This is a genomic window from Pseudarthrobacter sp. L1SW, assembly GCF_020809045.1.
GTDB lineage: Bacteria > Actinomycetota > Actinomycetes > Actinomycetales > Micrococcaceae > Arthrobacter.
Map to the genome: position 1 here is coordinate 1,824,262 of NZ_CP078079.1, position 56,496 is coordinate 1,880,757.

Sequence of the window (56,496 nt, forward strand, 5' to 3'; positions counted from 1 at the left end):
TCGTGTCTATGGCCTCTACATGGTGGAGGAAACCGCTGATTCGGTCTATCTGCGGGCCTGGAACGACGACGTGCTGACGTCGTTGAAGGTGACGGCCGCGGCCCAGCCCGGCCCCGGCCACGTCGCGTGGCGCTGCACCAGTCCGCAGGCTCTGGGCCGCAGGGTCGCCGCGCTGGAGGCCAAAGGAATCCAGGGACAGTGGGTAGACGGGGACGTCGGGCACGGCCGCGCCTACCAGTACCGCGGCCCCGGCGGGCACCTGCAGGAGATCTACTTCGAGACCGAAAAGTTCGTCGCCCCGGATGGGCAGAGGCCCTACCTGCCGAACCAGCCGCAAAAGTATGATCCGCACGGCGTCGCGGCAGCGCACCTGGATCACATCAACCTCCTGGTGCCCGACGTCGCCCTGGCCAGCACATTCGCCCAGGAATCCCTCGGTTTCAAGTTGCGGGAACGGCTGGTCCCCGCCGGTGGTGACCAGGAGGTCGGGGCGTGGCTTTCGGTCATGACGAAGGCCCACGACCTTGCCTTGACCCAGGAGCCGTACCCCACCGAAGGCCGGCTGCACCACTTGGCGTATGCCGTGGGAAGCCGCGAGGACGTGCTCCGCGCCGCTGACATCTTTATGGAAAACGGTGTGCCGATCGATTTCGGCCCGGCCAAGCACTCCCGCACCCAGGGGTTTTTCCTTTACGTCATCGAACCCGGTGGAAACCGGATCGAGGTGTTCTCCGGCGGGATCCACATCTTCTCCCCGGACTGGGAACCGGTCACTTGGGACACGGAGACTGGCGGGCGCAGCACGGCCTGGGGCCTTGCCACTCCGCCGAGCTTTAAGGAATATGCCACCCCGCATTATGTTCCCGCCGCAGCGCCGGTGGGCTGAGGCGTGGAGAATTTGCTGGAGGAAAGCGACGGCGACGCCGGCTCCTATGTGGCAAGCTTCTTCACCCTGTCCGGCAGTGGCTTCGGACAACCGCCAAGGCACCCGTTCTCCGACCGGGTCAGCGCCGCTAAAAAAGCTGGCTATGACGGCATCGGCCTGCACCTGAACGAGCTCACCGACCCTGCGTGGAACGAGCTGAACACCGCCGACCCGTCGAGGGTGCTGGACCACATGGCCCGCATTCTGGACGGGACCGGGCTGGACGTCGTCGAAATCGAATTCGTGGGCGGCTGGTGTGACGGGCCCGGCAACCCCGCTGTGGCCAAGGCCGCTGAACTCGTTGGCGAGGTCGCCGGGCACCTGGCCACCGACACTGTTGGGGGGCATCACGTAAGCGTGGGGGAGTTCATGGCCGGACCCGCCGCCGACCCGCAGCTCGCGGGCCGGGGACTGGCAGAATTCGCCGAGGCCCTGTCCGGCACCGGTTACGTCCCCGCGATTGAGGCCTTCGCCTGGTCGAAGATTCCGGACTACGTTCTGGTCCGGGACATTCAGGCGGTCACAGGCGTCGGCGGCGCCCTGGCAGATACGTGGCACGCCTTCAACACCGGAAGCACTACCGACGGGATCACCGGGGGAGAGATGGGCCTGATCGCAGCCGTGCAGCTCAACGGTGGCTACCGCGTCCACGACGATTTTCTGGCCAACGCTCGCTCAACCCGACGGCTGCCCGGGGACGGCGACCTCGACGGTGAAGGCTTCATCCGCGCGGTCCGCGCCGCCGGCTTCACCGGGCCATGGTGCGTCGAAGTCAATTATCCCGAATTCCGCGAGCTCGACGCCGCTGCAGCCGCCGGCAGGAGCATATCCGCCGCCCGCACCCTCGTGTCCGTGGCTCTGTCGGCCTCCCGGAAGCATCAAACGCTTTAGCGCCCAGCCCCGCCCGCCCACACCATCAGAAAGCAGCCCATGTCAAACCGTGTCCTGGTCCTGAACGGACCCAACCTCAACATGCTCGGAACCCGCGAACCTGAAATCTACGGGAGCGACTCCATTGCCGACGTCGAACGCTTGGTCCGGGACCGGGCAGCCAAGCACGGACTGGAAGTGGACTTCCTGCAAAGCAACCACGAAGGCGACCTCATCGACGCCCTGCACCGGGGACGCAGCGAAAACATCGGCTGCGTGGTCAACCCCGCCGGGCTGACCCACACCTCCGTGGCGCTGCATGACGCCATCAAGGCCTCCGAACTGGACGTCGTAGAAGTCCACATCAGCAACCCCCACACGCGCGAAGCTTTCCGCCACCACTCCTTTGTCTCGCCCGTGGCCAAGGCAGTGATAGCCGGTGCCGGGGTCAGCGGGTACGCCTTCGGCCTGGATATCATCGCCGCCCGACACGCCGCACGATGCGCTTCAGAAAGCACGACCGCACAGGAAGGCTGACATGTCACAGTGAAAACTCCGTGCCGGCATCATCGATCCTGGGGGCCTTTGGTGGAAGAAGTGGGGACGCGGACAGCGTCCACACTTCGGGTTCCGGACTCGGTCATACCGTTGCCGGACTGGGTTCGGATTCCGTACCTTTGCGCGCGAGGCTAGTGTCTGCAAGCGCTGGAATGTAGTTCGAGTCCCACCTCGGGCACGACGTTTTCCCTCGTCAGAGGCGATTTTGCTTTGACGTGTGTACAAAGCTTGATTCTCGTCGCTCTGCGGGTTGGTTCGCGGGCTTTGGCCTGGCTGCCGTGAAGCCTATTCAGGTGTGGGGTGGCGGGTTCAAGTCCCTGGCTGGTGGGCCTTCCGCCTGCTGTTGCCTGGTTACGGTTCCTCGTTCCGGTTCTATCGGGTATGTCGTAGGTTGCCTACACCTACTCATGCCGCGGGGGAGCGGGGACAACATGACTTGTCCACACCTGCTCTCCTGCGCTGCCGCAGGCCGGTCTGGAGGATCGGTGGAAAGGATGCCTGCATGCCTTTGTCCTGTCGAGCGGAGTGCGTACAGTGTCCACACTTATTTCCGGGACCAAGTTATTGAGCTTGTGCCCTCCCTGACAGTTCTGATCACTGCACAAGCCGTCCACCTTATAAACAGCAATGACCCTCAGTTCCCAGATCCTTCGATCATTTGCGAACCCAGCCAGAGGACCTGCGGGAACTCAGGGTGGTCCTTCTCGGCGACCTATTGGGTATGTCGATTTCAGAAGCTGACTGCACAACTCCGGCTGAATTCCGCGGTTTGTGCAGACGGGTTGTGATCGGTTGTTGATCGCTACTCCCGTGCACAAGTGCGCGTGTGCCCTACACTCGTGTTCACAATTCGCGACATCGATCAGCTCGTACTTAGGCCCAGCACGACGGATGGTCTGCCACTGTGCTCCGGCTTGGTGAAGGGTCCCCCTTGGATGCGGGGAAGGGCATCTGTCGCAGGTAGGCTTCGGGGAGCCAAAGCGGACCATGAAATGGGGGAAATTAATGGATGACCAGCGCGTGAACGGATGGCAGTGCGGGTCCTGCGGACAGCAACACCAAGGACTCGCTACGGTTTTCGGAGCCCAAGCTCCGGATGTGTGGATGCATGCCACCCTAGCCGAACGGGAAGCAGGCGAACTGACCGGCGACATGTGCGTACTTGAAGTCGGAGGAGAACGGCATTACTTCCTTAGAGGACATATTGATATCCCTCTGCTTGATTCCCCCGGCGAGGTCTTTAGCTGGTCTGTCTGGGTCTCACTCAGCCAAGAGAGTGCCCAAAAGATCGCGGACCACTGGGATGACCCGGCACGAGCCTCTATGCCCCCCGTGTTCGGTTGGTTATGCAACGAGCTTCCCTACGACCTGCCCACGACCTCAATTGCGACGCACGTGCATAACAGGGAGCCAGGAGCGGTTCCCTACATCGAGCTCGACCCGTCCGTTGACCATCCCTTGGTGAGAGAACAAGCGACGGGAATCCCGCTTCACCGGCTGGCCGAAATCAACAAAGCGGTAATGGGCTAAGTTCAACAACGGTACATTATCAGTCCTGACTTCCAAGGAGTTCGCACGGGGGCGTTCCGCAAGGCCGACCGCCACCTCAAGGTTCAGATAGCGGTACCGAATGACCCTCCGGCTGATCCGTATGCGTACGAGGTTCACGCCATGCGGGATGCCGTGGACGCAGCCGAAGCCTGGTCCGTGCGTCGGCGCGTCGACTTCGACGCCAAGCCATTCCGGTTCCTGCTCGCCCTACTGAACGAGGATCTGTGAAGGACTTGAAAATCGGTGGCCATTGATCTGGGCATACGGACTAGCCGAGTGGAGAGCTGACGAGCGAACCAAAGGGCAAGTCCTCCGAGACGCCCTTAAGTACCTTCAAGTAGTCGAATACGAAGACCGGGACGCCGAGGAGGCCTGGCCCCTTTGGGTATCTGTGGGACGAGCTCGGCAGCACCTACGACCCGCCTAGGACCGATGCTGAGACTTGGGCCGATGTAGACAGCTACCTCAAGAGCTTCGATTGACCTATTGCTCAACCGCGGTGTCTCCAAACGCTAGGAATTTGAGCCGCGAGGTTTCGAGACACGAGCTGGAAGATTCCAGGCGACGTCCTCGTCTCCGAGAAGGCTGATAAGTCGGGCGCCGTCTTAGTTCGTGAGACCGTCTGTATATGACAGCACCAATATTCATATCCTGCCTCGGTAGCTGTTGACGTGGGAATGAGAAGCCTCAAGGCACGAAGGATGCCATATGAAGGCCGGGTCCTGTGGCGGGACGGCCAGACTGAGCGTGCTAGGAGAGTCGCGCTTTGTGCACTGGATCCGCTGCCCCGAGCTGCGAGCGAGCGCCTCGCAGGTCTGCGTGACGATCCCGCCTCAAATCTTCGTCTGTCTTCTTCTTGGGGTTTTGCTTGGAGGCCGTCAAGGGTTGTGCGGTGCTTTCCCGCGCCGGGGAGGAGGGGAGGGGCTTACGGTTCGTTTTGGCGTGGCTCCTGTATTTTCCGGCTTTGTGCGTGTTGGTGTGTGCGCATTTGGAGCAGTGCGGCGTCGAGCAGGGGGGTTGGGACGTGGAGGGTCTTGGCGCGGGCGGCCAGGGCTCCGAGGATGTGTTCGGATTCGACTGGGTCACCGTGTTGGAGGTCGCGGTATAGCGAGGATGTGAACGATGAGTCCGGTTCGGTGAGCATCTTGATGCTTTGGGCGTGGCTGCTTGCCGTGACGGGGTGACCTGAAGCGCGTGCAACATCTTCGGCCTCTGCTATGGCTTGCAGGATGTGGTGTTCCCCACCGGCGGCGAGGATATCCCCGATAGCGCCGCGGAAGAGGCAGGTGATCACTCCTGCAGCGGCGATGAAGGCCCACTTTTCCCACAGGCGCGTCAGCATATCTCCGTCGACGGTGAGTGCGATGCCTGGAACGCTGAGTGTTTCCCTGAGGTCGGCGTTCAGGGGTGTCCCGTCGAGGGTGCCCACAGTCATGGTGCTCAAAGAGGTCTTCTGGAGCACCGCTCCTGACTCGTCAAGGGTGGCAACGATTTTCACGAGGCCGCCGAGAACGTGGCCAGGGTATGCCGCCTGCAGTGTGTCCAGGTGGTCCATGCCGTTGAGTATGGGCAGAATCATTGTTTCTGGCCCGATGGCAGGTGCTGCTGTTTTGAGCACCTGTTCCAGGGCTGGTGCTTTCACGGCAGCGATCACCAGGTCGTAGTGGTCATCGGGCTGAATTGAGGTGACTGCCCGCACCTTCAGTGTACGGCGGCCGTCCGGAGCGTCCAAGGTCAGCCCTGCGCGTTGCAGGGCGTCGGCTCTCTTCGGACGGACAAGGAAAGTCACGTCTCGTCCCGCCTCGATAAGGCGGCAACCGTACGCGCCTCCGGTGGCTCCGGCTCCGGTGATCAGGATTCTCATTGTGGCTCCTCAAGTGTTTGAACCATGACGGCGGGTCATTAGGACCATTGTTTCGCGAGGGCCTGCCGGCTGTGGAGGCGGCTGGGCTACTGGGGTAGGTCGCGCAGTGCGGAGGACTCGCACAAGATCGGCGGCTTTGTCTCTGCCGCGTCCGGCTTCAGGTCGGCGGGGTCGGCATTAAACTGCCTCCGCCCTTCTTAGACCCACCAGAACAGCAGGGCCCACCAGACGGTATTGCTCCAGGAGTCCTTGGTGCCGGGCTTGGTGCGGTTTTCTGTGCCGTCACCGGCGGTTTTTGCCGTCTTCGCACCCGGCGCCGGCTTAGTGAACACGTTTTTGGTAGCGAGGTAGAGTCCGGTCGCCATGGTGGCGAAACCCAGGAGACCGATGATGAGGTTGGTTGCGGGGTCCGGCAGTGCCAGCCCGGCGAGGAGGACCGCGATGCCGGCAACTGTCAGTAGAACGCCGCCTATGACGAGTCGGCTGTTTGAAGGCCGGTCCGGTTGGGACTCCATGGCCTGGGCAAACTGGGGATCGTCGGCTTTGAATTGCTTCTCCAGTTCCTCCAGCTGTTGCTGTTCGCGCTCGGTGAGGGCCATCAGGGCGTCCTGCCCGTGTGTTGTGCATGGATAAGAGGTGGGTGTGCACGTGCGCTGCGCAGGGCGGGGGACGGCGCGCTTGTGCTGTGTCTGCTGGGTTGGCGGGTAGCCATGGGTTTTCTCTCTTGCTTGTTCGTTGGTGCGGGCAATTGGTGGGGGAGCGTGATGGCCAGCCGAGGCGCAGGAGCGGTGCTCGCGGTTACCGCGAGTACCGCTCCTGGCCCCGGCCGGTGAAGAGCGCCCGGAGGGCTTACTGCTGCTGTGGTAGCTGTTCTTGCGGTGGGCGGCCGTAAGTCTCGAGGAGGCGGAGCCATATCTCGCTGACGGTTGGGTAAGCAGGGACTGCGTGCCAGAGCCGGTCAAGGGGGACTTCGGAGACGACGGCGATGGTGGCTGCCTGCAGCAGGTCGCTGACGTCCGGTCCGGCGAAGGTCACGCCGAGGATGACTTTGCGTGCCTCGTCGACGACCATCCGCGCCGTGCCCTTGTAGCCTTCGGCGTGCAGGCCGGCCCCGGCAACGTGTCCGATTTCGTAGTCCACTACCCGGGTGTTGTACCCGGCGGTGGCGGCGGCTTCGGCGGTCAGACCGACGGAAGCGATCTCAGGGTCGGTGAACGTGACCTGGGGGACCGCGGTGTGGTCTGCCGTTGCCACGTGCCGCCCCCATGGGGCGTCGAAAACCGCTGCGCCGGTAGCCCGCGCCGCGATCACGTCTCCGGCCGCGCGTGCCTGGTACTTTCCTTGGTGGGTCAGCAGAGCACGGTTGGTCACGTCTCCGGCGGCGTAGAGCCAGTCAAAGCCCGGGACGCGCATGGTGTCGTCGGTTTCTATCCAGTCCCCGGGGGTGAGTCCTACTGTGTCCAGGCCTGCATCCCGGGTGTGAGGTGTGCGGCCGGTGGCGATAAGGACTTCCTGGGCGGTGATGGTGGTGCCGTCGCCGGTTTCGATGGTCACGAGGCCGTCGGCGCGGTGGACGCTGGTGGTTTTGGTGTCCGGGAGCAGGGTGACGCCCTGCTCCCGCAGGGACTCGGCGACCAACTCCCCGGCGAAGGGCTCCATCGTGCTGAGCAGGCCGCTGCGGGAGATGAGGGTCACGGTGGTGCCGAACCCGGCAAACGCTGTTGCGATTTCGGTGGCGACGACACCGCCGCCGATGATGGCCAGGCTTTCCGGGACTGTCTTGATGCTGGTGGCTTCCCGGCTGGTCCAGGGACGGGCGTCCGCCAGTCCTTCGATATCGGGTATGAGCGCTCCGGAGCCTGTGGCCACGGCGACGGCGTGCCTGGCGGTGAGTTTGGTCGTCGAGCCGTCCGCCGCGGTGACGGTGACGCGCTTTGTCCCGCTGATTCGCCCGTGACCCCGGATCAGGTCGATGCCGGCGCTATTGAGCCATTGGACCTGCCCGGCGTCGGACCAGTTGCTGGTGTAGTAGTCCCGGCGTGCCAGGACAGCTTGGACGTCAAGGTCCCCGGTGACGGCCTCGGCGGCGCCGGGCAGTTGTCGGGCTGCCCGAAGTGCCTGGGCGGAACGGAGCAGGACCTTGGAGGGCATGCAGGCCCAGTAGGAGCACTCTCCGCCGACGAGTTCGTTTTCGACGATGACGGTGGTGAGGCCGCCCTGGACGGCGCGGTCTGCGATGTTCTCACCGACGGCACCACCGCCCAGGATGATCAGGTCATATTCCGTCGTACTGGACCCGCTCATCGTCCGGGCGCCCGGGTGAGGACTTCCTGCAGGAACCAGCCGTTGCCGTCCGGGTCACTGAAGGAGGCAAAGGAGCCGTAGTCTGCCCTGTCGGGGGAGGGTCCGCTGACCCGGTTCCGCCCGCCCGGGCGGTGGAAGAGCCCGTCGACGTCGTGCCAAACTTCGCTGATGTCGATCCCGCGGTTGTGCAGGTCCGCCTGCGCTTCGATGATGTCCTTGACGATCAGGTGCAGGTTCTGGACCGACCCTGGCTCGGACTCCGTGACGCCGGTGCCGAAGATGATCGACATTTCCGAGCCCGGAGGGGTGAGCTGGATGATGCGCAGTTCTTCGCTGATGTTGAAGTCGGCGTCGAGGCGGAAGCCGGCCTTCTGGTAGAAGTCTTTTGCTCGGTCGACATCCGAGACGGGCAGGACAAGGACTTCCAGCTTCAACTCAACAACCGGCTGTTTCTCGGCCGCTTTCTGACTTGTGTTAAGGGTGTAGCCGGCGTCGGAGAGGGTCTTGGCCATGTGGTCCGCGTACCAGGCTGGCCATTCGGCGTCGTGGACGCCTCCCAGGGTGTCGGCTTCGTAGACTCCGTGGTCGGTGGCGGCCTGGTCCAGGGCGTTCTTCAGGATTTCGGTGGTGGGGGTAGACATGGTGGTGCTCCTAATGGGTGGGGTGTTTGTTGTAGTGGCGGTGGCGGGGGATGTCAGTTCAGGGGGCGGAGGTCAGTCAGGTCCAGGAGGATGGCGGCGAAGGTGTGGATTCCGTTGTTGTCCTTGTCCCGGAGCAGGACCCGGCGGCGGGTGGGGGCGGAAAGTCCCTGGAAGTCTTTGTGCTCGGAGGTGTAGTGGGCCACTTCAGCCCAGCCGTTGACTTCGACGTCATAGTCCATCCGCCGCTGCAGCCCTGTCTCGGCGTCGAAATAATAGGTCTGGACCTTGCTGTGGCTGTGGATGGACTCCGGGAAGGTCACCTCGAGCCGGCGCCAGGTTTCGCCGTCTTCGTCCCAGGGATCGATTTCACGGGTCCGGACACCGGGGAGCGTGAAGAGCAGCGGTTCTGCCAGGTAGGTCCAGGTGGCGTAGGAAATGAAGTAGCCCATCTGGGTCGGGGACCACTGGGTGTCGCCCAAGTAGCCGGCCATGCTCAGCCGGGGGGCGCTGAGGCTGTCAACGACCGCACCTGTTGCGTCGGTAACGGTGACAAGGTCCCGGGCGGCGTCAAAGGTCAGGGTCTGCCCCTCACCGAACGGGGTTATGCTAACCCGCTGGCGGGCGAGTTCAGCGGTCACCGTGACGTCTCCAAGGAGGTCAGGCTGGCCCTTGAAAGGCCAGAACACTCCGTGAACACGGAGTTTGGCCGAGACCCCCCGTGCCGCTTTCCATGACGGGTTGCTGCCGTGTTTGGTCTGGACGAATTCAACGAGGTCGTTCATGATCTTCTTCTTTCGTGGTTTTCTGCGTGGGTTTCCTGCATGGCGTGCTGCGGGGAGGAGCCTCTTTTGGCGGGGCAGCGGGTTCGTGAGCTTGCCCCCGCCCGATGCGGCAGGTCTATGGGGTTTCGATCTTCGCGAACAGGCCGGTGAAGGTGCCGCCTGCGGCGGTGAGTGCTTCGAAGAACGCTCCCGCTTCGGGCGTGGCCACGGCCCTGGCTGCGGATGCGTAGTCGGAGAAATACAGGTCCAGCGTCCGGTGTGCCGGTGTTGGTGTTCCGTCCTCCTTGGGCCAGACCTGGGCCGACTCGACCCGGAGCAGTTCGGGGAGGTCCTTGGCCAGGGCCAGGAGTGCGGGGGCTTGTTGCTCGAACGCTTTCGGGTTTGCCAGGTTGTCGATGATGAGGATGATCTTGGTCTGCATTGTTTGTCCTGATGGTCGGCGGTACGGGGGGAGTGAGGGGTTAGTTCCGGGTGAGGAATGCCAAAACTTCGGCGGCGAATTCGTGCGGGTACTGGAAGAGGAATCCGTGGTTGGCGTTCGGGTAGATGATCAATTCGGCGTTCGGGATCGTGCCGGCAAGAAGGTAGGAATTGGCGGTGGGAACCATGATGTCGTTATCGCCGTTGGCCACCAGGGTGGGGGCCTTGATCGCGGCCAGACGGGACAGTTTCGCCGGATCCGGAACTCCCCATGCAATGTTCGCTGCGGCCTGGGCATCGCGGGCGGTCAGTGAAACGTCGGCGTCACGGCCCTCGGTGCGGGTGAAGATGCGGCCGATGAATTCATCACCCCTGCGCTTGCTCTCCGCGGTGGTGTTGAAGAAGAGGTAATGGATGTCCCCGCCGTCCTGGACGTCCTTCATGGCGTGTGCCCAGGGCTCATCGGCCCAGCCGTTCATGTCACGACCGCCCTCGGGCCCCGTGCCGGCCAGGATGATGCGGCGGACCAGGTGTGGGCGCTGCAGCGCAACTTCCTGGGCTACGAAGCCGCCGATGGAAAAGCCGAACAGGTCCGCCTCTTCCAAACCCATGGCATCGATGAACGCCAGGGCATCGCGGCCGAAGTCCTTGAAGGTGGCGGGCACCTGTCCGGTCGAACCCGCCACCCCACTGGCATCAAAGAGGATAACTTCCCGGTCCGCGGCGATTGTGTCGACAAGGGCCGGGTCCCAACTGTCGAGGTTCCCCCGGAAATGCTGGAAAAAGACGAGGGGTGTGCTGCCGGTCCTGCCGAACCGGCGGTAGGCGTAGGTGGTGCCGTTGCTTCCCGTGACGCTGAGGTTCGGGGCGCTGTACTGGGACATTGCAAAGCCTTTCATTGGAGAGTTAGTAGACCGGTCGTCTACGAGTGAGCAGTCGGAGGTAGGTGCCTTATGGGACCAGGGCTCAGGCCAGGACGTCCGAGTAGACGGTTTCCAGAAAGCCGTCGAGAGGCGCCCGTGAACGTGTTACTTTCGATCGGGCGACCGCGCCTTCGAAACTTGCGATGATGAAGCCGGCGAGCCGCCGCGGATCGCTGCGGTTGGAGATCTCCTCCTCGGCTTGCGCCTCTGCAATGGCCGCCGCAAGCTTGTCTGTCCACAGGGTGAGGGATTGTTCAACAACGGCTGTCACCACAGCGCTCTGGGAGGGCATTTCGTTGGAAAAGTTCCCCAGCAGGCATCCCCGCTGAAAGTGCTCCGCCTCCGCCATTTTCGTGATGTAGGCCAGGTGCTCGCGAATCCGCTCCAAGGGAGACTGAGAGGATTTCTCGAGAAGCTCGTACCTGACTACGCCCTGGTACTGCTTCACTGTTTCAACCGCGAGGGCTTCCTTGCTCTGGAAAAAGTGATAAAAGGAGCCCTTGGGAACGCCGGCCGCCCGGGTGATGTCCAGCACGCCTGTCGCAGAGTAGCCGTTCGCATGGAAGAGTTCGAGGGCGGTGCTAAGGATGCGATCCCTGGTGTCGGTGCTCATATCGGTTCCGTTCTGTGAGGGCGATGACCTAAGACTAGACCGGTCGTCTAGTAAAGGCAAGAGTTATTTTCTACGAGTACGGATAAATTCCACCAGTGACTCCCCGTCTGCCGGAAGTATGGAGGGGTCCGGGGCGGAGTCAAGAGAGACGAGCACTCCTCCCGTGGCTACGATTCACAAACCGGCATGGGTGGAAACCAGTGAACATTGCCCGTAAAAACGTTCCATTGCCTATGGGGTTGAGAGCTCTCCCAGTCACCTCTACTGCCGGTATTTAAGAGCCGGTAATGGTGATTCCGTAAAGGCGCCTGGCGCCTCGACGATCCATAGCTCTGTGCCCGACGGCGGGGGACTCAGTCCACGGCGGCGACCCCGAGGTCCGCGGCGTGGCCGCTGATGGTGCGGGCCAGGTCGATGTCGCGGCTGGTGATCCCGCCGACATCGTGGCTCGAGAGCGTGACGCCGACCTCGGGGTAGGTGAGCGTGAGGTCGGGGTGGTGGTTGGCCTCCTCGGCGGAGGCGCCGATGCGGTTCACGAGCTCCAGCCCGGTTGAGAACTTCCGGGTCCTGAAGGTGGCGGTGAGGGCCTCGCCGGTCAGGCGCCAGCCGGTGAGCCCGGCTTCGGCGAGCTCGGCGGCGGACAGCTTCCGCTGGGGATCAGTCATAGTGCCATCATGGCTCCGGATGGCCCACGAGGCTACCCCCTGGAAGGCACCACGCCTCCCAGCGTCCTGGCCCGCTGGCAACTTCGGTAAAACTCCGCACTGTGCGGGGATCCGCCTGCCGTGACTGGGTTGCCGCGGTACCTCGTTCCGGTTTTATCGGGTGGGCTGCTGGTGGCCTACACCTATTCATGGGCAGGGGGAGCGGGAACAACATGACTTCAGCGATCTATGTGACCCGCCCGGGAGGCGGTCTTATGAGCAAAGGCGTGTCCTGCGCCGCGCTTTGTTCTCACAAAGAGGGTGTGGATGGTGTCCACACTTATGTCGGGTTTATTCGATGACAGTGGGAGCGGCTTTCCCCAGTTCGGTTTGGGCCTCGGTGTCCCTTCCGGATTGCATTACATCCGTTTCGAGCTCTCCGGCTCCGGGTCGCCGCTGGCCTGGAACGGCGAACGTCCCGACGAGCTCTGGATTGGGCACCGCAACCGCCGCAACGAACTTCTCCTGCGCGACCCGGCGCTCCTGTCTCCGGCCGCCGCGCAGATGTCCCGGATTCCGGGAGGCCATGCCGAGGGCCACCGACTGTGGGACGCCCGCCATCCGGGGAGGCCGCCCATCCTCCCTGTATGGGCGGCTCGCTGTATCCTGCAGCCTTCGATGATTGGTCTGGGATCAGTGCGCAGTCTCTAGTCTTGCTGCAGGAGCTGGGGAAATGCATGCACAAGCTCTAGGGCCAGGAGTGTGGTCACAGGGTTTTCGTTGATGGGCCGCCCGAGGAGCTCGACCGCCCGTTTGACGCGGTATGCCACGGTATTCGTTGCCAGATGAAGGGCTTGTGCTGCGGCGATCCGGCTCCTGCCAGCCAGCAGGAAGTGCCGCAGGGTGTCGCGGATGTCGGTCACTCTTTGGTCCGGACCCAGCAGCCCGGCAAGCTGTACCTGCACAAATCTCGCGGCGCCCTGCGGGTCAGCGATGAGCAGCGCAAGCGTAGCGGCGTCGTCGTAATCCCAGAATTTCTGCCTCGGCGATAGCTTGGCGACCCGGGCCGCCTGCTGCGCCTCAAAGTGGCTTTCCCGCAAGCCCGCCAGCCCGGAGCCGGGCCGTCCGGCCGCAAGCCGGATCCAGTCGGGGCGCGGCACCCGCGACAACGCCCAGCCTGCTTGAATTCGCGGACCCGGCCAAGATCGTATACGGAAGCGATAGCCCCTTCGCGCCCAGCCCAGCCGTCGAGTTCATGACGTACTCTCTCGACCAGTTCAAGATGAGCAACTCACAACAAGTGGCAATCAACCGAGGGAACGCTCACGCACTCTTCCCAAGACTCCAACCATCCGCGGGCCGGTGAAGACTCGGAGAAATGACACCCTCGGAGTTGCCGTCTGCCCTTCGGACTGAGGATGTTCTCTAGAGCCGTCGCGCCTGGCAGCTCAAAGTGCTGAATTTGCCTAGCCCACTGTAAGTGAGCAGGAAAGCCCCTCGACTGACGTGGACAGCCGAGGGGCTTTCCCATTTTCGCTGGGGCTTATCTAAATCCCCGTGGGGGCGGCCGTGATGCCTTCCGGCCGCCGGACCCGCCACTGTCACGCCCCGCGTGCCGCGGCCTCGGCTCTCGACGATAGCGAGCGGGTCCGGGCTTTTCCGTGCAGTCACGCAGCCTGTGCGCCTGACTCGATTCGCGCGCTGCGCTCTGGCCGGTCTTCCGCCCCTACCTCGACGTGCTCGACGAGGCCGCAGCGGTTAACCGTGAGGTGAGCAACTTGGTCGAGGTATGGCATAAGGAGGTTATCTCGGACATCGTCCGCGGCCTGCATCCGGCCAGCCGCTTCCGCGCGGAAACGCACCACATCCGCGGACGCTGGCCTTTTACGCAACTCGACTACGTCGCTACTCTCCGGACCCGCCGCAGGCTCGAGCCGAACCGCGATCACGCGCTGGAGGTGCTCGCCGACAGCTGTACCACCTGCTCTGCGACGAAGGCTGAACCCGCCCGACACACAGATCCGTTGGGAGGCGGACCTACCGGGTCCGTCCCGCGAACGGCGGTGAGGGTGTTGCCGTCCAGGTCGTGGTGTAGTTGGCGACGACGGCGGTGCCGTTCTTGACCTGGGTGACCCGCCCGTCGGCGTCGTAGGTGTAGCCGGTGACGGCCCCCGTCGGGGCTCGTCAGGCCGGTCAACCGGGAGGCGGCGTCGTAGGCGAGCGTGAAGGTACGCCCGGCCCCGGGTGACGGCGGTGAGCCGGTCCAGGGAGTCGTAGGCGTAGGTGGTGGTCCCGTTGGGGTCGACCATGGAGGACGGTTGCCGCTGGCGTCATAGGTATAAGTCGTGCCTGTCCGTGCCCGGCAGATCCGCCTTGGTCTGTCTGCCCGCGGCGTCGTACTTATAGGACGTGACGGCGTTTTGCGGGTCATTGACGGTCGCGACTTGGTTCCGTCTGGTGTAGGTCAGGCGGGATTGCCCCGGCTCTTGTTGACTCGCCGTCTTAGCGAGGGAGGTGAGCAGCCTCGTGCTGACTCCGAGGCGGGCCAGGCCGAAGGCGACATAGCCCGGTGATCCGCCGGGGTGCTCGTTGGTGCCCCACAGTGTAGTGACGATGTCGGTGAGGGATTCCCCGATCACGACGGCGTCCGACGCTTGCCGTGGAGGGCAGAGCCTGGCGCGGTTGTGCATGTCTGTCTCTCCTGGCTTGGGGATTCCCTATGCCATCTGCGTGACGTGAAGGTTGTTGATCGTTGCTGTACCGCCGACGGCGAAGACCCCGAGGTGGGTGCTGTTCTCGGCCGGGAAAATCAGTTCTGTCATGGTGACCTGGCCGCCTTGGGCGAACACTTCAACGGAGCAGCGGTCAACGACGATGCTGAGGTCGTAGGAACCGGAGGTTGACCGGACGGGCGCGGTGTCGAGGGAGGGAAAGGACTCGTGGAAGTCAGTCTCCCCGGACTCCCGCCGGTCGATGAACAGTTGGCCTTCGTCCGGGCGGATGCCCACGCGGGTCCCTTTGGCACCGTCGCCCCGCAGGACAAGTCCGAATTCCTTCGCACTTCCGGGAGCCAGGCTGACGTCGATGCGCTGGACCGTGCCTGCCGCGCCCGGCAGCACCTGTTCGCCGTCGTTGATAGTGGTTTCCGCAAGTGAGAACGGCTCCTGGGCAGCCAACGCGGTCCAGTCGCCTGCCGGCTGCTGAACCAGTGAGGGATTTCCGTCGATGGTTTGGAGGGAGACTTCGCGGGCCAGGGTCATGGGGCTACGCCAGGGGGTGGTGGGAATGTGGTTGGCGTATTCCCAGTTGTTCATCCAGCCGATCATGAGGCGGCGGTTGTCCGGGGCATCGTTGAAGGAGACGGCCGCATAGTAGTCCCGGCCCCAGTCCAGCCATTGGTAGTCGCCCCGTAGGTCAGCGCCGTTAAGGCCTGAGGTCATCGTGCTCCTGGAAATGAAAGAGGTTCCGTCGAAGTCACCGACGAAGTATTGGCCGGCGGAACCGCGGTTGGGGCCGCCGGGATTGAGGTTGACGGTCAGCACCCACTTGGCGTTTTCCGGGTCGCCGTCCACTGGCAGTGGGAAAAGGTCGGGGCATTCCCAAATGCCGCCGGTGGCGTTCGCGGGGCCGAAGGTACTCAGGAATTCCCAGATCTTAAGGTCTTCGGACTTGTAGAGCACCACCTTGAAGTCTTTGGCTTCAACGGCGACCATCACCCAGTAACTGCCCTCGCTGCCGTCGTACCGTATGACTTTAGGGTCGCGGAAGTCGGCTGACCCGCGGTCAAGTACAGGGTTGTCGGCGTGCTTTGTCCAGGTGTAGCCCCCGTCCAGGCTGTATGCCAAGGACTGGGCCTGGATCCCCTCGTGCTGCGAGCCCGGTTTGAAGGCGCTGGTGTAAATGGCCACGAGCGGGGCAACGGAACCGGCGCCGAAGCCGCTGGTGTTGTCCCGGTCATAGACCATGCTCCCGGAGAAGATGTCTTCGTTCTCGTCGCAGGGGATAGCGACGGGATGTTCCGTCCAGGTCAGCAGGTCCGTGGATGTCGCGTGTCCCCAGGACATGTTTCCCCAGACGTTGCCCAGCGGGTTGTTCTGGTAATAGAGGTGGTAGACGCCCCCATGGAAAATGAGGCCGTTGGGGTCATTGAGCCAAGTGTCTCGGGCTGTGTAATGCAGGGCAGGCCTGTAAATGTCGGTCGCTGCTGCATTGTTCGTCGCGAGGGTTTCCATGAGTTCCTTTCGAAAGCAGTTATTTACTGGCGCCGGCGGTGAGGCCTTCTCGCAGGGTTCGCTGGCCGAAGATAAAGACGACCAGTGCCGGCAGCATGGACAGGATCACGCCGGCGAGGACCACGGAGATGCTGCCGGTGCCGAGGTTGCCTTGGAGCGTGACCAGGCCGAGGGGAAGGGTGAAGTTCTGTTCGCTGATGGTGAGGATCAGTGGCCGGAAGAACTCGTTCCAGTGAAAGTTGAAGGCAAGGATCCCGACGATGGCCATGCCGGGGACCGCCAGGGGGACGTAGACCGAACGGAAGATCCGCCACGGTCCGGCACCGTCCAGGGCGGCGGCTTCGGCGAAGTCGTTTGGCAGGCCAAGGAAGTACTGGCGCATCAGGAAGGTGCCGAACGCTGTGGGAATGGCCGGCAGGATCAGGGCCAGCAGGGTGTCGGACAGGCCCATGCCCCGGATCAGCATGAACACCGGCACGATGGTGACCTGCACCGGGACCATCATGGTGGCCAGCACCAGCGAGAAGATGGCGTTCTTGCCGCGGAAGTCCAGGCGGGCGAAGGCGTACCCGGCCAGGGTGGCGGACGCCATCTGGCCAAACGCGATCAGCCCGGTCACCAGGGCGCTGTTCAGGACCAGGAGACCGACGTTGATCTGCTTGAACACCTCCTGGTAGGCGGTGAAGTCAGGGTTGATGGGCAGGAACGACGGCGGCAGGTTGAACGATTCCGACGGCGTCCGCAGCGAGGTGGACAAGGTCCACAGGACAGGGCCGAGGGTCAGCGCCGCCGCCAGGGCCAACGCCGCGTATCTGCCGACGGTGCCGGCTGCGGGCAGGCGGCGTGTGCGGGAGGGCCTACGGGTGGCGGGCGGTTCGGCGGTGGAACCGGAATGCTTGCCGGTCCCGGTCTGCAGAGTCTGGCTGGACATGGGGGACCTCACTGGTAGAAGACGAAGCGGCGGCTAAGGCGGAATTGCAGGGCAGTGACGGCAAGGATCAGCACGGTGAGGACCAGGCCAATGGCGGAGGCTTTGCCGAACTCAAGCTGCTGGAAGGCGGATTCAAAAATCACCATGACGGCGGTCCGGGTGGAATCGCCGGGACCGCCGTTGGTCAGGACGTACGTCTGGTCGAAGACCTGCAGGGCACTGATGATGGCCATGACGGAAGCCACGAGCACCGTGGGGCTGATCAGCGGAAGAGTCACATTGCTGAACTGTTTCCAGCCCGTGGCGCCATCCAGGTTGGCTGCTTCGTGCAGTTCTTTCGGGATGTTGGTGAGGGCGCCGAGGAAGAGCAGGAAGGAGAACCCGAAGTTTTGCCAGACGTAGACCAGGACAACGACGGCGGCGGACGCCGCGGGACTTGTCAGCCAGGGCACAGCGGGGATCCCGACGAGCGAGAGGAGCCAGTTCACGACGCCGAACTGTTCGTTGAACATGTAGCGCATGAAGATGGACACCGACGCGGCGGACAGGACCAGGGGGAAGAAGAAGGTGGAGCGGAGGAATACCCTCAGCCAGGACGGCATCCTTGCCTGCAGCATGGAGGCCAGGCCAAGGGCGATGCCCAGTTGAAGGATTACCGCCATGACTACGAACCCAATGGTGTTCAGGAAGGACACGCGGACGGTGGGGTCCTGTGCCAGTGAGGCGAAGTTGGCGAAGCCGACGAATTGCGGCGCGGAAATGATGTCCCAGCGGAAGAACGCAAGGACCAGTGAAGCGATGATCGGCAGGAAGGTGAACAGGGCCATGCCGAGCACTGTGGGTGCCAGGAAGATCCGTGCCAGCCATCGCTCAACAAAGGAGCGGCGCACGGCCGGTGGTTTCACTGTTTGCCGTGGGGCGGTGGAAGTGGTGGTCATGAGCTCCTCCTCAGAGCCAGTTCAAGGTCGCGCTGCAGGTTGCCCATCGCTGTCCGTACATCGGCGGAGCTGCCGCTGACGGCGGTGGAGACGTTTTTCATCAGGGCAGTTTCGACGGCGGCCTGCTGTGGCGGGGCGGGGATCGGGCCGGAGGTGGGGAACCTGTCCAGGGTGTCGTAGAAGACTTTCCAGTGCCGCGGCCCGGTGGCGGCGTAGAAGGACTCGTTGACCATCGAGCGGCGGGTGGGTGTGGTGTTCGGCTTGGGAATGGCCAGTTGCATCGCTTCGCGGCTGGAGCAGAACTTCACCCATTCCCATGCCGCGTCCTTGTCTTTCGCGGTGCGCATGATCGCGTAGCCGGCGGCCCCGAACTGATGCCGCTGGGTCCGCCAGCGGGGGAAGAACTGCACGTCGAATTGATCGGCGGTCATCCCGGCCTCGTGCAGGCCCTGCGCCCAGTAGCCGCCTGCGGGCGTGGTGCCGATGCGGTTGTTGCCGAAGAGACCGACCAGGGCGTTGCCGCCCCCGGATTCGGGACGCACGCCGAGTCCTTCGGCTACCAGTTCGCGCAGGTAATCGAAGGTCTCGAGAACCCGCCCGTCCTCGGCGTTGGGAGCCAGCCATTGATATCCGCCGCCGCGGGTGCCGCGGGCTGGATCGTTGGGGTAGAAGCGGTCCCAAAGCCAGTCCCCGCCGGGAGCCTTCGTTTCGGACAGGAAGCTGGTGTCGTTGGCGTAAAGCCAGGGCACAACCCCGCCGAAAAGCCGGTTGGTCCAGTAGTACGGGGTGAAATCAGCCGGGCGGGCCTTGCGGAGGGCGCGCAGGGTGGCGCTGAAGTCGTCCTTCGTCCAGTCGTCCTTTGGCCGGTCAAGCCCGGCTTGAGCGAAGGTGGTGGTATTCAGGTACATGTTCGCCGCGTTCCAGTCCAGGGGAAGCTGGTACAGGCTTCCCTGGTACATGAAGGCTTCCAGCAGGCTGGGATGAACGTCGTCAAAGTAATCGATCATCGCTGCCGCGTCCCGGCGGACATAACCGTCCAGGGGCTCAGCGAGCTTGTCGGCAAACAGCTGGGCGCCTTCGGTGGCGACATAGACGACATCCGGCGGCGTTCCCGCGGCCACCATGGTGAGGATCTTGGAAAAGAAGTCTTTCCAGTCCGCCCCCTGGATAGCTTGCAGCTGCACCGGGATATCGGGGTGGGCGGCGGTGAAGGCCTGGATCAGGCCCTGGCGTCCCGCGGCGTCCGCTGCCGTCCCCAGGATGGCGATGTTCAGTGCCTTGCTGCCGCGGCCCGGGATGTCGGTTCCGGTCAGTCGGGGCCAGGCCCCCACGGTGGCTCCTGCCACGGCGAGCCCGGTCAGGCCCAGCATGGAACGGCGGGTGAGTTGTGAGAGTTTGCTGCTGGACCGCAGCGAATGCGAAGGGGCTGGTTGCCCCGGTGTCTTTTCAGACGTCATTGTCGGCTCCTCCTAACACGTGTTAAGTAGGTTAGGAGACGCACCTAACACGTGTCAAGAACTATTTCGAGCGGTCACTGCCGGCGACGCAGACGGAAGGAAATCAGGGCAACAGCCTTACCTGGGGACTGCGGAGACAGATCGAACGTCCCGCCGAAGCGGGGTACCGGGCATCGGCCGCGACGCTTGGGAAATGCGGCCGATCAGGAAGCCGGGGGAGCGCCGGTGGATGCCCGGTGGATGACCTGGCAAGGTACCAGCACGGTTTCGCCCCGAGGCATCTCTGCAGCGGGCGTTTTTCCTTCAACCTCGTCCAAAAGCATGGTCATCGCCGTAGCCCCGATTTCGGCGTGCGGAAGTGCCACGGTGGTGAGGGCGGGAACGAGGTTGGCGGCCACGTTCTGCTGATCGTCGTATCCCACCACGGACAGATCCTGCGGTACCCGCAGTCCTGCGGCGGCGGCGTACAACAAGACGCCGGTGGCCACCCTGTCGTTGGAGCATATGATCGCCGTCGGCCGGTCTCCGCCGCCCAGCACAGCGGACGCGGCCCGGTAGCCGTCATCGATGTCCCAGCCGGCGAGGTGGACGTCTTGTTGCTCGCGGCCTAGTCCCGCTTCTTCCATGGCCTCGCGGTAACCCTGTTCGCGCTGCGGGGCGGCGGGGGAGCTGAGAGTCCCGGTCAACAGGGTGATGCGACGGTGGCCCAGGTCGATCAACAGTTGGGCGGCTGCACGCCCGCCGTCGACCTCTGCGGGTATGACCGAGCCGAACGGGGAGGCGGCATCGGTGCAATTGGCAAGTATCGCCGGCAAGGTGCGCATCGTGGCCGGGGTGGTCACTTCGCGCAGGCTGCCGGTGGCGTACATGATGCCGTCCACCTGCCGGTGCGCGAGTTGCTGCGCTGCAGTGCTTTCGCGCGACACGTCATGCTCTGAATCTACAACCAGAACCATGTACCCACGGGCCAGGGCCGTGCGTGAAGCGCCGCTGATCAGCCGGCCGGCGAAGGGGCTGGTGACGATATCGTCTGTGATGACTCCAATAGTCGACGTCTGTTGATTTCGCAGACTCAAGGCAACCGAATTGGGCGTGTAATCCAGTTCCGCGGCAGCGCGGAGGACGCGCTGCTGTCGTTCCAGGGTGACGTTGCCATCGGCCCTGCCGTTAAGCACCAGCGATACAGCGCTACGGGACACTCCTGCCCGTCGTGCGACATCCAGTGCCGTAGCTTTACGTTTGATCATGCCGGTCCCCCTTGCTTTCCCAATAGCATAGCTAACTCGTGTGAGGTTGGGGGTCTGCGCCGTTACCCCACGAGCAGCTTCCCTGCCCAAAACCAGCCAGTATGGCCGCTAGAACGTGTTCTCGGCTCTAAACGACCCACCAGTCGGATCGGCCAGAATCCTCGGGACGAAACCCGGAACGGCACCAGTCGCTGTCATCCCCAAAATCCTGGAACGTGCAGGAGACCTGAAGCTTTGGCGGTCAGTGCAGCAAATCCGGGTAGCTTCAACGTGATCGAAGTCGAAGGAACTGGCGGCTATTGACTACCTCGAGAAGTTCAAACGCGTGGCTCCGCCGTGGGATCTAGCCCTAAGCACCCCTGCCGCGGCCGCTCCCAAAACGCCGATAATAGTGACTCCGTCGACCTGATTAGGCTCGGACAAGCGGGCGGTGGCGACTCTATTCTGTCAACAGTTGGGGTCAATTCGGGTTATCCAAGGCTGAAGGTCGGGAGCCGTTGGGGAGCTCCTATAGCAGCAGCGGCGGATAACTCATAGGAATTATCCCCGTGTGGGTACGGCGGCAGGACTCAGCCTCTCACCGGACCCAGATCTAAGTCCACTATTTCTGTGCCCAAGCCAAGACGCCCTGTGTCAGTTTTGGGTGTAGCTTTGCCGCCTATCAGGCGCCGCCGACGGTTAGTTACCTGTCGGCCCGCCTTGGTTTTTGTTCGGCGTCCTGACCAAGTCACGTTGGGCCCCGGGAAATCATGTCAAGCTGCCCGCCTGGGTTGTTTCGTGGAATCATTTGGTTTTGCCCGGATGGCGGGTTGGGGTTTGGTGCCCTGCTTCGCGGTGGTCAGGGTCAGTAGCTCCGTGAAGAGGGCCTGGATTTGGCGTTGGATGCGGCCGGGTTAGAGACTTGTTTTCGCGTTTCAGACGGGTTTTGAGGGTCTTGATGATGGTGCCGGTGTTGGCCAGGACGCGCTGGTAAGGGGTCGCGGGCTTATCGTAGGTCTTGGTGATCTTCGCGCCGTTCCGGACTTTCGCGAGGAGTTTTTGCTTGGGTCCGAAGTGGTTGGTCAGCAGCCGCTGAAGCGCCCAGCTCCGGTTGAGCAGCTCCAGCTCGCCGGGTGTGTCGTAGCGGTGATAGCCGACAGTCTGGCGAACGATGTGCCAGTTCTTCTGCTCGACATGGGGCCGTCGTTCTTGTTCCCGGACCGGGACCTGGTGAAGGTCAGTTTCTCCTGCTCGCACCAGCGGAAGAGCTCCCGGTTGATGAACTCAGAACCGTTGTCCGAACCGATCCCGAGGATAGGGAACGGGAACGCGGCAGTGGGCGTCTTTGATCCGCCGCGAAAACCCATTTTTGGGCCTTGTTCCGCACCGAGCGGGTTTCCGTCCAGCCGGTCGCAATGTCGGTGATATCAAGGGTGAACAGAACTCACCCTGGTTATTGCCGCCCTCGTGGCCGACCAGATCGATCTCCACGAACCCGGGCACCCCTCGTTCCACTCGGCCCAGGTCCGGATCGGCATCGAGTCTTTCAGCAGTGTTCCGGGCTTGGTGTGGGACCGGCCGCGGGGCTCCAGTTTCGCCCGGTCGGCCTTGAGCCTGCGGTCGATGGTCGCTGGGGAGATCGTCAGCAGCTGCGCGGCCGTGCCGGCATCAATGTTCAGCTCCTTGAACCGCCGCAGGCGCGGCACCAGGTCCGGCAACGCTGCCGCGGGGAGCCGCCCGCACGGCTTTCCTGCACCGCCCAGCAGAACCGCAACGCCTCGACCACCGGCTCCCGGTAAAGCGGCGGCCGGGGCGTCCTGGCCCGCACGGGTTTCAGTACCAGTACCTGCCGCAGGGCCTTGCGGGCGTGGTCGCGGTGCCATCCAGTCGTCGCACACAGCTCATCCAGAATCTGCTTCTTCCCGGCCCGGTCCGTCCGGGCATAGCGGGTGGCGATGACCTTCGTGACAGCCCTGCGTTCACTCGTCGAAAGCTCCATGGCTCGCAATGCCGACGCGGCCGAGACCGCCCCGGCGGACACGCCGCTACGCGGGCATTCTCAAATGATTCTTCGAATACCGCTGCGCGAGCATCTTTGATGAGTCAACGCGGGGCCTAGACCGCGGACAGACGTTGCCCTATGGTTGGGGCATCAACGGTCCTTGGCCGGGTGGCGCTCCACCCGGGAGGTGCATCATGGCTATCATTTCATCCGGTTTCCGTGGACGGCGGTCCGAGAATCCCGCCCTGCCTCCCGGGCAGCATGAAACGGCGGATTTTCCTGTGCTCACGGCGGGGCCTGCCCCCCTTATCCGTATTGACGATTGGGAGTTTTTCATTGCCGTGGAGACCGGCTGGCGGCTCTCTTGGTCCTGGGACGAATTTATGGCTTTGCCGCAGGAGGAAATCACTACGGACATTCACTGTGTGACCAGCTGGTCAAAGCTGGGAACAGTGTGGCGTGGCGTTTCGGTGGACACGCTTTTCGAAGACGTCGAAAGCACCAGTGATTTCGCTACGGCCTATTCCTTCGGCGGTTACACAACCAATGTTCCTCTGTGGGACCTCCTGGGCGGCAAGGCGTGGGTGGTCTGGGAATTCGATGGCAAGCCTCTCGAACGCGCCCACGGGGGCCCGGCACGGCTTTTGGTGCCGCATCTGTATTTCTGGAAAAGCGCCAAATGGATACGCGGTCTGGAGCTGATGGGGGAGGACCTGCCCGGTTTCTGGGAATCGAATGGCTACCATCTTCACGGGAACCCGTGGCGCGAGGAGCGGTACTCATGAGGCGCGTGCCGTGAGCAGCCAGTGGCAGGTCGCCGAAGTGGTGGGCGGGTTCCCGGAAAATGCCACTGCCCGGACCATTACCCTGCGTGTGGATGGTTTGACGGGACACTTGGCCGGCCAGCACATCGACATCCGCCTCACCGCCGAGGACGGGTACGCCGCAATCCGCTCTTACTCCGTGGCATCGGCAGGTATGGATGAGCATCTGGACATCACCGTTGACGAGCTGCCCGACGGCGAAGTCTCACCGTATTTGGTCCGGGACCTGGCCGTCGGGGACAGGCTGGAAATCCGCGGGCCGGTGGGCGGCTGGTTTGTCTGGAGGCCCAGTAACGCGAATCCTGTACAGCTGATCGGGGGAGGGTCAGGTGTGGTGCCGCTGATGTCGATGATCCGCGCCCATCAGGTTTCCACCAGCGAGTCTCCTTTCAGGTTGCTCTATTCCCTCAAGTCACCTGAGACCTCGTTATACAGCGAGGAGCTGCGTCGCTTGGACCGGGAATCGGACAAGCTGATGGTCGACTATGTCTATACGCGGTTGGCCCCGGAAGGCTGGCCGGCCCCGCCGGGGCGCCTTACGTCGGATACGCTTCTGCGCAAGATCTTCCCGGCTGAGGAGAATCCGGATGTATTCATCTGCGGCCAAACGGTTTTCGTGGAGACCGTTGCGGACTGGCTGGTGAAGGCCGGCTACCCGGTGGCGTCGGTAAAGACCGAACGGTTTGGCGGGACGGGAGGCATCTGATGAACGGCGCGGACGATTTCGCTGTCCCCGACCCGGGCGACCAAGATATTGCAGCATCACCCCATGATCCGATTCCGTATCTGGACGGTAACGCAACGGCCGGGGCACTGTCGGAAGTGTTCCGCGTCGACATCATCGCGGCGCTCGGACGCTGCAGGCATTGCGGTTCAGTCAGGGCTTTTGGCGAGGCAATGGTGTTCGCCGACGCGCCCGGCATTGTGGTGCGCTGCCGCAACTGCCAGGGCGTGCTGCTGAGGCTGGTGGAAACACCAACCCAGTACTGGTTGGATCTGAGCGGCCTTAGCTACCTGGAGATCAACCGCGAGGAATAGGCCGCAGGAATCCTGCATCACCCAAGTCAGGAGGATGTGGTTGAGCAGGGAATCCCTGCTGGTCCTCCTTAACTTCTTCCGTGACTGCACGCGCTGCGGCCACGCCGTGAAGGTCGGGCAGGTACTTCTCCCTGCTCTTCGATTTTGCGGCGGAGGAAATCACGGGCGGTTCGTCTCATGATCCCGAGTGCTTCGCCGATCGGAGCCTTAGTCCGCGCGCCCTCAGGCGCAGGTTGATGACCCATCAGCGCCTGGCCGTGAGCAGCCCGACGGACTTCGCCGTCGCACGGCAGGCCTCCAGCGCTGCAACTTCCCTTACCTCCGTAAGGAACTGTGCTGGGGCCGCCCGTGTCTGGCCCGCGGGCTGAAACACCCGGGACCGGAGGCCGGTTCTCCGGCTACTGGAGCCAGTGGGGCACCGCCACGTGCCACAGGTTGCTGGCACATGTCGGTGATGTGGCCCATTCCGGCATACTCGCGCATGTCCCGGATTCCTGCCACGGCAGAGGCTTTGTCGGGGAAGGCGCGGGAGGTGGCCATTACTGCACCGTCGGGGCCTGTGATTCTGAACCTGAAGTTCGAGTCTTCGTCGTTGAAGAGTTCGAACATTCCTGCCATGGGTCTCCTCCCGGCCTGGCCACTGTCGCCGGCCTTGGTCCTTGTTGCCAGAAGGACAGCGCGACGTTGGGCTGCCATCTGGACGGTCTAGCGGATGCAAAAGACTTCAATCGTGGAAATCAGGGACGCCACGCGCCCCTTCGCCAATGTACGCGGCGCATCAGTTACTTGTCAGTAGAACTTTCCCTCCACAGCCACCGAATGTTCCCGCCGAACACAAGACCCTGCTGCAAGGGATCCTTCTGGAAGCCAGCCGAAGCCAGGAAAGGAACCTGTCTCGTTCGTCTGATGGCGACTGTGACCGCAGGCGAGGACCTTGGCGTTGAACTTCGCTCAACCGTTGGGAGGCTGCCTCCCCGACGCCTTAACTGCCCATCCGCTCGCCTGAGAAAACACAGGCAGCGTGCAATACGGTGCGGACTTGTCTGCATTGTGTGGCACTCCCGCCACACTTCAACGACCCCGATCCCGTCGCCAAGCGTACTTCACAGCAGATCATCATCCGACCTGTCCGGCTCTCCCGGACGGGAGCACCGTTTTCCGTTTTCCGCAGTGACTCTGACGGCATGAGGGGGTACGGGCAGATGTTTAGTCCCGCGGTTCATTGTTTACCCGTATCGTGTTAGCACCAAACTCAGATTCAGGATTGGGCCAGCGCCGGTGAGAGAGCCGTCAGTGGCCTCGTTTCGATCGAACTGACGGGTGCGGAGCTTGACAGCAACTGAAAGGCAGCCATGAAAAAACATGATCCATTTGCACCAACATCCGGGATCGAATCCTTCGAAGTCATCAGCGAATCCTTCGAGGATGGCCAGGTTCTTCCGGAAGCCCAACGCAGCGCCGTTCTGCGAGCTGGCGGCCGGGACGAATCGCCCCAGCTCACCTGGTCGGGCGCGCCCGAGGGAACCAGGAGCTACGCAGTCACCGTCTTCGACCCCGATGCCCCTGGCGCGGGCTACTGGCATTGGGCCGTGGTGAACATCCCGGCAGACGCCACGTCCCTCCCGGCCGGTGCAGGTTCCCGGGACAACTCCCGGTTACCGTCTGGAGCAGTGCAATTGAAGAACAATGCCGAATTCACCAGTTTCATAAAAACTACCCCAGCGTGGGGCGGTCCAGCAGTGCAGCGTCGATCACCAGCCCGGCAAGAATGAGTGCAATGGAGTCGATCGTCGCGACCACCAGGCGCCACGGTAGGGACGTGCGTGCAAATAACAAGCCCGCCCAGCGCCGGTAGCGACAGCGCAGCTGTTGGATGCCAGGGGCGGTCCCTGCCACCGGCCGGCCTGCGTCCGCTTAATCGCAGCAGGCGGCCACAGGTCCGATGGGGGAGGGCTTCATCCCGCAGCCCGGGGCGCAGGTGCTGGCTCGAAACGGGTCTCCTAAGTGGGGAGCCACTAGCCAGGCACGGCCGGAGGGGCCGTTGAGGCCCGCAAGATGAGCCTGGTCGGCATTTTGAGGTAGGTCGCTTCAGGGGTCTGCCCGTTCATGAGCGCAACAACGAGATCGGCCGCAGCCGCGCCAAGGTGGCCCATGGGCTGGCGCACCGTGGTGAGCGGTACTGCGTATTGCGAGGCTTCTGGAATGTCGTCGAAGCCAACAACGGAGAGGTCGCGCGGCACCTCCAGCCCAAGCTCACGCGCCACCTCGATGACAATGATGGCTGAGAGGTCGTTCGCGGCAAAGACCGCGGTTGGACGGTCGGGCTTGGAGAGCAGGCGCTGCGCGGCTTCGCGGGCCCAGTCCTGGTCGTAGTTGCCCACGCCAACCAGAGCCGGATTGAAACGAATTCCTGCTTCGTCGAGGCCGCGGCGGTAGCCGGCCTCCCTCGCTGCGGCTGATCGGAGGTCTGAGCGGCCGGAGACGAAACCGATACGACGGTGGCCGAGGTCGATCAGGTAGCTGGTTGCATTGCGGGCACCGCCAAAGCTGTCCGACTCCACGGTTGGGAGGTCCATCGGGCCGGTGTGCGGGTCCACAGCGACGATCGGAACATCCGCGCTGACGTTTACGACGGTTGGCGTCACCATGATTGCGCCATCGATGAGAGTGCCGCTCAGCCGGCTGAGCGACCGGCGCTCCCAGCCCTCGGGTGATTTTTGACGTGAGCCGCTGTACGCGAGGAGGTCGTAGCGGGAGTCGCTGAGAGAGGCGGCGACGCCCTTCAGAACTTCCGCGCTGAAGGGCTCGAAGTCCGCCACCAGCACCCCGATAACGCCCGTCTTGCGAGAGCGCATGCTGCTGGCCACCAGGCTGGACTCATAGCCCAGAGCCTGCGCGACTTGAAGAACGCGCTCCGTCGTTTCAACCGACACGCCGTATCGGCCGTTAATGGCCTTGGACACAGCTGAAACTGACACTCCGGCCGCCTTGGCCACATCGCGTATGTTTGCACGCCGTCTCATGGGCCCCGAGCCTACGTCATGGAAAATGATTTCGAAAATGTTTGACGGACCCTCCTTCGCTTGGAAATCTTAGGGGGCCGGAGTGCTCCGGCTCACACTTATCGACCGGATCTGACTGCAGGTACGGGTGCCTTGCGGGATGCGGTTGTGCCGTCAAGTGCGCCTTTATGGGCAGCGCTCAATGAGGAGAACGGGTAAAAACGAATGAAAGTCACAAAGATCCTAAGAGGGGCCGCGGTTCTGGCCTTGGGTTCGCTGGCGCTGAGCGCCTGCAGCGGTCCTTCCGGCAACTCCTCGGACGGCAAGGTGTCCATGACACTTTGGGAGAACTCGACGACGGGTCCGGGCCTGGAGTTCTGGAAGTCGGCGGTCGCGGACTTCGAGAAGGCAAACCCGAACGTAACCATCAACGTACAGGCCGTCCAGAACGAGGACCTGGACGGCAAGCTGCAGACTGCCCTTAACTCCGGCGACGCGCCTGACATCTTCTTGCAGCGGGGCGGCGGCAAGATGACGGCAATGGTTCAGGCCGGACAGCTGATGGACCTGACCGACAAGATCTCGCCCGAGACGAAGAAGGTGATTTCGGCTGGATCATTCAAAGCGGAAACCTATCAGGACAAGGTCTGGGCCATGCCGCTCGCGGTACTCCCCGGTGGCCTCTTCTACAGCCAGGACCTCTTCAAGGCGGCAAACATCACCGAGGCTCCCGCCACGATCAGCGACCTGGAAAAGGACGTCGAGAAATTGAAGGCGACGGGTGTGGCCCCGGTAGCGCTCGGCGCGAAGGACGCTTGGCCGGCCGCGCACTGGTTCTACTGGTTCGCGCTGCGCGAGTGCGAAGCCTCCACCATGCAGAAGTCGGCGGACTCGAAAGACTTCTCAGACCCTTGCTGGCTGAAGGCGGCCCAGGACCTGCAGAACTTTGCTGACAAGAAGCCGTTCAACGACGGATTCCTGACCACGTCCGCGCAGCAGGGTGCCGGCAGCTCTGCCGGACTGGTTGCCAACCACAAGGCTGCAATGGAACTCATGGGCGCGTGGGATCCAGGCGTCATTGCTTCGCTCACTCCGGACCAGAAGCCGCTGGCTGACCTTTCCTGGTACCCCTTCCCCGCGGTTCCCGGTGGAAAAGGCGACCCCGCTGCAATCATGGGCGGTGTTGACGGCTACTCGTGCTCGGCCAATGCGCCCAAGGAATGCGCTGACTTCCTCAACTTCGTTGCGAGCACTCCACAGCAGGTTGCCTACTACAAGGCCTTCAACGCCCCGCCTGTGAACACCGAGGCGCAGAAGTCTGTGACTGAGCCGTACCTGCAGGAAATCCTGAAGTCATACAACGCGGCTCCCTACGTATCCCCGTGGCTCGACACCGTCCTCGGCCAGAACGTCGGCAATGCGCTCAACGTCGCCGTCGTCGACATGCTGGCTGGCAAGGGCGACCCGCAGAAGCTCATCCAGACGGCGAACGACGCCGCCAAGAAGGGCTAAGAGGAAGATCCGTGAGCAACACCCGCGAGACAATCTCCAACGACTCCGCGTCGACAGCGGATCTCGCGCAGCGGGATGGGAGCGGCACGGCCGTGTCGCTCCCATCGGGGCTGCGCCGCCGCCGCGGCATCGGCTGGTCCGTGCCGTTGGAGATCGCAATCCTGGCAGGGCCGGCGATTCTCTTCTTCCTGGCCTTTGTCATCCTGCCTGTCGCGATGGCGGCATATTACGGCTTTTACCGCTGGAACGGATACGGGCCGCCCACCGACTTCGTGGGCCTGCAGAACTACATTGTGATCCTGCAGGACCCGGCATTCCTTCAGGCCCTGTCCCACAACGCCTTTATCGTGGTGGCTTCGCTCGTCCTCCAGGGGCCGGCAGCAATCCTGTTGGCGCTGCTGCTGAACCGGAGGATGCGCGGGCAGTCCGTCATCCGTGTCCTGATCTTCGTGCCCTACGTCATCTCAGAGGTCGTCGTCGGTACGGGATGGAGCCTGATGCTCCAGAGCAACGGCGCGCTCAACGGCTGGCTGCGGAACCTGGGGCTGGGCGCCCTGGCCCACGATTGGCTGGCGGACCCGAACGTGGCCATGTGGACCCTGATGGGCATCCTGACATGGAAGTACATCGGCTTCGCGGTAATCCTGTTTCTTGCCGGATTGCAGGGCGTCCCGGAGGAGCTTTATGAGGCTGCCGCGCTGGACGGGGCTTCCTACTGGCAGATCCAGCGACGAATAACGCTGCCGCTGCTCGGGCCGACGCTGCGTATCTGGGCGTTCCTGTCGGTGATCGGTGCCTTGCAGCTGTTTGACCTTGTCTACATCATCTGGGGCCAGTACGTTGCGTCCACTGCCGGGACGTCCACCATGGCCAGCTACATGGTTACGAACGGCCGAAACGCCGGAAACTACGGCTACGGCAACGCTGTCGCCGTCGTGATTTTCATCATCTCCCTCGTCGTCGCACTGGTGTACCAGCGTTACGTGCTGCGCCGCGACACCGCTGGCGCACTGACAGAAAGGAAGGCGCGATGACCGCCGCCATCGCCGCCCGGCGACCCCGCCGGGCAGACAAGCAAAGCCTGCCGTGGGGCTCGCCCGCCGTGTACTTCGTGGCGCTTGTGGTCATCGCGCTCATGCTGGCGCCGATCGCCTACATCATTTTTGGCGGGTTCCGCACGAATGCGCAGATCACGACCGACCCGGCTGGCCTTCCAAATCCCTGGAACGTAGGCAACTACCTCACCGTCATGACCGGGAGTGTCTTCTGGCGGCAGGTGCTGAACTCGACCATTGTGGGGGCAGTAACCACCCTCGGCGCAGTCGGTTTGGGCCTCATGGCCAGCTACGTCCTCGCCCGGTATCAGTTCCGGGGGCGCGCGGCGCTTTACTCGCTTTTCGCGGCCGGGCTGATGTTTCCCATTACCGTCGCCATCACACCGCTGTATATTGTGGTGCGCAACCTCGGCCTGATGAACTCGCTGGCCGGCGTCATCCTCCCGCAGATCGCGTTTGCGCTCCCCACCACGATCATTATCCTGGTGCCGTTCCTGCGCGCCATTCCGGACGAAATCCAGGAGTCGGCCTTTATTGACGGCTGCAGCCGCCTCGGCTTCTTCTTCCGGATGGTGCTGCGGCTCTCGCTTCCTGGCGTCATCACCACCGGCATCCTGGTCTTCATCGGCAGCTGGAACAGCTACCTGCTGCCCCTGTTCATCCTGAACAAGGAGGCCACCTTCACTCTCCCGCTGGGCGTGCAGGCGTTTTCCTCCCAATACTCCACGGACACCGCGCAGGTCCTGGCCTTTACGTCCCTGTCCATGATCCCCGCACTGGTGTTCTTCAGCCTCTTCGAACGGCGCATTGTTGGGGGACTCACCGGCGCCGTCAAAGGCTGACGGCGGCCACATTAAGGAATAGAAGCATGAGCAATCCTGGCAACCACCCGACCTTCCCTGCCGTCTCCGAACGGGTCAGCCGACTGCATGCCCGGATGACCCTTCCGGAAAAGCTGGCACAACTGGTCGGCTACTGGGTAGACAAGGGCGATGAGAACGTGGCCCCGCTTGACGGCGAGTTCGCCGCGGTCCCCAGCTACGCCGAAGCAACGGCCGAGGGCATCGGCCATCTCACCAGGGTATATGGGACCCGTCCGGTCGATCCGCTGGAGCGGGCTCAGTGGCTGTGGTCCGAGCAGCGCCGGCTGCGCGAGCAGACCCGGCTAGGCATCCCGGCCTTGGTGCATGAAGAGTGCCTGACCGGGCTGGCCGCCTGGAAGGCCGCCACGTTCCCGACCCCCCTCGCCTGGGGGGCTGCGTTCGATCCGGAGCTTGTCCGGGACATGGGCGCCGCCATCGGCGCCTCGATGAGGGAGCTCGGCATCCATCAGGGCCTCGCCCCGGTGCTGGATGTCATCCGCGACCCGCGTTGGGGCCGCGTGGACGAGTGCATCTCCGAAGACCCCTATGTCGTCGGCACAATCGGCACCGCCTATGTACAGGGCCTGCAGTCGGCGGGCATACACGCCACGCTCAAGCACTTCGTCGGTTACTCGGCATCGCAGGCGGGCCGAAACCATGCCCCCGTACATGCCGGAACCCGCGAAGTGCGGGATGTGCTGCTCCAGCCATTCGAGATGGCCGTGCGCGACGGGGCCGTGCGCTCGGTGATGAATTCCTATGCGGAAATCGACGGCGTGCCCGTCGCCGCGAACCGCGAGTATCTGACCGGGGTCCTGCGCGACGAGTGGGGTTTCGACGGTACGGTTGTGGCCGACTACTTCTCGGTCAGCTTCCTGCACACCATGCACCGGATCGCCGCAGACCGCGGCGAGGCCGCCGAACTTGCACTGACGGCCGGGATCGACGTGGAACTGCCGACCGGCGACTCCTTCCTCGCTCCGCTCGCCGAACGCATCCGCGCCGGCCAGACCGACGAAGCGATAGTGGACCGTGCCGTGCTGCGGGTCCTGGCCCAGAAAGAAGAGCTGGGCCTGCTCGACGAAACGTTCGACGCACCGCCCGCCGAGATCGATCTTGACACCCCGCGGCACCGTGAGCTGGCGGGACGCCTGGCAGAGGAGTCGCTGGTATTGCTGACCAATGACGGCACCCTGCCCCTGGCCCGGACGGCACGACGCATCGCCGTGCTCGGTCCCAACGCCGCCGCCGCGGAGGCGTTGATGGGCTGCTACTCGTTTGCCAACCACGTGCTGGCGCACCACCCGGGAGTGCCCCTCGGCTTCTCCATCGTCCCGGTGCTGAACGCGTTACGGGACGAGTTCCCCGAAGCTACCGTGGCCACTGCTCAAGGCTGCGAGGTTGAGGGCGAAGACCGGGCCGGCATTCCCGCGGCAGCGGCCCTCGCAGCGGATGCTGAAGTGGCCGTCGTCGTTGTTGGGGACCGAGCTGGATTGTTCGGCCGCGGCACAGTCGGAGAGGGCAATGATGTGGAGAGCCTGGAACTCCCGGGTGTCCAGCGCGAACTGGTGGAGGCTGTGGTGCGGACAGGCACACCTACCATCATGGTCGTCCTTTCCGGCCGTCCGTACGCGATCGGCTGGGCGATCGAGGGCCCGGGCACTCCGCCCGCCGTATTGCAGGCGTTTTTTCCGGGGGAGGAAGGCGGGCCTGCCATAGCCGCCGTACTCTCGGGACGTGTCGCACCGACGGGACATCTGCCGGTCTCGCTCCCGCGCTCCGCGGGAGCACAGCCGTTCTCCTACCTTCACCCCCTTCTCGGCGGCCCCTCTGACGTGACCAGCGCCGACAGCACCCCGGTGTTACCCTTCGGCCACGGCCTCACCTATACGACCTTCGAGCACAGCGGCCTCGACGTGCCGGATACAGTGTCCGCCGGCGGAGCCTTCAATGCGACGGTTACGGTCCGGAACACGGGTGACCGCGCAGGCACCGACCTCGTTCAGCTCTACGCACACGATGTCTACGCCAGTGTCACCCGTCCGGTGGCGCAGCTCCTTGCCTACACACGGGTTTCGCTGGAACCGGGGGAGAGCGCACTGGTGACGTTCGACGTGCCGACTATGCGACTGGCCTTCACGGGTCCAAGTGGCGACCGGATTGTCGAGCCCGGCGCCGTCGATCTCTGGGTCGGCTCTTCCTGTGCGCAGCGCGAGACCACAGCAAGTCTTTCGATCGGCGGTCCTGAATATGTCGTGACCGCCGCCGACCGCCGCCTGGCCCTATCCACGATCCATATCCCGGCCCCCTCCTCAAGGGCATAGGACCGGTTTGCGGCTGCCGCCGGTGAAGTTTCTTCCACTCGACCGCCGATTTGCCGCACTCTGAAAGGACGCCCATGTACAACGATCTGCCCGAAGCTGAGCTTCGGAGTTACAAGAGCTCCCAGACATGCAACGACGACTTCGATACGTTCTGGGAACAGACCCTAGAGGAATCCCGCCAGGCGGGTGGGGATACCGTGATCGAAGCTGTAGCGGAAGGCCTGGAAACCCTTGATGTCTACGACGTCACCTTTCCGGGCTTCGGGGGCGAACCGGTCAAGGCCTGGCTGCGAACCCCGAAGTCCGCGTCCGGGCCCCTGCCCGCCATCGTCCAGTACATGGGGTACGGCGGGGGACGGGGACGTCCTTGGGAAAACCTTTTCTGGGCCTCTGCAGGTTTCGCCCACTTCCAGATGGACACCCGCGGCCAAGGATCAGGATGGTCAATCGGGGACACTCCGGACACGGCGGGTGCATCCGGCCCCCAAGTACCGGGGGTCATGACCAAGGGAATAAAAGACAAGGAGACCTACTACTACCGGCGTCTCATGACGGACGGTGTGCGCGCCGTCGATGCAGCACGCACCATACCCTTCATCGATCCGGATCGCATCGCGGTCACCGGAGGGAGCCAGGGAGGGGCCATCGCACTGGCCGTTGGCGCACTCGTCCCGGACCTGTCCGCCGTCGCCGTGAACGTGCCTTTCCTCTGCGACTTTCCCCGCGCGACTACGATCACGGACGCTTACCCGTTCCGAGAAGTCGGCGACTACCTTTCAACCCACCGACAGGACATCGACATCGTCCAAGAGACCCTCAGTTACTTCGACGGCGTCAACTTCGCGGCCAGGGCGAGGCACCCTGCTTACTTTTCGGTAGCGCTGATGGACTTGATCACCCCGCCGTCCACCGTGTTCGCCGCCTTCAACGCCTACGCCGGAGAGAAAAAAATCCAGGTCTGGCCGTACAACGGCCATGAGGCAGGCGGACCGGATGATGATCGGCTCATGCGACGATTTCTTTCGGAAATCCTCCACTGACAAGCTTCCGGCCACTCCGCCGCGGCGGGCGGCGTACTCGGCCCGCGCAGTCAAAAAAGCCCCTACACCCGTCAAGGAGTACAGCATGAGTGCACCCGCCCAAACCGCCGATCCAAGCATGTCGCATAGGCGGCGCCGCGTGTCCCTGGCCATCATGGCCGCCGACGGAAGTCCCCTGAGGGACGCCGACGTCGTGATTGAGCAGACACGCCATGAGTTTGCCTTCGGCAACATAGGTTTCGACTTTATCCCCCTCGCCAATGGCGAAGCGTCTGAGGACCTTTCGGCCGCAGAGATTGAGGCATTTGGCGGCGCGGACATCGACCAGCTCGCCCATCTGTCCGGCCTCTGGCTCGACCTCTTCAATACGGCAACCTTGCCTTTCTATTGGGGCCGTTTCGAACCGAAGCGCGGGCGCCCCGACACCCAGCGGCTTAGAACGACCGCCCAGTGGTTCGCCGAACGGGGCGTGACGGTCAAAGGCCACCCACTGGTCTGGCACACGGTCACGGCCCCTTGGCTCCTCGGTCTGCCCCTGGACGAAATCGAACAGGTCCAACGCCAGCGGATCCGTCGGGACGTGACAGATTTTGCAGGACTCATCGACACCTGGGACGCCATCAACGAGGTCGTCATCATGCCGGTGTTCGACCGCGAAGACAACGGCATCACCCGTCTCGCCTATGACCGCGGCCGCATCCAGATGATCCGAATGGCCTTTGAAGAGGCGCGCAGCGCCAATCCGTCGGCGACTCTCCTCATCAACGACTTCGACCTATCGTCGGCCTACGAGTGTCTCATTGAGGGCGCTTTGGAAGCCGGGATCCGGATCGACGCGATCGGCCTGCAGACGCACATGCACCAGGGTTACCGCGGAGAAGACGAAATCCTGTCCACAGTCGACCGCTTCGCGCGGTATGGATTGCCGATCCATATGACCGAGAGCACCATTCTCTCTGGACACCTCATGCCATCCGAGATCACCGACCTCAACGACTACCGCGTATCCGAGTGGCCCAGCACTCCGGAAGACGAAGAACGCCAGGCAGACGAGATTAGGCGTCATTATCGCTCCCTCGTTTCGCATCCGGCCGTCCAGGCAATCAACTACTGGGGCTTGACCGATAACGGCGCCTGGCTCGGGGCCCCTGGCGGGTTGGTGCGCTCCGACGGAACCCTGAAACCGTCGTACAGGGCCCTCCACGAACTCATAAAGGGTGACTGGTGGACTGCGCCGACAACAGCACGCACCGACCTCAGCGGGCGTGTCGAAGTTGAGGGATTCTTCGGCGATTATTCCGTAACCGCCGGCCCAGCCACTGGACGTTTCTCAGTGACAGCCGGACTAGACGCAGTACCTGTTCGGCTCCTTCCCCATGAGTGATTCAACTCAAGCCAGGAACTGAAGGGCGGGCGTTTGGCAGTACCGTTCCCGGGCAGCTAAACAGGCTCGACGCCCGGCCTCGACCAGTTCGAATCAGATCGCCTCGGCCAGCCGACAAGTGTTGACCACGCGGCGGGCAATGACGGCGCGGGGTTCCAAGGCCAACTAACCATGGCGACGTAGTAGCCACGCGGTTCAGAGATCTCCTGGTCGATGGGGGCCGGATGGGACATTGCACCGTTGGTCGCAAATTGGGGGTCCGGAAGGACAGTCCGTGGTCTATGTCATTTTGGAGTACAGCGTGCCAGGCTTCGAGGTTGCGCGTCCTATTGAGGGCATGTCAAAAGGGAGTTGGTGACGAGGCAGTCTTCATCGCTCGGCAAGGACCGGGAGTCGAGCATGTTCGACGGCGGCCGATTTGGCTTGTGGGTTGCTGGTGGTTGGGAGGGTGATGCGGAGGGAAGCCTCGGTTTCTCTGCCGTGCTCTCCGGGCATGCCACTGCCGGGAAGGTGCACCGTCACTTCACAGGGCCGAAACCCGCGGCAGCGTAGATTCCGTCAATGACCTTCATGTTGAAAAGGCTGTCGGAGCCCTCAGTGAGCACCTCCTGGCCTGACTGAAGACCATGGACTATGGCCTCGAGTTGGTGGTCGTAGGTCTCAAAGCCTCGTACGGTCCAGATGCGGTCCAGCCTGTTATGGCTCAGGGAGATGGAGTGCCCCCTGGAAGGAAAGACCAGATTCTTGACGACGAGTTTCCCTTGAGTACCCACCACTTCGAGGGATGAGTTCAGGTGCCCGGGCTCTTCCAGCATTGCTGAGGTGATGAGCGCTGTTGCTCCTGAGGGAAACTCGAGGTCGGCCGCCACGCTCAGGTCCGCGCCAAGGGGGTTGAGCGACCCGCTGGCTCGGACCACCGTTGGTTCTTCGCCCATGAACGCCCGCACCCAGTGAACCGGGTAGCAGCCGAGGTCCATCAGCGATCCTCCTCCCAGTCTCGGGTCGTGTCGCAGGGACGCGGGATCGAACGGATTCGAGCTGGAAAAGTCTGCGGTCAGCGTCAGAATCTCCCCGAGCGCGCCGGAGGCCTTGACGGCATCGAGTTCCGCGCTTAGGGGGTGATACCGGTCATGAAAGGCTTCGATGAGGCGGTAACCTGTCGATTGCGCAGCCTCCAGCATTCGTGCAGCCTCATCAGCATTCAGAGCGAAGGGTTTCTCGCAGAGCACGTGCTTGCCTGCTTCCAAAGCGGCGATCGACCACTTGGCGTGCTCGGAGGGTGGCAACGCGTTATAGACCAAATCAACGCCGGGGTCGGACATCAAAGCGGAGTAATCGCCGTAGAAACGGCCAATGCGGTGCTGCTCGGCGAACTGCTGTGCAGACTCTGTACGGCGGGAGGCCACCGCGACGACCTCTACGTCAGTTCGCCGGCTAGCTGGCCGGATGACTGCCGCAGGCGCTATGCCTGCTGCGCCCAAAATTCCGATTCTTAACACTGCAGGTCTCCTTGCCGCGGCGCCAGGACCCGCAGTCTATTCGGTCAATTTGTACGAGTATCCCTGTCAAGCGGGCGGGTGCCAACCAGACACTGTGGAGCTGCATCTGCCGCTCGCCGCAAGCCAAGGCAGCGGAACGTCGAGAGGAACAAAACAGCAGCACTGGCGATCCAGCAACGGCCCATTGACCCCAACCCATCCAGCTTATATAGTTCAGGCGGTAAACTAAAGCTTGAACGACGGCGATCTCACGAGTGCAAGGACGCATCATGGCTATTTCCCCTACCCCTGCTGACAAGTTCACCTTCGGCCTCTGGACTGTGGGCTGGACCGGCGCGGACCCGTTTGGTGTCGCGACCCGTGCCGCCCTGGACCCCGTCGAGGCGGTGCACCGCCTGGCCGAGCTGGGCGCGTACGGCATCACGTTCCACGACAACGACCTGGTTCCGTTCGACGCCAGCGCCTCGGAGCGGGACCTGATCCTGAAGAACTTCAAGGCAGCCCTGGCCGAGACCGGCCTGAGGGTGCCCATGGTGACCACCAACCTCTTCAGCCACCCGGTCTTCAAGGACGGCGGCTTCACCTCTAACGACCGCTCGATCCGCCGCTTCGCCCTGGCCAAGGTGCTGCGCAACATCGATTCGGCCGCCGAGTTCGGTGCCGAAACCTTTGTGATGTGGGGCGGGCGTGAAGGCAGCGAATACGACGGCTCGAAGGACCTCGCCGCCGCGCTGGACCGGATGAAGGAAGGCGTGGACACCGCCGCGGCCTACATCAAGGACAAGGGCTACAACCTGCGTATCGCCCTGGAGCCCAAGCCCAACGAACCCCGCGGCGACATCTTCCTCCCCACCGTCGGGCACGGCCTGGCGTTTATCGCCCAGCTCGAGCACGGCGACATCGTGGGCCTGAACCCCGAAACGGGGCACGAGCAGATGGCCGGGCTGAACTTCACCCACGGCATCGCCCAGGCGCTCTGGGCCGGCAAGCTCTTCCACATCGACCTCAACGGCCAGCGCGGCATCAAGTACGACCAGGACCTCGTCTTCGGCCACGGCGACCTCACCAGCGCCTTCTTCACCGTGGACCTGCTCGAAAACGGCTTCCCCGGCGGCGGCCCCCGGTACGAGGGTCCCCGGCACTTCGACTACAAGCCCTCCCGCACCGACGGCTACGACGGCGTCTGGGAATCAGCCAAGGCCAACATGGCCACCTACCTGCTCCTCAAGGAACGCGCCCTCGCCTTCCGCGCAGACCCCGAAGTCCAGGAAGCCCTGGCCACCTCCGGCGTCTTCGAACTCGGCGAAAGCACCCTCGCCGCCGGTGAAACCACCGCGGACCTGCTCGCGGACGCCACCGCCTTCGAGGACTTCAACGTCGACAAGGCCGCCGAACGCTCATTCGCGTTCGTCCGCCTCAACCAGCTCGCCATCGAACACCTCCTCAACGCCCGCTAACCCCTCCGTCATGCGCTACCCGTGGGCAGCGCCGCAGGAGGCCTCGCCGGCACTACCGCAGCAGTATCGGTGGTCTGCCTGGACAGCGACGGCCAGGCCGTCCCGGCCCACACAGCTATTCAACGACATTGGTAGCTCCCGAGGCATCCTGGAACCGATCAGGAAGGCCTGCGACGAGAACCAGCTGAGGGTGCGGGAGGCACACTCATCCCTGCACAAACCCGAACCCATCTAGGAGACAACATGAAGGTCCTTATCACTGGCGCTCATGGAAAGGTCGGTCGTGCCACCACCCAGGCGATGATCGACGCCGGACACGAAGTACTCACCACCGATCTGACTCGTCCCGGCTATGAGCGCAAGCCTGAGGGCACCCCGAGGTACACGATGGCGGACCTCACCGACGCAGGGGAGGCCTACGCCGTCGTTCGCGGAGCGGATGCCGTCGTACACGTCGCTGCCATCCCAGAACCGACTGGTCATCCGCCTCACGTGGTCTTCCAAACCAATATCATGGCGACCTTCAATGTTCTTGAGGCCGCCATCCGATTTGGCGTGAAGCGCTTCGTTTACATCTCCAGTGAGACGGTCCCGGGGTTCTTCTTTCCCGAGCGCGATTTCCTCCCTGACTACGCACCCGTGGACGAGGAGCACCCGATCCGCCCGCAGGACCCTTATGCGCTCTCCAAGCACTTCGGTGAGCAGCTCATGGACGCCGCAATCGCCCGCTCTGACATCCGCTGCATTTCCATTCGACCCAGCTGGGTCCAATTCGAGGACAACTACGAGACAAACCTCGGACCGCAGGTCCGCGACCCCTCGGTCCTAAGCCCCAACCTGTGGAGCTACATCGATGTCTACGACCTCGCCGACGCCATCGTCCTGGCTACCGGGTCAGACCTGCCCGGACACGAGGTCTTCTACATCGCTTCCCCTGACAATGTGGGTGGCTATGACTTCGCCGAGGTTCTGAACAAGTACTACGGCGACTCAATCGAACTGCGCGAATTATGGCGTACCGATGCTTCGGGGATCTCGAGCGCCAAAGCGCAACGGATGCTGGGCTGGACGCCGAAGCGATCCTGGCGCGACTACCTTGATGCGGAAGGACATAGCCTCAACCCGTAACACCACAGGGAAAGGGCGAGCTGCTCCCGCCCTTTCCCTCTCACATGCGCTGGTCAGCTCTGGGACTGTCGCATGACCGGTGTGGGGCGCGGCCGGCGCAGGTGATGCCAGTGACGCCGCGCCCGCCGCATGCGGAATTGCTGACCCGCCTCGAGGACGCGCTTTGGGTCGTTGACCGGTATGGCTTCCAAGTTCGTGACGTCGGCCTGCTGGTGGTACTTGGCGGAGGATCAAGCGGAGGTTCGGCATTGCCGGTCCCTAAATTTGGACGGGTCGTGATTCATTGAGGCGGCGCGCCTGGACAGCCGCATATGCTCTTCGAATACCACGAACGATTGGATGTGCATGAGCCGCAGTTATGTTATCGATGCGATTCCCGGTGACGGCATTGGCGTGGATGTCACCGACGTCGCGATGCAGTGCGTCGACGCTGTCGCGGGTATCTACGACTTCGACGTCCGGTGGCGGGTCCGCGACTGGAACAGCCACCTGTACCGCAAGGCGGGCCGCATGATGCCTGTCGACGGAATAGAGCAGTTGAGCAGCGGTGATGGCATCTACCTGGGAGCCGTCGGGACACCGGATGTGCCCGACGACGTCACCCTCTGGGGGCTACTGATCCCCATCCGCCGGGAGTTTGACCAGTACATCAACCTCCGGCCCATGCGGTTGCTGCCCGGCGTTGTCGGTGCCATGCCCGGCATCGAGGACCTGGACATCGTAGTGGTACGGGAGAACGTTGAAGGCGAGTACTCCCAGATCGGAGGAAGGTTCGGCGCCGGAACCGACGGCGAGTTCGCGGTTCAGGAGAGCGTCTTCACCAGGCGCGGCATCGCCCGGGCGGCGCACTATGCCGCCAACGTTGCCCGCGAACGCGACGGTCGGCTGGTCTCTGCAACAAAGTCCAACGGCATCATCCACACCATGCCGTTCTGGGATGAAGTGGTGGCGGAGACGGTCAAGGCGTTCCCCGGCGTCGTCGTCGAAAAGGTGCTCATTGACGCGCTGGCGGCACGGTTGGTGATGAAGCCGACGAGCATCCGGACCATCGTTGCGTCGAACCTGTTCGGGGACATTCTCTCGGACCTCGTAGCTGGTGTGGCCGGGTCCATCGGCATTGCACCCAGCGCCAACCTCAACCCGGAGCGGCGGCACCCGTCGATGTTCGAACCCGTGCACGGCTCTGCTCCGGACATTGCCGGCAAGGGCATCGCCAATCCGGTAGGCGCTCTGTGGGCCGCGGCAATGATGCTCGACCACCTCGGTGAGGCGGAGGCCGCCCGGTCCCTGACTTTGGCTTTTGAGGGCACGCTCGCAGACGGCACTGCTACGCCGGACCTGAAGGGCACCGCCACCACTGCGGAGTTCGCAGCCGCAGTGCTGTCGCGGCTGTCCTAGGCAACTACCTGGCGCAAACGCTTCTCAGGACGGCATGCGATCAGCGAGGCCGCCGCCCTGTCTGCGGCCACCACCGCTGCGAGGGCCCATCCAACGGCCGGACTGAACTCGGAGAAGACGACCCCGGACATGTGCCGGTCACCCTCAGGGAACATGGGTTTGATCGTTCCAGAACCTTGTCCTCCCGGCGCCATCACTGCCGGCGGTCCTGCGCCATCATGCCAAACCGGTGCCTGTTCATGTGGGACGACAGGGAGTCTCTCGGGACGTTAAGAGGCGCTTTTACCACCCGTGTGGAGATGGCCGACCTTGCTTTTTCGAGGGTGCCGTCCGCCAAGCCCTCGTCACCTGATCTGAGCCCCATCTTCACCCGCGGATCCACCGGCAGCAAGTGAAACGCCACATAGGGCATTCCGCACTTGAATGCTGTCCGGCTTTATACAGTAGGAAGCGGCTAGGCATCGATCACCAAGTCGGTCCGTGCGGTGGAGCAGCACGGCAGGAACTTGCCTGCATCGATTTCGCGCGCCCGAATCCCGCCCTGGTGGTTCATCTCGACCTCCCCGGAAAGCTTGACAACCTTGCAGGAGCCGCACATGCCTTCCTTGCAGTTCGCGCCGATTCTGACTCCCGCGCGCTGCGCCACTCCAAGGATGTGTTCGTCGGGGTCCACCCGCACATTGATGCCCGTGCGAAGGAAGGACAGGGTGAGGCTTCCCGTTCCCACGGTGTTGAAGCTTGAGGCATCGGGAGTCCCCGCTTCCGCCGGTGCGTCCGAGGTGCTATCGGGGGCCGGTGCTTCCGGGTCGACGGTTTCCAGCGGCAGCCCCGTGGCCTGCAAGGTTCCCCCGGCGTCGTAGCCGGGCTCGTAGAGCCCGAACGCGCTGGGCTGGCTTTCATAGTATTCCTCGGCGGAATCGGCGATTTCCTCGGCGATTTCCTCCGCGATGTCCGATGCAAGCGCGATCTCTGCCTGGTATTCAAGGAGCATCTTGCGGTCTCCCGAGAAGAATTCCATGTAAATGGAGGTGTCATCGACACCCACCTTCTTGAGGAGTTCGGTGGCTGTGTTCAGGTAACCCTCCGGGCCGCAGGCATAGACCTGGCGGCCGTTGGCGTCGGGGGCGACCTCGTCGAGCATCGCCGTCGTCAGCCTTCCCCTGAGCCCCTCCCATCCCTCGGGCTTGCTGCGGTCGCCCAGGGAGTAGAAGACCTTGATGCGGGAGTCCACGGAGGCGATGTAGGCCAACTCCTGGTGGAAGGCAAATTCTCCTGCCTCCGCCCCGTGGTAAAGCACCACGACATTCGCCTGTCCCGGCAGGGAGTGGATTGTCCGCACCATGGACATGATCGGAGTGATGCCTGCGCCGGCGGCCAGCAAGAGGTACCGTGCCCGCCGGTCGGCGTCGGGCAGGTGGAAGGCTCCAACGGGACCCAGCATGTCCAGGACGGTGCCGGGTTTGACGTTCTCGTGCACCCACGGTGAGACCAGTCCCGTGTGGTCACGCTTGACTGTGATGTTGAAGGTCCAGGGCTTAGTGGGCGAACTGGACAGCGAGTAGCTGCGGTCCACCGGATCCTGGTCCTCGCCGTTCACGGGAAAGGCGATATTCACGTACTGCCCTGCGCGGAACGCCAAGGGCGCACCGTCGCAGCGGCGGAACACGAAAGTCATCATGCCGCCAGCCTCGGGTACGGTCTCGACACATTCGGCCATGAACTCCTGGGGATGCCACGGACCCAATGCGCGGGCGGCGCGGGCAGGTGCCTCGGTGCTGCCCATCACCCTGTTCCACGGCATCTCCAGACCGCGAATGCGCTGTGGTTCGGGGGCTTCCTGGATGGTCATCTCAGTAAGGAGTTCGGTCATGCCAAGTGCTCCTGAACGCGCTGCACGTACCAGTTGATGAATGCTTCCACCTGGTATTCGCTCTTCATGTACGGGCCGGGCTGGTAGGCGGGGCTGCCGGCACCCTGCTGGCACAGCTCCACGAACGCCTTGTCCTGCAGGTTTGTCTGCTTCCAGGTGTAGGTGAGTTTTTCCAGATCGTAATCGACGCCTTCTTCGGCGTCGTCAGCCACCAGCCAGGTGGTGCGTACGAGGCTCTGGTGTTCGTTGATGGGGAAGACCCCGAACGTGATGACGTGGTCGCCGAGGAAATGGAACCAGCTGTTGGGCTGGAGGTGCATCGAGCAGCGGCCAAGGCGGAAGTCCGGCAAGTCACCGAGCAGCTTCTTGGAAAGCCGGCGCCCATCGGGTGAGAACGATTCGCCGTCACCGTCAAGAGCTTCCCGCGAGATACGGATTCCCGCTATGCGTGTATCGAGTTCCTCGACGACCTCGTAGGGAAGGCCATAGCGGCGGCAACGCTCCTCGAGCGAGGACTGTGATTCCTTATTCCGGTCCCACACTTCCTCAAGATGGGCCGGGATCAGGCCCTCCGTCAGGCCCCAGGTGGGGAAGAGGGAACAGGCGAGCTCAGGGTGGCCGTCGCAGTGGTAGCACTCACGGTTGTTCTCCATGACGAGCTTCCAGTTGCCCTCTTCGATGATGTTCTGCTGGTAGGCAATTTTCGTCTTCGATAGATCGTGGGGGGCGAGGTAGGGCTCAAAGATCTTTGAGGTTTCGTCGAAGTCCGTCGGCGGCTCATCAGCAATGCACACGAAGATGAGGCCGGCGACCTCGCGGCCGTGGGCGCGCTTGAGGCCGAAGCAGCTCTTGTCGAACTTCGCTTCTCCCGGTGCCGAGGCGTGGATCAGATCGCCGCTGGGTGAGTAGGTCCAGGAGTGGTAGCCGCACACCAGGTTTCCCGTTGACCCCGCGGATTCAGTCAGGACGCGGGCGCCGCGGTGTCGGCACACGTTGTGCAGGACGTTCACGCCGCCGTCGTCGTTGCGCAGCACGATCAGGGAGTAGGGCCCGTAGTCGACGGTGACGTAGTCGCCCGGCTCCGGGAGTTCGGCAGTGCTGGCGGCAAAGATCCAGTGTTGGCCAAAGATGGCCTCCATGTCGATTTTGAAAATAGCCGGCTCTGTGTAGAACGGGGCATCGAGGGAATATCCCTTGCGCCGGAAAGTGAACAGTTCGGTGATTTCCGCCAGCTGCTCCGCAGGCAATGATGAAGCGAGTTTTCCGCGTGAGTTGAGGGGAACGTTTACTGAAACAGACATGGGTTTCCTCCCGGGAGGGCTGGGTAAGTGCGCGATTCGGGGAGTGCCCGGGTTGGCGGGCGCAACCGGATCCTCGAGAACTTTGTAGTCAAGAGATTAGGGATGTCCGGCCTGCAACAAAAGCGCAAGATTTGGGAGATAACAGTGCACAATAGGTGCATGATTGATCCTCGTCTTATCACCCTGAGGGTATTTGCCCAGTGCGGCACCGTTGGCGCAACCGCGCAACTCACCGGGTATTCCCCCTCCGCCGTCTCCGCGCAACTGCGGGAGCTCCAGCGCGTGCTTGGAATGCAGCTGCTGACGAAGGACGGCCGTGGTGTGCGGCTGACCGCCACGGGCCGCTTCCTTGTTGCGGGCTCGGACACCCTCATTGCGGATTGGGAGAGCCTGCGCGCCGCGGCCATGGAGGCTGGCGACCAAGTGCCGGCCCGTTTTGGCCTGGGCGGATTCTCGACGGCGGCAGCCCAGTTGCTTGCGCCGCTGGCCGCCACCCTGCGCTCAACACGACCCCTGCTGGAGGTGCAGGTACTTGAGGCCAATCCTGCCCGCTGCTTCGACTTGTTGGTTGCCGAGCGAATCGACCTCGCGGTCATCATCGCCATGCAGTCCGACACCCATGTTGAAGACGATCCGCGCTTCGAGCAGACGGTCCTGCTTGACGATCCCTTGGATGTAATCATCCCCTCCGACCATGCGTTGGCATCGCGGGAAACAGTGACGCTCGAAGAGCTGGCGTCGGAACCCTGGATCACGGAGGCGGCCGGATCCACCTACCATTCCCTCTTCACGGCGGCGTTCACGGCAGTGGGGGTAACACCGCGGATTGCCCATGAGGCCGTTGAATGGGAAACCCAGATCGCCTTCGTTGGCGCGGGGCTGGGCGTGGGGCTGCTGCCGCGGCTGGCACCCCTGCGAGGTGCCGAAAACGTGGTTCGGTTGCGCATTGCCGGCAAAGGGAAGCCCGCGCGCCGCATTGTCGCCGCGGTGCGCAGGGGCAGTATCGCATCGCCCCTGATCCAGGAGTCGCTCAGCATCCTTCAGGTCAGGGCCAATCGGATCCTCGCTGCCCGCCCCGAAGACGATCTCTGAAAACGCATGGCCGCAACTGCCGGCAAGCAGGTGCAGAAGGTGGCAAGCGGCCAAGGAGAACCGGTGCCGATCCTGGCAATCTGGACCTGCCCGAGGAAACGGGCATCGACGGTGTTCTTCATTTGCCATGGAGGCCTACGCAAAGATGAAGAAGCGGGAGGGCCGCCGACGCGCTACAGGAGTTCCTGCACCAGCGGCCACAGGCGCTCGAGGATTTTGCCCGCTACCCATTCACTCTGACGAGCTTTGATCAGGACCGATATGCGAAGCCGAGGTAACTATTGGATATGAGGCCGGACGTCGGCGAACCCGATGCGGGACCTTGGCAGGTCGAGTCATCTCTCGTTCTTTGACTGGGCCGCTGAACTCCGGGAAGGTGTCCTCGTACCCCTGCTTCAAGGAAAAGCAGTCCACTATCGTCCGCCGGGCTGGGTGGACCGGGGACGCGAAGGTGCCATCGCCCTGCCCGCCGGGTGTTCCGTGGTGTGGGTGGAAGGGAGTGGTTCATCCCGCCAGGCGCTTTCCAGCCTGATCGACGCTTCGATCTGGGTGCAGTGCGGCATCGTTGAAGCACGACGTCGACTCCTGGCACGGGATGGTAAAGCGGAAGAGGACCTGCACAGGGAGTGGGAAAAACAAGAAACTCCCTTCCTGCTCGAAGACCGGCCTTGGGAGCGGTCCAGTGTGATCGTGGCCGGAACGCCAGCATTAGCATTGGAGCACGATCCGCAGACCCAAGTAGTGACCGCTCAGCCGGCATCAGCACCCCGGCCGGGGGAGTCGCACTAAGCTCTGAACATGGCGGTTCAAGATCCGGAAAGTACGACCAAAACTATCAACCAGGAGCTCAGCCAGCGGCGCGGCTGGATTCTGACCATCGCAGTCGGGTTCGCGTTGCAGCTGCTGAGTATCGTCATCGGCCTGAAAGCAGTGGGGCCGCTGTGCGGCAGCCCGCTGCTCCCGCACAGCGGTGCGGCTGAAATTTCCGACGCTCAGGGACAGACTGTGGGGCTTGCGACCGAGTGCTACCGGAACATCGATTCCGCTTCCGTGCCGGTCTGGGTTCTGATGGCAGTGGGAATCGGCCTGGTCCTGACGGGAGTCGCGGTCAGGATCGTCGGAATTCGCCGGTCCGTTGCCCGTGCCGGGGACCCTGAGGAGCCTGCGCAGGGCTAAGGACTGCCTGCCCGCGGGAAACATCCCGCGGGGCGGCGCGGGGCGGGGCGGGTCGCCGCCTCCTAGCCTGCTTGGGACCCGATGCAGGCGACGATAGGCAGAGGCCAGACGCCCTTGCCGGGCCCTCGCCTCGATCGACCGCCGCGACGATGCCCCGATCGTGCCCGGAGCGTTCCCGCTCGAGTACGGGGCCGTGCCTCTTTGCGTTTTCGGGGCCCGCTTCGGGCTGGTCGCGCTCGGCCACGCGTACAGGGCACGGCGGGCGTCGCCTAAAACGCAGTCGGCGCTGGTGGGTTGACCAACAGCCCCCACGGCCTGGACAGGAGGCGTTCGACGGCGGTGCGCGCCCGCCGTCGATCGTGCTCGCTACCGCCTGGCGGAGCCCTCCGCGCTGGTCAGGTCCGCACCCGCCGGCCCCCGCCGCCCCCGCAGGCCCGGCCCGACGCCGAAGCGCCGGCTAGAGCTGCAGGTCCTCGAAGCTATGGAGTTCCCGGGCCGGGGTGGGAGTGGCAAGTGCCTCTTGCGCCTTGGGGAGGGGCGTGAACTGGTCGTTCATGGGATCCCAGTCGAACAGGTGGGCAAAGTCCAGGCCGGTAAGTTCACTGACCCTGCGGATGGGGACCTGGAAGGTGGCCGGGGTGAACGCTTCCCGGAGTATGTCCTCCACGAGTTCATGCTGGCTGATCATGTAGGCACTCGCTGAATGGCTGCCGTCCGGCCGCCGGAACACCGGTATTTTCCAGAAGGCCAGTGGGATCAGGGTTCCCTGGAAGTCCGGGTCGCGCGCGGTGAAGGCCGGGCCGGTAAATACCGTGAGCCTCAGCCCTTCGGCCTTCGCCGTGTCCAGCAGGTAATCTTCCAGGCCGGCCCACAACGACGCCCCCTGGTTGAACTTCTTGTGCTGGGGCGAGCAGTTGGTGAAGTGGAAGGTATCGTCATTGGCCGCTCGGGCAACGTTGTCCGGGCCCCACGCCGGATCGAGGCGGCGGACCAGGTGCCCCCGGTCGAAGTCGTTGTCCGCATAGAGCTCGTCGCCCGTCTGCTCGGACTTGTCCAGGCGCGGGTCGAAGTACCACTTGTCCCGATCACGCTTGGGGGACTGGCTGAGCCGGCCGTCCACGTTCACGGCGGTGTAAAGGGCCAGGCGCCTCGTGCGGTGCATTACCAGGCTGAAGTGGTGGTAGTTCAGCACTGCCGGGTCCTGCCCGTCTGCGGCGTGACGGTTCCGGGCGGCATCCGCGCGCTGCTCGGCCGTGAGCATCGGCAAAGGCACGGGCGTGCCCAGGAAGCCGGGATCGTACCCCTTCCTGCCGGAATAGTCAGGATCTATTGCCACAGCCTCTTCGGCAACGGCGTCCGGCACCATGGTGCGGCCTTGGCCGGCTGCCGCCGGTCCCTGGGCAACCTGCACCGCGCCGAGCCGTACCGTGATGTGCAATGGAATAGTCAGGGAAACGGCCCCGTCCCCGGCGGCGGCCTGTTCCGGCACGGGTTGAACGCGGACCTCGGCCTGCTGTTCCCCACCCGGGACCTGCGGCACTTCGCCGACAGGGACCTGCGGCACTTCGCCCACAGGGACGTGCGGCACTGCCGGCGGGGAGGGCGGGTTGAGCACCTCGCCCAGCAGGGCACGTTCTGCCTCGTTCATGCCGTCCGCGCCCTTCTCAAGCCACGCCAGGATACTGCTGATCCGGATGCCCTCGTTGGCGATCCAGTGGATCTTCAGCTCATTCTGGGTCTTGTCCCACACCGTGCCGTCAACGGTCAGGATCTCGCCGGCTTCGTTGCGCGCGGGTACTCCGGAATGGTGAAGGCCCAGGACTTCCCACTGGTTGTTGAAGAGCGGTGAGCCAGAGGAACCCGGCGACGTGTCGGTGTGGTAGTGCAGGAACTGGTCGAACCGGTCCAGGAGTTCGTTTTGCTGCAATGCAAGCTGTTTCTCCTGGCCTTCAGGGTGCTGGATGATGTTGATGGACTCGCCCAGCAGGATCTTGCCCTGTTCCCTGGTGGTGCGGTTGAAGCCGAATCCGGCCAGCGGCACCGGCGCCGCAGTTCCCTCGGGCCGGGACTTCGCGGCCACCGCCACCACGGTGACATCCAAACCCGGATCAGTCCGGAAAAAGGTATCCGGTTCCAGGTCGAACTGCGATGTTGCCAGGGGAAGGCCGTTGATGCCGTTCTGGAAATTGAACTCCAGCCGGGAGAAACGGGCGGATTCAGCGTCGGGCAGGACGTGGTTGTTCGTCAGGGCCAGGCGCGGCGAGATCATAAAACCGGTGCCGAAGGAACGGACCTGGAACCGGTCGCGGACGATGACCCGGCCCACACTGCGCGAGACCGCCGTCCCCAGTTCCAGGAAGGCGATGCCCAGCAGGTTGTTTCCGCCGATGATCCGTTCCAGCAGCTGATCTTCCCGAACCTGGCCACGTTCGGCAGGTGAGGTGTCCGCCGTCGCCTTCAACGCGTCCATGACCACCGGCTGGCGCAGGACCCGCCGGGAACGGAGCTCCACCCGTTCCGGGGCATCCACGTCGAGGATGCTTCCCTGCGGAGTATGCGCCGCCGCGATCTTTTCTTCCGTTCCCGCACGCGGGACCTCGCGTGCCTGGAACCGCTCCTGGGTGGCGGCGAGCACATCTTCCGGTATTACCATCGGTCCGCTCCTTCAGTGCTTGTGGGGGATGGCTTTTCTGCGGGGTGCGTCAAGGGCAAGTGGTCACCCTAACTGGCATTCGTTGGTGCCTGGACCAGGCCCGCGCCCACGTCCACCGGATCCGTGGCCGCCGCCAGGGGCCGGAACGTGCCCGAGGCGATCAGTTTCGCCTGCAGGAGCACTGGACTGAGAGGGCCCTGCGCCAGGAGCTTTTCGGCCCAGAGCACCGCCACGCCGGCCACGTGGGGCGTCGCCATACTGGTCCCGCTGATGGTTTTGGTGCCGCCGTTGAGCCAGGCGCTGAAAACCCCGACGCCGGGACCGGCTACCGTCGCCATCGTATTGGAGAAGGGGGCTACAGTGAGCCCGCTGGCGCCATCAGCCAGGGCAGCAACGGACGTGATCCCGTAGGCCGCCGCCGGCGGAGCAACGTTGATCTCGTACGCGGGGTTGCCGTTGCGTTCGCTTTCGTTTCCGGCAGCGGCCACCACCACTGTGGTCTGCGCGACCGACGCGCGGGCGTTGAGGAGGTTGGCGAGCTGCTCGAAGAGCCTGACGTTGGCCCGGTAGCCTTCAAGGGCTATTGACGTGGCCGCGGGGATGGACAGGCCGTTCTGTTTGACCAGCTCGTCCACCCACCCCGGGAAGTCCATTCCCAGGGACATCGAGATGACGTGGGCACCGTTGTCGGCAGCCCAAAGCATCGCGGAGGCAAGTATGTCGCTGCTGCCGCCGTTCGGACCTCCGAGGACCTTGCCGATCACCGCCTTTTGGACGCCGGGCGCGACGCCGATCCGCTGGCCCGAGAGGTCGCGGCCGAAGATGGTTCCTGCGCAGTGGGTGCCGTGGCCGTTGTCGTCCTCGGCGCTGCCCGCGCCCGTGAAGTCCTTCGTGACCAGGTTGACGCCGGCGAAGGCCGGATGGTCCGCGTCGATACCGGTGTCCAGGACCGAGACGGTGACGCCGGCGCCCGTAAACGGAGAGGTGTCCGCGCCCACAGCCTTGACACCCCACGTTGCGGCCGCGGCCGGGGCGGCATCCGCCGCAAGGGGTTCGATGAGTTTCATCGGCATGGCGGGAGCGAAGCCGAGGACTGTGGGATCGTTCCGCAGCGCAGTGATGGTGGCATTCGAGGGGTCCTCGTCCTGCTCCACCCTGAGGGCCACGGCGCGTTCAGCCATGTTCTGGGCGGCGCTTTCGAGCCCCGGGGCGGCTCCCGGTCCGTCGAAAGGGTCCCGGGTTGCGCCCAGGGAGGGGGCGCGCAAAATAACGATCTTCTGGTTGGGTAGCTTGGACATCCTGGGCTCCTCGGCCTTTCCACGTTTGGGTCTGAGCTTGTGGCGCAGCGGCTGACTGCAGCGCATGTCGTGGCAGTGCAGGCAGGAACCGCACTCCACATGGCGCTAGGTCTACGTCCAATGGCGTTACTCCCGCGTTACCGGGTCGGATTAAATCCCCAGGGGACAGTTCCCCAAGGGGCACGGCGGCAGCGCGCACTGCGGCGACATGGAGGCCACGCGCCTGGACGTTCCCATCCGTCCGAACACGGGCGCGCTATTGTTTCCCGTAATGTGCACCCGCAGGCCGGTTCCGCTGGACGCTCCGGCGCGGGCGCATGCCGGAAACGCGAAGGGGCCCACATGGCTGATGGACTGACTGAAGGCCCGTTGGAGTGCCTGTTCACGGGCTCGGTCTGGGCCGAGGGGCCTGTTTGGGTGCGCGGCTCCCGTACTGTGCGCTGGAGTGATATCCCGAACAACCGCATCCTCGAATTCAATGCGGCCACGGGAACCACCAGGGAATATGCGGTAGGCGTTGAGTTCACCAACGGACGGACCCTCGACGCCGACGGCAGCGTTGTCCAGTGCAGCCACGGCCGCCGCCGCGTCGAGCGCGACGACGAGGGCACCGTGACCGGGCTGGTGGATTCCTTCCGCGGCCACCGCCTGAACTCACCGAACGACGTCGTGATTTCGCGTGACTCCAGCATCTGGTTCACCGATCCGCCCTACGGGATTCTTCCGGGCACCACGGAGGGGCACGAGGGTGAGCAGGAGTATGGCGGCTGCTACGTATTCCGCTTCGAGCCTGCTTCCGGCACCCTCACCGCCGTGGTCACGGACCTCGTGTACCCGAACGGCCTGGCCTTCTCGCCTGACGAGTCGGTCCTTTACGTTGCTGACACAGCAGGTCCAAGCCACGGAGTTCCGTTGAGGATCGTTGCCTACGACGTGAGCCGCGGCGTATGCAGCCGCAGGGGAACCGCCGTCGAGCTTGAAGATGGCAGCGCCGCTGACGGCCTCCGTGTTGACGTCCACGGCAGGATCTGGACCTCTGCCGGACCCGCAGTCCGGGTCTATTCCCCGTCTTTCGAACTCCTGGCCACCATCGCCGTGCCTGAGACGGTAGCGAACCTGTGCTTTGGGGGCCCGGACGGCCAGGACCTTTACATCACCGCCACCACCAGCCTCTACCGGATCCGCACCACCACCCGGGACGCGGCCGCCTTGAATGTCGATTCCACCGCCAACTGATCACGAGGATAACCATGCAATACAGAACCCTGGGCCGCAGCGGCACCGTCGTTTCCACCTACGCGCTGGGAACCATGACCTTCGGTGCGGAGGCCACCGAGGAGTCGTCCCACGCAATACTGGACAGCTATTTCGCCGCGGGCGGCAATTTCATCGACACAGCCGACGTCTACAGCACCGGCGTTTCCGAGGAGATCATCGGCCGCTGGCTTGCCAGGCGGCCGGAGGAGCGGGACAGGGCGGTGGTGGCCACCAAAGGCCGCTTTCCGATGGGGACGTCACCGAACGACGTCGGAACGTCCCGCCGCCGTTTGACCCGCGCCCTGGACGATTCCCTCCGCCGACTGGGAGTGGAGCAGATCGACCTTTACCAGCTGCACGCGTGGGACCCGATCACACCCCTGGAGGAGACGCTGCGCTTCCTGGAAGACTCCGTCAGCCGCGGGAAGATCGCCTACTACGGCTTCTCCAACTTCCTCGGGTGGCAGCTGACCAAGGCCGTCCACGTTGCCCTGGCCCACGGCTGGAACCCGCCGATAACCCTGCAGCCCCAGTACAGCCTCTTGGTCCGCGAGATCGAATCCGAGATTGTTCCGGCTGCGCTCGACGCGGGGATTGGCCTGCTGCCGTGGTCTCCGCTGGGCGGCGGATGGCTGTCCGGCAAATACAAAAGGGACCAGGCCCCCACAGGTGCCACGCGCCTCGGCGAGAACCCCGAGCGCGGCATGGAGGCCTGGAAGGCCCGTAATGACAACCCCCGTACGTGGGCCGTCATCGACTCCGTGGAAGGCATTGCCGCGGCCCGCGGAATTAGCGCCTCCCAGGTAGCGCTGGCGTGGCTGGCTGACAGGCCGGCCGTCACGTCGGTGATCCTGGGTGCGAGGACCACCGAACAGCTCGCGGACAACCTTGCTGCCGCGGACGTGGAGCTCACCACCGAGGAAACAAGCCGGCTGACCCAGGCCAGTGAGCCCCAGGCAGGCGTCTATCCCTACGGCCCCATGGCGCAGGAGCAACGGAGCCGCAAAATTGAAGGGGGAAGGTAGCACCTACCGGATCATGCGGTAGCGCACATGCGTGACCAGGCGCGTTCCCCGCACTTCCGTCGGTTCCAGCTTCAGGTTCCCGACGCCGTCCAGGAGCCGCTCGCCCCCGCCCAGGATCAGCGGCGCGATGTGCAGCCGCAACTCATCGACCAGCCCGGCCGAAAGGTATTGGCGGGCCGTCTTGGCGCCGCCGGCAACGGCGACGTCCTTGCCGCCCGCAGCCTCGCGCGCCTGTGCCAGCGCCGATTCGATGCCTTCACTGACGAAATTGAAGGTGGTGCCACCCTCCATCTCCAGGGGTGCCCGCGGGTGGTGCGTGAGGACAAAGACGGGAGCGTGGTAGGGCGGTTCCTCGCCCCACCAGCCACGCCAGTCCTCATCCCACGGCCCCGCCCCGGGACCGGCGAACATGTTGCGGCCCATGATGTAGGCACCAGCGGAGAGGATGCCCTTGAGCGCGTCGGCGTTGGCCTCTGCTTCTTCGAACTGCCACCGGTGCAGGTCCTCACCACCCTCGCCCAACGGGTTCTCCGGGGTCTGGTTCGGGCCGGCGAGGAATCCGTCGAGGGATACGGTCAGATCGCACGTGACGCTGCTCATGGCTTCCTTAGGGACGGTTGGGGGTGGGTCATCGAAGGACGGCGGCAACTGCGCTGATCTCGATCAACGCGCCGGGCACGCCCAGCCCGGCCACACGGGCGCCGGTCACCAGGGCGGGCTCCTCCGACGCGAGTTCCGGCGCGATTGCTCCGTAGGCTGCCGCAAGATCGACGCCGTCCACGAAGAGCACAGTCCACGCCACGACGTCGCCCACCGTTGCGCCGGCTGCGGCCAGGGCAATCTTGGCGTTCTCCAAGGCATGGAAAGCCTGCAGCGCCACGTCCCCCTCGCCAACGAGCGTCCCATCGGCATTGACGGCGTTCTGGCCGCCAACATAAATGGTGGTGGCGCCGGACGGAACAATGGCGACGTGGCTGAAGGCCGGGCTGGAGACGAGCCCTTCGGGGCGGATCCGCTGGATGCGTTCCATCCGCACATGATCTCATGCCAGCCTGCGGAGGGGGAGTACGCCCGGGTGTAGATGCCCGGCCGTCCGCCCTGGCCACACAGGCCGCATCGCCTAGGTTGGCCCGGGGCCTTGAAGGCCCGATCGCTGCGGGGATAGCATGGCCGGCACCTGCCATAAAGGAGACGGCCATGGGCGAGGCAACCACGGAGGCGCCATCAGCAGAGCTGCTGGTTGACTTCATCATCTCCCTTGACGGATATGCCTCCGCGGAGGGCTGGCCCGGCTGGTGGGGCCTGGAGGGGCCGGAATACCTGGCCTGGCTGGACCAGGAGGGAACGAAAGACCGTACGTACCTCCTCGGTGCCAACACCTACCGGCTCATGTCCGGCATGTCCGAGGCCGCAGCCGGCGGCTCGGCGTTTTCCGAGGAAGAGGGGGCCAGCCTCACGGGCCTTGCCGCAGTGCCGAAGGTCGTCTTCTCCTCCACGCTCCAAGGGCCGCTGCACTGGCCGAACTCGGAGCTGGTCAACGGCGACGCCGTTGCGGAAGTGGCGGAGATGAAGCGGACCGGCACCCGGTCCCTGAGCACCCTTGGCAGCCTGCGCCTGTGCCGGTCGCTGCTGGCAGCAGGCCTGGTGGACAGGTTCCGGCTGGTGGTTTTCCCTGTGATCACCGGGAGGACCGGACGGGAGCGGATCTATGACGGCTATCCCGACGTCGCCCTGCAGCTGGTGGACAGCCGGACGTTCGACGGAAGGCTGCAGCTGCTCGAATACATTCCCACGGTGCTGAACGGGCCGCCGCAGTAGATGACGACGGCGGCGACGTACGGGCCGGGGACAGGGCACACTTGGTGGCATGACTGATTCGGCTGCTGTGACCACCCAGCGCTCCACCGTCGAGGAATGGACCCGCGCGCTGGCGGAATCAAAGGGCTCGCCCGGGGGAGGGGCCGGGACGGGGGTGATGCTGGCCATGGCGGCGTCACTGGCCTCAATGGTTGCGGGCTATACCGAACCGGAAGAGCACCAGCGGGCGGACCTCGCCGCCCTCCACGCGCGTGCAGGCGCGCTGCGGGAGGCCGCCCTTAAGCTGGCCGACGACGATGCTGCCGCCTCCGAAGCGTTCGGCGCCGCCTTCCGGCTCGAAAGGGGCCCGGAACGGGACCGGGCGATACACCAGGCCTCCGTTGATGCGGCCAAAGCCTCTGCCGTGCTGGGTGAGCGGGCTGTTGCTGCCATTGATGACCTTGGCTGGCTTGCTGCCCATGGGAACCCGGCCCTCATAGCCGATGTCGTCGTCGGATTCGGTGCCCTGAGGGCAGCGGTGGCGGGGGCACGCACGAATGTCAGTTTCGACCTCGCCACCCTGAGGTCTGCCGGTGCCACGCTGGACCAGGTCCGGAAACAGCATCCGGCACTCTGGGCGGCTGTCCAGCAGTTCACGTCGGCGCTTGAACGCATCGACCAGCTGACGGCCGCGGTGGATCACCGTGCCGCACCTACCGACAACGGCTGAACTGCCCTAAGCACCGGCCAGGCAACCCATTCCGCTTCTGCAGGTTTGATCGGCTGGCCCTACCATTGAGGGATGACCGGATCGGTCCATTCACGGAACGCCTTCGCGCTCGCACAGCGGGCGCGGAAACTACTGCGTCGCGTACCCGTGTGGACCTGGCGGCTTCTGATGATGAGCGTGAGCTCCAGCGAGCGCGCCAGGTTCAACCGGGACCCGCTCACCCACGTCTACTACCACCATGACATCAGCTACCTGGACGATGATGCCAGCGAGCACCAGCTTGACGTCATCACACCCCGGAACACCGAGGCCGGCCACGGTGAGGTCCTGCCCGTGTACGTCTATTTCCACGGCGGAGGGTGGACATCCGGGGACAAGTCGGCCCTCACCAAGTACTGCGCAAACCAGGCGGCCGGCGGAATGGTGGTGGTGAACGTCAACTACCGCAGGTCACCCCGGTTCCATATGGGCCATGTGCTCCATGACGCCAATGCCGCGCTGGGGTGGGTGGACAGCAATATTGGGCACTTCGGGGGTGATCCCGAACGCGTGGTCCTGGGCGGCGACTCCGCCGGCGGGCAGATCGCAGCTTTGCTCACGGCTGCAACGCTGCGGCCCGAGCTCGCCGCCCATTATTCCCTCCACCCCGCATTGCCGGGACACCGCTTGAAGGGGCTTGTGCAGCACTGCAGCGTGGTTGATTTTTCGGTCTTCTTCAAGAGCGGCTTCGTCATGAGCCTGAACTTCGTCCGGATGCTGCTGCCGCCGGTTGGCCCCGGGCGCGGCAGGATCCGAAGCCCTTTCGCAACGCGCAAAGCTGTTGAACGGCTGAGGGCGGCGGCCGGCTTCATGTCGCCGATTGAATGGCTGGACGGCCGGTTCCCACCAGTAT

54 protein-coding genes and 1 pseudogene (2 of these 55 cut by a window edge) are annotated in these 56,496 nt (G+C 63.8%); 24 read left to right on the forward strand and 31 right to left on the reverse strand.

The annotated features are described in order from the left end of the window. The 4 genes from KTR40_RS08365 to KTR40_RS19115 all read left to right on the forward strand — a co-directional run. Positions 1–886, forward strand: partial view of a VOC family protein gene (locus tag KTR40_RS08365; protein WP_228405843.1) — the 3' portion only. The gene continues 140 nt to the left of window position 1, outside the view; the window shows 886 of its 1,026 coding nt (coding positions 141–1,026); its start codon lies off the left edge, out of view; its stop codon occupies positions 884–886. Positions 887–889: 3 nt separating this feature from the next. Continuing rightward, a complete protein-coding gene (locus KTR40_RS08370) occupies positions 890–1,816 on the forward strand; it encodes a sugar phosphate isomerase/epimerase (protein ID WP_139029014.1) in 927 nt (308 codons plus the stop codon). A gap of 39 nt (positions 1,817–1,855) precedes the next feature. Further along, positions 1,856–2,332 carry a type II 3-dehydroquinate dehydratase gene (gene aroQ, locus KTR40_RS08375; RefSeq protein WP_139029015.1) on the forward strand — a complete coding sequence of 159 codons (477 nt, stop codon included), beginning with the start codon at positions 1,856–1,858 and terminating at the stop codon, positions 2,330–2,332. A gap of 1,026 nt (positions 2,333–3,358) precedes the next feature. Beyond that, the gene (locus tag KTR40_RS19115; protein WP_171058976.1) at positions 3,359–3,883 is read left to right on the forward strand and encodes a DUF2199 domain-containing protein; all 525 of its coding nucleotides are present in this window, start codon (positions 3,359–3,361) and stop codon (positions 3,881–3,883) included. Positions 3,884–4,829: 946 nt separating this feature from the next. Here KTR40_RS19115 and KTR40_RS08380 read toward each other — a convergent pair. The 20 genes and pseudogenes from KTR40_RS08380 to KTR40_RS08475 form a co-directional block, all read right to left on the reverse strand. Then, complete coding sequence (locus tag KTR40_RS08380; protein WP_228405844.1) at positions 4,830–5,768, reverse strand: ketopantoate reductase family protein; 939 nt, start codon at positions 5,766–5,768, stop codon at positions 4,830–4,832. A gap of 197 nt (positions 5,769–5,965) precedes the next feature. Beyond that, positions 5,966–6,367, reverse strand: a complete 402-nt coding sequence (locus KTR40_RS08385) for a DUF3040 domain-containing protein (RefSeq protein ID WP_228405845.1) — start codon at positions 6,365–6,367, stop codon at positions 5,966–5,968. Between the two features lie 250 nt (positions 6,368–6,617). Then, a complete protein-coding gene (locus KTR40_RS08390) occupies positions 6,618–8,072 on the reverse strand; it encodes an NAD(P)/FAD-dependent oxidoreductase (protein WP_228405846.1) in 1,455 nt (484 codons plus the stop codon). Beyond that, a complete protein-coding gene (locus KTR40_RS08395) occupies positions 8,069–8,713 on the reverse strand; it encodes a VOC family protein (protein ID WP_370633179.1) in 645 nt (214 codons plus the stop codon). The genes KTR40_RS08390 and KTR40_RS08395 overlap by 4 nt, the downstream gene beginning before the upstream one ends. Positions 8,714–8,766: 53 nt before the next feature. After that, positions 8,767–9,495, reverse strand: coding sequence for a hypothetical protein (locus tag KTR40_RS08400; RefSeq protein WP_228405847.1), 729 nt, complete (start codon positions 9,493–9,495; stop codon positions 8,767–8,769). A gap of 115 nt (positions 9,496–9,610) precedes the next feature. Beyond that, on the reverse strand, positions 9,611–9,916 hold the full coding sequence (locus KTR40_RS08405) for an EthD family reductase (protein WP_228405848.1): 306 nt from the start codon (positions 9,914–9,916) through the stop codon (positions 9,611–9,613). A 40-nt stretch (positions 9,917–9,956) separates the two neighbouring features. Continuing rightward, positions 9,957–10,799: an alpha/beta fold hydrolase gene (locus KTR40_RS08410; protein ID WP_228405849.1), complete on the reverse strand. Its 843-nt coding sequence runs from the start codon at positions 10,797–10,799 to the stop codon at positions 9,957–9,959. Between the two features lie 82 nt (positions 10,800–10,881). After that, positions 10,882–11,451, reverse strand: coding sequence for a TetR/AcrR family transcriptional regulator (locus KTR40_RS08415; protein WP_228405850.1), 570 nt, complete (start codon positions 11,449–11,451; stop codon positions 10,882–10,884). 353 nt (positions 11,452–11,804) lie between these two features. After that, complete coding sequence (locus tag KTR40_RS08420; protein WP_228405851.1) at positions 11,805–12,116, reverse strand: 4a-hydroxytetrahydrobiopterin dehydratase; 312 nt, start codon at positions 12,114–12,116, stop codon at positions 11,805–11,807. A 330-nt stretch (positions 12,117–12,446) separates the two neighbouring features. Next, positions 12,447–12,716 carry a hypothetical protein gene (locus tag KTR40_RS08425; protein WP_228405852.1) on the reverse strand — a complete coding sequence of 90 codons (270 nt, stop codon included), beginning with the start codon at positions 12,714–12,716 and terminating at the stop codon, positions 12,447–12,449. A gap of 86 nt (positions 12,717–12,802) precedes the next feature. After that, a complete protein-coding gene (locus KTR40_RS08430; protein WP_228405853.1) occupies positions 12,803–13,255 on the reverse strand; it encodes a CdaR family transcriptional regulator in 453 nt (150 codons plus the stop codon). An 877-nt stretch (positions 13,256–14,132) separates the two neighbouring features. Continuing rightward, positions 14,133–14,243 (reverse strand): annotated as a pseudogene (locus tag KTR40_RS19120) (hypothetical protein); the annotation flags it as partial. Positions 14,244–14,425: 182 nt separating this feature from the next. Then, on the reverse strand, positions 14,426–14,785 hold the full coding sequence (locus tag KTR40_RS19125; protein WP_370633180.1) for a hypothetical protein: 360 nt from the start codon (positions 14,783–14,785) through the stop codon (positions 14,426–14,428). 27 nt (positions 14,786–14,812) lie between these two features. Continuing rightward, complete coding sequence (locus tag KTR40_RS08445; RefSeq protein WP_228405854.1) at positions 14,813–16,327, reverse strand: glycoside hydrolase family 32 protein; 1,515 nt, start codon at positions 16,325–16,327, stop codon at positions 14,813–14,815. 19 nt (positions 16,328–16,346) lie between these two features. Then, positions 16,347–17,258, reverse strand: a complete 912-nt coding sequence (locus KTR40_RS08450) for a carbohydrate ABC transporter permease (protein ID WP_228405855.1) — start codon at positions 17,256–17,258, stop codon at positions 16,347–16,349. Between the two features lie 8 nt (positions 17,259–17,266). After that, entirely contained in the window at positions 17,267–18,196 is a 930-nt protein-coding gene (locus tag KTR40_RS08455) for a carbohydrate ABC transporter permease (RefSeq protein ID WP_228405856.1), read from the reverse strand. Next, positions 18,193–19,653, reverse strand: a complete 1,461-nt coding sequence (locus KTR40_RS08460) for an extracellular solute-binding protein (RefSeq protein ID WP_228405857.1) — start codon at positions 19,651–19,653, stop codon at positions 18,193–18,195. Before KTR40_RS08460 ends, KTR40_RS08455 begins: the two co-directional genes overlap by 4 nt. A gap of 203 nt (positions 19,654–19,856) precedes the next feature. Then, positions 19,857–20,900, reverse strand: coding sequence for a LacI family DNA-binding transcriptional regulator (locus KTR40_RS08465; RefSeq protein WP_228405858.1), 1,044 nt, complete (start codon positions 20,898–20,900; stop codon positions 19,857–19,859). Positions 20,901–21,683: 783 nt separating this feature from the next. Continuing rightward, complete coding sequence (locus tag KTR40_RS08470; RefSeq protein WP_228405859.1) at positions 21,684–22,136, reverse strand: hypothetical protein; 453 nt, start codon at positions 22,134–22,136, stop codon at positions 21,684–21,686. 418 nt (positions 22,137–22,554) lie between these two features. Then, a complete protein-coding gene (locus tag KTR40_RS08475) occupies positions 22,555–22,878 on the reverse strand; it encodes a hypothetical protein (protein WP_228405860.1) in 324 nt (107 codons plus the stop codon). A gap of 197 nt (positions 22,879–23,075) precedes the next feature. Between KTR40_RS08475 and KTR40_RS08480 the strand changes: the two genes are divergently transcribed. The 3 genes from KTR40_RS08480 to KTR40_RS08490 are packed head-to-tail and all read left to right on the forward strand — an operon-like array spanning position 23,076 to position 24,743. Continuing rightward, a complete protein-coding gene (locus tag KTR40_RS08480; RefSeq protein WP_228405861.1) occupies positions 23,076–23,666 on the forward strand; it encodes a molybdopterin-dependent oxidoreductase in 591 nt (196 codons plus the stop codon). A 10-nt stretch (positions 23,667–23,676) separates the two neighbouring features. Then, entirely contained in the window at positions 23,677–24,411 is a 735-nt protein-coding gene (locus KTR40_RS08485) for a ferredoxin reductase (protein WP_228405862.1), read from the forward strand. Next, on the forward strand, positions 24,411–24,743 hold the full coding sequence (locus tag KTR40_RS08490; RefSeq protein ID WP_228405863.1) for a DUF6510 family protein: 333 nt from the start codon (positions 24,411–24,413) through the stop codon (positions 24,741–24,743). Before KTR40_RS08485 ends, KTR40_RS08490 begins: the two co-directional genes overlap by 1 nt. Before the next feature lie 315 nt (positions 24,744–25,058). Here KTR40_RS08490 and KTR40_RS19130 read toward each other — a convergent pair whose 3' ends face one another. Continuing rightward, positions 25,059–25,439 (reverse strand): DUF1508 domain-containing protein, encoded by a 381-nt coding sequence (locus KTR40_RS19130; protein WP_306669377.1) that lies wholly within the window; start codon positions 25,437–25,439, stop codon positions 25,059–25,061. A gap of 656 nt (positions 25,440–26,095) precedes the next feature. Here KTR40_RS19130 and KTR40_RS08500 point away from each other — a divergent pair. Beyond that, positions 26,096–26,515 carry a YbhB/YbcL family Raf kinase inhibitor-like protein gene (locus tag KTR40_RS08500; protein ID WP_304940895.1) on the forward strand — a complete coding sequence of 140 codons (420 nt, stop codon included), beginning with the start codon at positions 26,096–26,098 and terminating at the stop codon, positions 26,513–26,515. On the opposite strand, the gene KTR40_RS19020 is transcribed toward KTR40_RS08500, so the two are convergent. Together KTR40_RS19020 and KTR40_RS08505 are read right to left on the reverse strand one after the other, a co-directional pair. Continuing rightward, on the reverse strand, positions 26,457–26,579 hold the full coding sequence (locus tag KTR40_RS19020; RefSeq protein WP_255708952.1) for a hypothetical protein: 123 nt from the start codon (positions 26,577–26,579) through the stop codon (positions 26,457–26,459). The two genes, KTR40_RS08500 and KTR40_RS19020, sit on opposite strands and share 59 nt — an antisense overlap. Positions 26,580–26,758: 179 nt before the next feature. Next, positions 26,759–27,766 carry a LacI family DNA-binding transcriptional regulator gene (locus tag KTR40_RS08505; RefSeq protein ID WP_228405864.1) on the reverse strand — a complete coding sequence of 336 codons (1,008 nt, stop codon included), beginning with the start codon at positions 27,764–27,766 and terminating at the stop codon, positions 26,759–26,761. 204 nt (positions 27,767–27,970) lie between these two features. On the opposite strand from KTR40_RS08505, the gene KTR40_RS08510 reads away from it, so the two are divergent. The 6 genes from KTR40_RS08510 to KTR40_RS08535 all read left to right on the forward strand — a co-directional run bounded on the left by KTR40_RS08510 (position 27,971) and on the right by KTR40_RS08535 (position 35,923). Further along, a complete protein-coding gene (locus KTR40_RS08510) occupies positions 27,971–29,257 on the forward strand; it encodes an ABC transporter substrate-binding protein (RefSeq protein ID WP_139031042.1) in 1,287 nt (428 codons plus the stop codon). A gap of 11 nt (positions 29,258–29,268) precedes the next feature. Beyond that, positions 29,269–30,291, forward strand: coding sequence for a carbohydrate ABC transporter permease (locus tag KTR40_RS08515; RefSeq protein ID WP_370633181.1), 1,023 nt, complete (start codon positions 29,269–29,271; stop codon positions 30,289–30,291). Next, a complete protein-coding gene (locus KTR40_RS08520) occupies positions 30,288–31,154 on the forward strand; it encodes a carbohydrate ABC transporter permease (RefSeq protein ID WP_139031043.1) in 867 nt (288 codons plus the stop codon). Before KTR40_RS08515 ends, KTR40_RS08520 begins: the two co-directional genes overlap by 4 nt. 26 nt (positions 31,155–31,180) lie before the next feature. Beyond that, positions 31,181–33,499, forward strand: a complete 2,319-nt coding sequence (locus tag KTR40_RS08525) for a beta-glucosidase (RefSeq protein ID WP_228405865.1) — start codon at positions 31,181–31,183, stop codon at positions 33,497–33,499. A gap of 74 nt (positions 33,500–33,573) precedes the next feature. Next, positions 33,574–34,539, forward strand: coding sequence for an acetylxylan esterase (locus KTR40_RS08530; RefSeq protein WP_228405866.1), 966 nt, complete (start codon positions 33,574–33,576; stop codon positions 34,537–34,539). 85 nt (positions 34,540–34,624) lie between these two features. Further along, a complete protein-coding gene (locus KTR40_RS08535) occupies positions 34,625–35,923 on the forward strand; it encodes an endo-1,4-beta-xylanase (RefSeq protein WP_228405867.1) in 1,299 nt (432 codons plus the stop codon). 518 nt (positions 35,924–36,441) lie between these two features. On the opposite strand, the gene KTR40_RS08540 is transcribed toward KTR40_RS08535, so the two are convergent. Beyond that, complete coding sequence (locus tag KTR40_RS08540; RefSeq protein WP_228405868.1) at positions 36,442–37,422, reverse strand: Gfo/Idh/MocA family protein; 981 nt, start codon at positions 37,420–37,422, stop codon at positions 36,442–36,444. Positions 37,423–37,691: 269 nt separating this feature from the next. Here KTR40_RS08540 and xylA point away from each other — a divergent pair, with 269 nt between their 5' ends. From xylA to KTR40_RS08555, 3 genes are all read left to right on the forward strand, one after another. Further along, positions 37,692–38,879 (forward strand): xylose isomerase, encoded by a 1,188-nt coding sequence (gene xylA / locus KTR40_RS08545; protein ID WP_228405869.1) that lies wholly within the window; start codon positions 37,692–37,694, stop codon positions 38,877–38,879. A gap of 300 nt (positions 38,880–39,179) precedes the next feature. Beyond that, positions 39,180–40,007, forward strand: coding sequence for an NAD(P)-dependent oxidoreductase (locus KTR40_RS08550; protein ID WP_255708886.1), 828 nt, complete (start codon positions 39,180–39,182; stop codon positions 40,005–40,007). A 345-nt stretch (positions 40,008–40,352) separates the two neighbouring features. Further along, the gene (locus tag KTR40_RS08555) at positions 40,353–41,405 is read left to right on the forward strand and encodes an isocitrate/isopropylmalate family dehydrogenase (RefSeq protein WP_228405871.1); all 1,053 of its coding nucleotides are present in this window, start codon (positions 40,353–40,355) and stop codon (positions 41,403–41,405) included. Here KTR40_RS08555 and KTR40_RS08560 read toward each other — a convergent pair. The 3 genes from KTR40_RS08560 to KTR40_RS08570 all read right to left on the reverse strand — a co-directional run bounded on the left by KTR40_RS08560 (position 41,402) and on the right by KTR40_RS08570 (position 44,576). Beyond that, positions 41,402–41,560, reverse strand: coding sequence for a hypothetical protein (locus KTR40_RS08560; RefSeq protein ID WP_228405872.1), 159 nt, complete (start codon positions 41,558–41,560; stop codon positions 41,402–41,404). The genes KTR40_RS08555 and KTR40_RS08560 overlap by 4 nt on opposite strands. Positions 41,561–41,859: 299 nt before the next feature. Beyond that, complete coding sequence (locus KTR40_RS08565) at positions 41,860–43,275, reverse strand: ferredoxin reductase (RefSeq protein WP_228405873.1); 1,416 nt, start codon at positions 43,273–43,275, stop codon at positions 41,860–41,862. Further along, positions 43,272–44,576, reverse strand: a complete 1,305-nt coding sequence (locus KTR40_RS08570) for an SRPBCC family protein (RefSeq protein WP_139029057.1) — start codon at positions 44,574–44,576, stop codon at positions 43,272–43,274. The genes KTR40_RS08565 and KTR40_RS08570 overlap by 4 nt, the downstream gene beginning before the upstream one ends. A 159-nt stretch (positions 44,577–44,735) precedes the next feature. Here KTR40_RS08570 and KTR40_RS08575 point away from each other — a divergent pair, with 159 nt between their 5' ends. Both KTR40_RS08575 and KTR40_RS08580 read left to right on the forward strand, forming a co-directional pair. Then, complete coding sequence (locus tag KTR40_RS08575) at positions 44,736–45,668, forward strand: LysR family transcriptional regulator (protein ID WP_139029058.1); 933 nt, start codon at positions 44,736–44,738, stop codon at positions 45,666–45,668. A gap of 798 nt (positions 45,669–46,466) precedes the next feature. After that, positions 46,467–46,844 carry a hypothetical protein gene (locus KTR40_RS08580; RefSeq protein ID WP_139029059.1) on the forward strand — a complete coding sequence of 126 codons (378 nt, stop codon included), beginning with the start codon at positions 46,467–46,469 and terminating at the stop codon, positions 46,842–46,844. A 457-nt stretch (positions 46,845–47,301) separates the two neighbouring features. On the opposite strand, the gene KTR40_RS08585 is transcribed toward KTR40_RS08580, so the two are convergent. Next, entirely contained in the window at positions 47,302–49,497 is a 2,196-nt protein-coding gene (locus tag KTR40_RS08585) for a DNA/RNA non-specific endonuclease (protein WP_228405874.1), read from the reverse strand. Between the two features lie 68 nt (positions 49,498–49,565). Next, positions 49,566–50,795 (reverse strand): S8 family serine peptidase, encoded by a 1,230-nt coding sequence (locus KTR40_RS08590; protein WP_228405875.1) that lies wholly within the window; start codon positions 50,793–50,795, stop codon positions 49,566–49,568. Between the two features lie 342 nt (positions 50,796–51,137). Between KTR40_RS08590 and KTR40_RS08595 the strand changes: the two genes are divergently transcribed. Both KTR40_RS08595 and KTR40_RS08600 read left to right on the forward strand, forming a co-directional pair. After that, the gene (locus tag KTR40_RS08595) at positions 51,138–52,031 is read left to right on the forward strand and encodes an SMP-30/gluconolactonase/LRE family protein (protein ID WP_228405876.1); all 894 of its coding nucleotides are present in this window, start codon (positions 51,138–51,140) and stop codon (positions 52,029–52,031) included. A gap of 14 nt (positions 52,032–52,045) precedes the next feature. Beyond that, complete coding sequence (locus tag KTR40_RS08600) at positions 52,046–53,077, forward strand: aldo/keto reductase (RefSeq protein ID WP_228405877.1); 1,032 nt, start codon at positions 52,046–52,048, stop codon at positions 53,075–53,077. Between the two features lie 3 nt (positions 53,078–53,080). On the opposite strand, the gene KTR40_RS08605 is transcribed toward KTR40_RS08600, so the two are convergent. Together KTR40_RS08605 and KTR40_RS08610 are read right to left on the reverse strand one after the other, a co-directional pair. Then, entirely contained in the window at positions 53,081–53,677 is a 597-nt protein-coding gene (locus KTR40_RS08605; protein WP_228405878.1) for a dihydrofolate reductase family protein, read from the reverse strand. 28 nt (positions 53,678–53,705) lie between these two features. Next, positions 53,706–54,107, reverse strand: a complete 402-nt coding sequence (locus KTR40_RS08610; RefSeq protein ID WP_139029065.1) for a RidA family protein — start codon at positions 54,105–54,107, stop codon at positions 53,706–53,708. A gap of 167 nt (positions 54,108–54,274) precedes the next feature. On the opposite strand from KTR40_RS08610, the gene KTR40_RS08615 reads away from it, so the two are divergent. The 3 genes from KTR40_RS08615 to KTR40_RS08625 all read left to right on the forward strand — a co-directional run. Beyond that, on the forward strand, positions 54,275–54,895 hold the full coding sequence (locus KTR40_RS08615; RefSeq protein ID WP_228405879.1) for a dihydrofolate reductase family protein: 621 nt from the start codon (positions 54,275–54,277) through the stop codon (positions 54,893–54,895). 49 nt (positions 54,896–54,944) lie between these two features. Continuing rightward, positions 54,945–55,604 carry a cyclodeaminase/cyclohydrolase family protein gene (locus KTR40_RS08620; RefSeq protein WP_228405880.1) on the forward strand — a complete coding sequence of 220 codons (660 nt, stop codon included), beginning with the start codon at positions 54,945–54,947 and terminating at the stop codon, positions 55,602–55,604. A gap of 72 nt (positions 55,605–55,676) precedes the next feature. After that, on the forward strand, positions 55,677–56,496 hold the 5' portion of the coding sequence (locus KTR40_RS08625) for an alpha/beta hydrolase (protein ID WP_304940896.1). 233 nt of this gene lie beyond the right edge of the window; the window shows 820 of its 1,053 coding nt (coding positions 1–820); it begins with the start codon at positions 55,677–55,679; its stop codon lies off the right edge, out of view.

Bases quoted from the DNA above. Each gene is read 5' to 3' on its own strand.
- aroQ (WP_139029015.1), top strand. From the start codon at position 1,856: ATGTCAAACCGTGTCCTGGTCCTGAACGGACCCAACCTCAACATGCTC.
- KTR40_RS19115 (WP_171058976.1), top strand. From the start codon at position 3,359: ATGGATGACCAGCGCGTGAACGGATGGCAGTGCGGGTCCTGCGGACAG.
- KTR40_RS08380 (WP_228405844.1), bottom strand. From the start codon at position 5,768: ATGAGAATCCTGATCACCGGAGCCGGAGCCACCGGAGGCGCGTACGGT.
- KTR40_RS08385 (WP_228405845.1), bottom strand. From the start codon at position 6,367: ATGGCCCTCACCGAGCGCGAACAGCAACAGCTGGAGGAACTGGAGAAG.
- KTR40_RS08390 (WP_228405846.1), bottom strand. From the start codon at position 8,072: ATGAGCGGGTCCAGTACGACGGAATATGACCTGATCATCCTGGGCGGT.
- KTR40_RS08395 (WP_370633179.1), bottom strand. From the start codon at position 8,713: ATGTCTACCCCCACCACCGAAATCCTGAAGAACGCCCTGGACCAGGCC.
- KTR40_RS08400 (WP_228405847.1), bottom strand. From the start codon at position 9,495: ATGAACGACCTCGTTGAATTCGTCCAGACCAAACACGGCAGCAACCCG.
- KTR40_RS08405 (WP_228405848.1), bottom strand. From the start codon at position 9,916: ATGCAGACCAAGATCATCCTCATCATCGACAACCTGGCAAACCCGAAA.
- KTR40_RS08410 (WP_228405849.1), bottom strand. From the start codon at position 10,799: ATGTCCCAGTACAGCGCCCCGAACCTCAGCGTCACGGGAAGCAACGGC.
- KTR40_RS08415 (WP_228405850.1), bottom strand. From the start codon at position 11,451: ATGAGCACCGACACCAGGGATCGCATCCTTAGCACCGCCCTCGAACTC.
- KTR40_RS08420 (WP_228405851.1), bottom strand. From the start codon at position 12,116: ATGACTGATCCCCAGCGGAAGCTGTCCGCCGCCGAGCTCGCCGAAGCC.
- KTR40_RS08425 (WP_228405852.1), bottom strand. From the start codon at position 12,716: ATGGCGGGCGTCCCACAGTCGGTGGCCCTCGGCATGGCCTCCCGGAAT.
- KTR40_RS19125 (WP_370633180.1), bottom strand. From the start codon at position 14,785: ATGCACAACCGCGCCAGGCTCTGCCCTCCACGGCAAGCGTCGGACGCC.
- KTR40_RS08445 (WP_228405854.1), bottom strand. From the start codon at position 16,327: ATGGAAACCCTCGCGACGAACAATGCAGCAGCGACCGACATTTACAGG.
- KTR40_RS08450 (WP_228405855.1), bottom strand. From the start codon at position 17,258: ATGTCCAGCCAGACTCTGCAGACCGGGACCGGCAAGCATTCCGGTTCC.
- KTR40_RS08455 (WP_228405856.1), bottom strand. From the start codon at position 18,196: ATGACCACCACTTCCACCGCCCCACGGCAAACAGTGAAACCACCGGCC.
- KTR40_RS08460 (WP_228405857.1), bottom strand. From the start codon at position 19,653: ATGACGTCTGAAAAGACACCGGGGCAACCAGCCCCTTCGCATTCGCTG.
- KTR40_RS08465 (WP_228405858.1), bottom strand. From the start codon at position 20,900: ATGATCAAACGTAAAGCTACGGCACTGGATGTCGCACGACGGGCAGGA.
- KTR40_RS08475 (WP_228405860.1), bottom strand. From the start codon at position 22,878: ATGGAGCTTTCGACGAGTGAACGCAGGGCTGTCACGAAGGTCATCGCC.
- KTR40_RS08480 (WP_228405861.1), top strand. From the start codon at position 23,076: ATGGCTATCATTTCATCCGGTTTCCGTGGACGGCGGTCCGAGAATCCC.
- KTR40_RS08490 (WP_228405863.1), top strand. From the start codon at position 24,411: ATGAACGGCGCGGACGATTTCGCTGTCCCCGACCCGGGCGACCAAGAT.
- KTR40_RS19130 (WP_306669377.1), bottom strand. From the start codon at position 25,439: ATGGCAGCCCAACGTCGCGCTGTCCTTCTGGCAACAAGGACCAAGGCC.
- KTR40_RS08500 (WP_304940895.1), top strand. From the start codon at position 26,096: ATGAAAAAACATGATCCATTTGCACCAACATCCGGGATCGAATCCTTC.
- KTR40_RS08505 (WP_228405864.1), bottom strand. From the start codon at position 27,766: ATGAGACGGCGTGCAAACATACGCGATGTGGCCAAGGCGGCCGGAGTG.
- KTR40_RS08510 (WP_139031042.1), top strand. From the start codon at position 27,971: ATGAAAGTCACAAAGATCCTAAGAGGGGCCGCGGTTCTGGCCTTGGGT.
- KTR40_RS08520 (WP_139031043.1), top strand. From the start codon at position 30,288: ATGACCGCCGCCATCGCCGCCCGGCGACCCCGCCGGGCAGACAAGCAA.
- KTR40_RS08525 (WP_228405865.1), top strand. From the start codon at position 31,181: ATGAGCAATCCTGGCAACCACCCGACCTTCCCTGCCGTCTCCGAACGG.
- KTR40_RS08530 (WP_228405866.1), top strand. From the start codon at position 33,574: ATGTACAACGATCTGCCCGAAGCTGAGCTTCGGAGTTACAAGAGCTCC.
- KTR40_RS08535 (WP_228405867.1), top strand. From the start codon at position 34,625: ATGAGTGCACCCGCCCAAACCGCCGATCCAAGCATGTCGCATAGGCGG.
- xylA (WP_228405869.1), top strand. From the start codon at position 37,692: ATGGCTATTTCCCCTACCCCTGCTGACAAGTTCACCTTCGGCCTCTGG.
- KTR40_RS08550 (WP_255708886.1), top strand. From the start codon at position 39,180: ATGATCGACGCCGGACACGAAGTACTCACCACCGATCTGACTCGTCCC.
- KTR40_RS08555 (WP_228405871.1), top strand. From the start codon at position 40,353: ATGAGCCGCAGTTATGTTATCGATGCGATTCCCGGTGACGGCATTGGC.
- KTR40_RS08560 (WP_228405872.1), bottom strand. From the start codon at position 41,560: ATGTTCCCTGAGGGTGACCGGCACATGTCCGGGGTCGTCTTCTCCGAG.
- KTR40_RS08565 (WP_228405873.1), bottom strand. From the start codon at position 43,275: ATGACCGAACTCCTTACTGAGATGACCATCCAGGAAGCCCCCGAACCA.
- KTR40_RS08570 (WP_139029057.1), bottom strand. From the start codon at position 44,576: ATGTCTGTTTCAGTAAACGTTCCCCTCAACTCACGCGGAAAACTCGCT.
- KTR40_RS08575 (WP_139029058.1), top strand. From the start codon at position 44,736: ATGATTGATCCTCGTCTTATCACCCTGAGGGTATTTGCCCAGTGCGGC.
- KTR40_RS08580 (WP_139029059.1), top strand. From the start codon at position 46,467: ATGGCGGTTCAAGATCCGGAAAGTACGACCAAAACTATCAACCAGGAG.
- KTR40_RS08585 (WP_228405874.1), bottom strand. From the start codon at position 49,497: ATGGTAATACCGGAAGATGTGCTCGCCGCCACCCAGGAGCGGTTCCAG.
- KTR40_RS08590 (WP_228405875.1), bottom strand. From the start codon at position 50,795: ATGTCCAAGCTACCCAACCAGAAGATCGTTATTTTGCGCGCCCCCTCC.
- KTR40_RS08595 (WP_228405876.1), top strand. From the start codon at position 51,138: ATGGCTGATGGACTGACTGAAGGCCCGTTGGAGTGCCTGTTCACGGGC.
- KTR40_RS08600 (WP_228405877.1), top strand. From the start codon at position 52,046: ATGCAATACAGAACCCTGGGCCGCAGCGGCACCGTCGTTTCCACCTAC.
- KTR40_RS08605 (WP_228405878.1), bottom strand. From the start codon at position 53,677: ATGAGCAGCGTCACGTGCGATCTGACCGTATCCCTCGACGGATTCCTC.
- KTR40_RS08610 (WP_139029065.1), bottom strand. From the start codon at position 54,107: ATGGAACGCATCCAGCGGATCCGCCCCGAAGGGCTCGTCTCCAGCCCG.
- KTR40_RS08615 (WP_228405879.1), top strand. From the start codon at position 54,275: ATGGGCGAGGCAACCACGGAGGCGCCATCAGCAGAGCTGCTGGTTGAC.
- KTR40_RS08620 (WP_228405880.1), top strand. From the start codon at position 54,945: ATGACTGATTCGGCTGCTGTGACCACCCAGCGCTCCACCGTCGAGGAA.